The 56,404-nt window shown below is 61.3% G+C and carries 53 protein-coding genes and 1 pseudogene (2 of these 54 running past the window's edge); 32 read left to right on the forward strand and 22 right to left on the reverse strand.

The features are described 5' to 3' along the window. A protein-coding gene (gbcA, locus tag BB029_RS03005; RefSeq protein ID WP_065938190.1) for a glycine-betaine demethylase subunit GbcA crosses the window boundary here: on the reverse strand, positions 1-548 show its start. It extends 748 nt beyond the left edge of the window; 548 of the gene's 1,296 nt are visible here — the first part of the coding sequence; the start codon lies at positions 546-548; its stop codon lies beyond the left edge, outside the window. A gap of 281 nt (positions 549-829) precedes the next feature. Here gbcA and gbcB point away from each other — a divergent pair, with 281 nt between their 5' ends. Beyond that, positions 830-1,930: a glycine-betaine demethylase subunit GbcB gene (gbcB, locus tag BB029_RS03010; protein WP_065925442.1), complete on the forward strand. Its 1,101-nt coding sequence runs from the start codon at positions 830-832 to the stop codon at positions 1,928-1,930. A gap of 83 nt (positions 1,931-2,013) precedes the next feature. On the opposite strand, the gene BB029_RS03015 is transcribed toward gbcB, so the two are convergent. Beyond that, complete coding sequence (locus BB029_RS03015; protein ID WP_065938191.1) at positions 2,014-2,214, reverse strand: hypothetical protein; 201 nt, start codon at positions 2,212-2,214, stop codon at positions 2,014-2,016. A 183-nt stretch (positions 2,215-2,397) separates the two neighbouring features. After that, positions 2,398-3,438, reverse strand: a complete 1,041-nt coding sequence (locus BB029_RS03020) for a low specificity L-threonine aldolase (protein ID WP_065938192.1) — start codon at positions 3,436-3,438, stop codon at positions 2,398-2,400. Positions 3,439-3,528: 90 nt separating this feature from the next. Between BB029_RS03020 and BB029_RS03025 the strand changes: the two genes are divergently transcribed. The 8 genes from BB029_RS03025 (at position 3,529) to fdhA (ending at position 13,404) form a co-directional block, all read left to right on the forward strand. Next, entirely contained in the window at positions 3,529-4,257 is a 729-nt protein-coding gene (locus BB029_RS03025) for a TraX family protein (RefSeq protein ID WP_065938193.1), read from the forward strand. Between the two features lie 175 nt (positions 4,258-4,432). Beyond that, positions 4,433-5,686, forward strand: coding sequence for a serine hydroxymethyltransferase (gene glyA, locus BB029_RS03030; protein ID WP_027605980.1), 1,254 nt, complete (start codon positions 4,433-4,435; stop codon positions 5,684-5,686). A gap of 22 nt (positions 5,687-5,708) precedes the next feature. Beyond that, on the forward strand, positions 5,709-6,959 hold the full coding sequence (locus tag BB029_RS03035; RefSeq protein WP_010207084.1) for a sarcosine oxidase subunit beta: 1,251 nt from the start codon (positions 5,709-5,711) through the stop codon (positions 6,957-6,959). A gap of 15 nt (positions 6,960-6,974) precedes the next feature. After that, complete coding sequence (locus BB029_RS03040; RefSeq protein WP_027605979.1) at positions 6,975-7,277, forward strand: sarcosine oxidase subunit delta; 303 nt, start codon at positions 6,975-6,977, stop codon at positions 7,275-7,277. Then, positions 7,274-10,291 (forward strand): sarcosine oxidase subunit alpha, encoded by a 3,018-nt coding sequence (locus tag BB029_RS03045; protein WP_027605978.1) that lies wholly within the window; start codon positions 7,274-7,276, stop codon positions 10,289-10,291. Before BB029_RS03040 ends, BB029_RS03045 begins: the two co-directional genes overlap by 4 nt. A gap of 78 nt (positions 10,292-10,369) precedes the next feature. Continuing rightward, positions 10,370-11,002, forward strand: a complete 633-nt coding sequence (locus BB029_RS03050; RefSeq protein WP_027605977.1) for a sarcosine oxidase subunit gamma — start codon at positions 10,370-10,372, stop codon at positions 11,000-11,002. Between the two features lie 139 nt (positions 11,003-11,141). Further along, complete coding sequence (purU, locus tag BB029_RS03055) at positions 11,142-11,999, forward strand: formyltetrahydrofolate deformylase (protein WP_065925438.1); 858 nt, start codon at positions 11,142-11,144, stop codon at positions 11,997-11,999. Positions 12,000-12,204: 205 nt separating this feature from the next. Beyond that, positions 12,205-13,404 carry a formaldehyde dehydrogenase, glutathione-independent gene (gene fdhA, locus BB029_RS03060; RefSeq protein WP_005792122.1) on the forward strand — a complete coding sequence of 400 codons (1,200 nt, stop codon included), beginning with the start codon at positions 12,205-12,207 and terminating at the stop codon, positions 13,402-13,404. Between the two features lie 46 nt (positions 13,405-13,450). Here fdhA and BB029_RS03065 read toward each other — a convergent pair whose 3' ends face one another. Both BB029_RS03065 and BB029_RS03070 read right to left on the reverse strand, forming a co-directional pair. Then, on the reverse strand, positions 13,451-13,804 hold the full coding sequence (locus BB029_RS03065; protein ID WP_065938194.1) for a hypothetical protein: 354 nt from the start codon (positions 13,802-13,804) through the stop codon (positions 13,451-13,453). Beyond that, entirely contained in the window at positions 13,805-14,779 is a 975-nt protein-coding gene (locus tag BB029_RS03070) for a hypothetical protein (protein WP_065938195.1), read from the reverse strand. Positions 14,780-15,272: 493 nt separating this feature from the next. On the opposite strand from BB029_RS03070, the gene BB029_RS03080 reads away from it, so the two are divergent. After that, positions 15,273-15,845 carry a DUF2780 domain-containing protein gene (locus BB029_RS03080; protein WP_065938197.1) on the forward strand — a complete coding sequence of 191 codons (573 nt, stop codon included), beginning with the start codon at positions 15,273-15,275 and terminating at the stop codon, positions 15,843-15,845. On the opposite strand, the gene BB029_RS03085 is transcribed toward BB029_RS03080, so the two are convergent. Next, positions 15,842-16,729, reverse strand: coding sequence for an acyltransferase (locus tag BB029_RS03085; protein WP_065938198.1), 888 nt, complete (start codon positions 16,727-16,729; stop codon positions 15,842-15,844). The genes BB029_RS03080 and BB029_RS03085 overlap by 4 nt on opposite strands. A gap of 173 nt (positions 16,730-16,902) precedes the next feature. On the opposite strand from BB029_RS03085, the gene BB029_RS03090 reads away from it, so the two are divergent. Genes BB029_RS03090 through creD form a run of 4 tightly spaced genes read left to right on the forward strand, consistent with a single transcriptional unit; the run spans position 16,903 to position 20,945 of the window. Further along, complete coding sequence (locus BB029_RS03090; RefSeq protein WP_027605972.1) at positions 16,903-17,403, forward strand: ATP-dependent zinc protease; 501 nt, start codon at positions 16,903-16,905, stop codon at positions 17,401-17,403. Positions 17,404-17,412: 9 nt separating this feature from the next. After that, positions 17,413-18,081 carry a two-component system response regulator CreB gene (creB, locus tag BB029_RS03095; protein ID WP_027605971.1) on the forward strand — a complete coding sequence of 223 codons (669 nt, stop codon included), beginning with the start codon at positions 17,413-17,415 and terminating at the stop codon, positions 18,079-18,081. Further along, a complete protein-coding gene (creC, locus tag BB029_RS03100; protein ID WP_065938199.1) occupies positions 18,081-19,520 on the forward strand; it encodes a two-component system sensor histidine kinase CreC in 1,440 nt (479 codons plus the stop codon). The genes creB and creC overlap by 1 nt, the downstream gene beginning before the upstream one ends. Before the next feature lie 51 nt (positions 19,521-19,571). Next, positions 19,572-20,945 (forward strand): cell envelope integrity protein CreD, encoded by a 1,374-nt coding sequence (gene creD / locus BB029_RS03105; protein ID WP_065938200.1) that lies wholly within the window; start codon positions 19,572-19,574, stop codon positions 20,943-20,945. A 186-nt stretch (positions 20,946-21,131) separates the two neighbouring features. Here creD and BB029_RS03110 read toward each other — a convergent pair whose 3' ends face one another. From BB029_RS03110 to BB029_RS03140, 8 genes are all read right to left on the reverse strand, one after another. Beyond that, the gene (locus BB029_RS03110; protein ID WP_065938201.1) at positions 21,132-21,761 is read right to left on the reverse strand and encodes a glutathione S-transferase family protein; all 630 of its coding nucleotides are present in this window, start codon (positions 21,759-21,761) and stop codon (positions 21,132-21,134) included. Between the two features lie 106 nt (positions 21,762-21,867). Beyond that, positions 21,868-22,038 (reverse strand): DUF4175 domain-containing protein, encoded by a 171-nt coding sequence (locus BB029_RS32710; protein WP_141696504.1) that lies wholly within the window; start codon positions 22,036-22,038, stop codon positions 21,868-21,870. Next, positions 22,035-23,138 (reverse strand): PepSY domain-containing protein, encoded by a 1,104-nt coding sequence (locus BB029_RS03115; protein WP_065938256.1) that lies wholly within the window; start codon positions 23,136-23,138, stop codon positions 22,035-22,037. The genes BB029_RS32710 and BB029_RS03115 overlap by 4 nt, the downstream gene beginning before the upstream one ends. A 63-nt stretch (positions 23,139-23,201) precedes the next feature. Further along, positions 23,202-25,640, reverse strand: coding sequence for a TonB-dependent siderophore receptor (locus tag BB029_RS03120; RefSeq protein WP_065938202.1), 2,439 nt, complete (start codon positions 25,638-25,640; stop codon positions 23,202-23,204). An 86-nt stretch (positions 25,641-25,726) separates the two neighbouring features. Next, positions 25,727-26,707 (reverse strand): FecR domain-containing protein, encoded by a 981-nt coding sequence (locus BB029_RS03125; RefSeq protein ID WP_065938203.1) that lies wholly within the window; start codon positions 26,705-26,707, stop codon positions 25,727-25,729. Then, positions 26,704-27,222, reverse strand: coding sequence for an RNA polymerase sigma factor (locus BB029_RS03130; RefSeq protein WP_027605963.1), 519 nt, complete (start codon positions 27,220-27,222; stop codon positions 26,704-26,706). The genes BB029_RS03125 and BB029_RS03130 overlap by 4 nt, the downstream gene beginning before the upstream one ends. Positions 27,223-27,322: 100 nt before the next feature. Continuing rightward, a complete protein-coding gene (locus tag BB029_RS03135) occupies positions 27,323-28,030 on the reverse strand; it encodes a PolC-type DNA polymerase III (protein WP_065938204.1) in 708 nt (235 codons plus the stop codon). Beyond that, the gene (locus BB029_RS03140) at positions 28,027-29,949 is read right to left on the reverse strand and encodes a putative nucleotidyltransferase substrate binding domain-containing protein (protein WP_253492344.1); all 1,923 of its coding nucleotides are present in this window, start codon (positions 29,947-29,949) and stop codon (positions 28,027-28,029) included. Before BB029_RS03140 ends, BB029_RS03135 begins: the two co-directional genes overlap by 4 nt. A 245-nt stretch (positions 29,950-30,194) precedes the next feature. Here BB029_RS03140 and BB029_RS03145 point away from each other — a divergent pair, with 245 nt between their 5' ends. Continuing rightward, positions 30,195-30,641 carry a response regulator gene (locus BB029_RS03145; protein ID WP_065938206.1) on the forward strand — a complete coding sequence of 149 codons (447 nt, stop codon included), beginning with the start codon at positions 30,195-30,197 and terminating at the stop codon, positions 30,639-30,641. Between the two features lie 126 nt (positions 30,642-30,767). Continuing rightward, on the forward strand, positions 30,768-31,208 hold the full coding sequence (locus BB029_RS03150; RefSeq protein ID WP_065938207.1) for a hypothetical protein: 441 nt from the start codon (positions 30,768-30,770) through the stop codon (positions 31,206-31,208). Positions 31,209-31,258: 50 nt separating this feature from the next. On the opposite strand, the gene BB029_RS03155 is transcribed toward BB029_RS03150, so the two are convergent. Next, complete coding sequence (locus BB029_RS03155) at positions 31,259-33,436, reverse strand: malate synthase G (RefSeq protein ID WP_065938208.1); 2,178 nt, start codon at positions 33,434-33,436, stop codon at positions 31,259-31,261. Positions 33,437-33,702: 266 nt separating this feature from the next. Here BB029_RS03155 and BB029_RS03160 point away from each other — a divergent pair, with 266 nt between their 5' ends. Then, a complete protein-coding gene (locus tag BB029_RS03160; RefSeq protein ID WP_065938209.1) occupies positions 33,703-34,215 on the forward strand; it encodes a glycine cleavage system protein R in 513 nt (170 codons plus the stop codon). Positions 34,216-34,437: 222 nt separating this feature from the next. Here the strand turns inward: BB029_RS03160 and rarD are convergent, their stop codons facing one another. After that, positions 34,438-35,322, reverse strand: coding sequence for an EamA family transporter RarD (gene rarD / locus BB029_RS03165; RefSeq protein ID WP_027605956.1), 885 nt, complete (start codon positions 35,320-35,322; stop codon positions 34,438-34,440). Between the two features lie 85 nt (positions 35,323-35,407). Between rarD and BB029_RS33625 the strand changes: the two are divergent. Further along, positions 35,408-35,494, forward strand: a pseudogene (locus tag BB029_RS33625) (outer membrane lipoprotein carrier protein LolA); the annotation flags it as partial. Between the two features lie 16 nt (positions 35,495-35,510). On the opposite strand, the gene BB029_RS03170 reads toward BB029_RS33625, so the two are convergent. The 4 genes from BB029_RS03170 to BB029_RS03185 form a co-directional block, all read right to left on the reverse strand. Further along, a complete protein-coding gene (locus BB029_RS03170) occupies positions 35,511-36,485 on the reverse strand; it encodes a serine/threonine protein kinase (protein ID WP_065938210.1) in 975 nt (324 codons plus the stop codon). 165 nt (positions 36,486-36,650) lie between these two features. Further along, the gene (locus BB029_RS03175; protein WP_065938211.1) at positions 36,651-38,549 is read right to left on the reverse strand and encodes a PhoX family phosphatase; all 1,899 of its coding nucleotides are present in this window, start codon (positions 38,547-38,549) and stop codon (positions 36,651-36,653) included. Between the two features lie 79 nt (positions 38,550-38,628). After that, the gene (locus tag BB029_RS03180; RefSeq protein WP_027605953.1) at positions 38,629-39,393 is read right to left on the reverse strand and encodes a TOBE domain-containing protein; all 765 of its coding nucleotides are present in this window, start codon (positions 39,391-39,393) and stop codon (positions 38,629-38,631) included. Positions 39,394-39,445: 52 nt separating this feature from the next. Further along, on the reverse strand, positions 39,446-40,183 hold the full coding sequence (locus BB029_RS03185) for a ComF family protein (RefSeq protein WP_065938212.1): 738 nt from the start codon (positions 40,181-40,183) through the stop codon (positions 39,446-39,448). 92 nt (positions 40,184-40,275) lie between these two features. Here BB029_RS03185 and bioB point away from each other — a divergent pair, with 92 nt between their 5' ends. The 10 genes from bioB (at position 40,276) to BB029_RS03235 (ending at position 52,470) form a co-directional block, all read left to right on the forward strand. Beyond that, the gene (gene bioB, locus BB029_RS03190) at positions 40,276-41,331 is read left to right on the forward strand and encodes a biotin synthase BioB (protein ID WP_010207025.1); all 1,056 of its coding nucleotides are present in this window, start codon (positions 40,276-40,278) and stop codon (positions 41,329-41,331) included. A 47-nt stretch (positions 41,332-41,378) separates the two neighbouring features. Beyond that, positions 41,379-42,560: an 8-amino-7-oxononanoate synthase gene (gene bioF / locus BB029_RS03195; RefSeq protein WP_065938213.1), complete on the forward strand. Its 1,182-nt coding sequence runs from the start codon at positions 41,379-41,381 to the stop codon at positions 42,558-42,560. Further along, positions 42,553-43,284, forward strand: a complete 732-nt coding sequence (locus tag BB029_RS03200) for an alpha/beta fold hydrolase (protein ID WP_065938214.1) — start codon at positions 42,553-42,555, stop codon at positions 43,282-43,284. Before bioF ends, BB029_RS03200 begins: the two co-directional genes overlap by 8 nt. Next, a complete protein-coding gene (gene bioC / locus BB029_RS03205) occupies positions 43,277-44,089 on the forward strand; it encodes a malonyl-ACP O-methyltransferase BioC (RefSeq protein WP_065938215.1) in 813 nt (270 codons plus the stop codon). Before BB029_RS03200 ends, bioC begins: the two co-directional genes overlap by 8 nt. Then, entirely contained in the window at positions 44,086-44,766 is a 681-nt protein-coding gene (gene bioD, locus BB029_RS03210; RefSeq protein ID WP_065938216.1) for a dethiobiotin synthase, read from the forward strand. Before bioC ends, bioD begins: the two co-directional genes overlap by 4 nt. A 106-nt stretch (positions 44,767-44,872) precedes the next feature. Then, positions 44,873-45,154 (forward strand): pyrroloquinoline quinone biosynthesis protein PqqE, encoded by a 282-nt coding sequence (locus BB029_RS03215; protein ID WP_065938217.1) that lies wholly within the window; start codon positions 44,873-44,875, stop codon positions 45,152-45,154. Between the two features lie 254 nt (positions 45,155-45,408). After that, entirely contained in the window at positions 45,409-47,214 is a 1,806-nt protein-coding gene (locus BB029_RS03220; RefSeq protein WP_027605944.1) for a phenylacyl-CoA dehydrogenase, read from the forward strand. A gap of 205 nt (positions 47,215-47,419) precedes the next feature. Then, the gene (locus tag BB029_RS03225) at positions 47,420-48,709 is read left to right on the forward strand and encodes a diguanylate cyclase (RefSeq protein ID WP_065938218.1); all 1,290 of its coding nucleotides are present in this window, start codon (positions 47,420-47,422) and stop codon (positions 48,707-48,709) included. A gap of 90 nt (positions 48,710-48,799) precedes the next feature. Next, positions 48,800-50,569, forward strand: coding sequence for an acyl-CoA dehydrogenase C-terminal domain-containing protein (locus BB029_RS03230; RefSeq protein WP_065938219.1), 1,770 nt, complete (start codon positions 48,800-48,802; stop codon positions 50,567-50,569). Positions 50,570-50,691: 122 nt separating this feature from the next. Further along, positions 50,692-52,470 carry an acyl-CoA dehydrogenase C-terminal domain-containing protein gene (locus BB029_RS03235; RefSeq protein WP_027605941.1) on the forward strand — a complete coding sequence of 593 codons (1,779 nt, stop codon included), beginning with the start codon at positions 50,692-50,694 and terminating at the stop codon, positions 52,468-52,470. A gap of 240 nt (positions 52,471-52,710) precedes the next feature. On the opposite strand, the gene BB029_RS03240 is transcribed toward BB029_RS03235, so the two are convergent. Further along, on the reverse strand, positions 52,711-53,610 hold the full coding sequence (locus tag BB029_RS03240; protein WP_027605940.1) for a LysR family transcriptional regulator: 900 nt from the start codon (positions 53,608-53,610) through the stop codon (positions 52,711-52,713). A gap of 209 nt (positions 53,611-53,819) precedes the next feature. On the opposite strand from BB029_RS03240, the gene BB029_RS03245 reads away from it, so the two are divergent. The 4 genes from BB029_RS03245 to BB029_RS03260 all read left to right on the forward strand — a co-directional run bounded on the left by BB029_RS03245 (position 53,820) and on the right by BB029_RS03260 (position 56,236). Beyond that, positions 53,820-55,088 (forward strand): aspartate aminotransferase family protein, encoded by a 1,269-nt coding sequence (locus BB029_RS03245; protein WP_065938220.1) that lies wholly within the window; start codon positions 53,820-53,822, stop codon positions 55,086-55,088. Positions 55,089-55,312: 224 nt separating this feature from the next. Next, positions 55,313-55,678, forward strand: a complete 366-nt coding sequence (locus BB029_RS03250) for a type II toxin-antitoxin system RelE/ParE family toxin (protein WP_065938221.1) — start codon at positions 55,313-55,315, stop codon at positions 55,676-55,678. After that, complete coding sequence (locus BB029_RS03255; RefSeq protein ID WP_027605937.1) at positions 55,662-55,982, forward strand: DNA-binding transcriptional regulator; 321 nt, start codon at positions 55,662-55,664, stop codon at positions 55,980-55,982. The genes BB029_RS03250 and BB029_RS03255 overlap by 17 nt, the downstream gene beginning before the upstream one ends. A gap of 95 nt (positions 55,983-56,077) precedes the next feature. Then, complete coding sequence (locus tag BB029_RS03260) at positions 56,078-56,236, forward strand: YqaE/Pmp3 family membrane protein (protein ID WP_024077743.1); 159 nt, start codon at positions 56,078-56,080, stop codon at positions 56,234-56,236. 5 nt (positions 56,237-56,241) lie between these two features. On the opposite strand, the gene pqqE is transcribed toward BB029_RS03260, so the two are convergent. Continuing rightward, a protein-coding gene (pqqE, locus tag BB029_RS03265) for a pyrroloquinoline quinone biosynthesis protein PqqE (protein ID WP_065938222.1) crosses the window boundary here: on the reverse strand, positions 56,242-56,404 show its end. Its footprint extends 968 nt past the window's final position; only the last 163 of its 1,131 coding nucleotides appear in the window; the start codon falls outside the window, past its right edge; the stop codon is at positions 56,242-56,244.

Here is a 56,404-nt window from a genome sequence, read left to right on the forward strand (position 1 = left end):
ATGTAGTGGTTCAGCGTCGACAGGAAGTCATCAATGGCTGGCGGGTTCTCGGCCAGGCTGATGAAGATGTAGCCGCCGGCGGTCTTCACATTCACCGGCTTGAGGCCATATTGCTTCATGTCGAAATCGGCGCCCATCTCGGTGCCGGCGAACAGCAGGCGCCCGTCCAGCTCGTAGGTCCATTGGTGGTAGTGGCACACCAGCTTGGCAACCTTGCCCTTGTCGCTGGTGCACAGGCGCGAGCCACGGTGGCGGCACACGTTATGGAACGCATGCACCACGCCTTCGGCGCCACGGATCACGATGATCGGGTTCTTGCCCACTTGCAGGGTCAGGTAGTTGCCCTTGGTGGGGATCTCGCAGGTCATGCCGGCGATCAACCACTCTTTCTGGAAGATCTCCTGCATGTCGATATCAAACAACCGCTCATCAGAGTAGAACGGCTGCGGCAGCGAAAAGGTGCGCTCGCGCTCTTGCAGCATTTGCGCGGTGGCCTTGCGTGCGGGTTCCAGCGGATCGCCCAAGCTTAAGGTTGCGGTGACGTCCATCGTGTGTGTCCTCAAGGCCATTCTGTGTGGCCGACGAATAGTGGCTGATCAGGTTTGCAGCAAGGCGTAAAGAAAGCGTCGTTGTTGGGAGCGAGTGTGGGGCTGCTGATGCGCCGAACCTTATCCATGAGCGACATGGCCCACTCTGTTCCCGACGCGCAACCCCCGTGGTATGGGGGCTGGTCGCGATAAGTATGTGAATGTCGCAGATAGGTAAATGGGCGGTTCCCGCGTTACGCAGAATCGCCACCATAAGGCCGACGTCGGCGGTGGAGAACAACATGTCCAATAATTTCCTGAATCCGGTAACCACCCAGACCTGGGCCAATGGTCGGCACATCGTCCGTTGCGTCAAAGTCATCCAGGAAACCTGGGATGTGCGCACCTTCTGCTTTATGGCTGACCAGCCGATCCTGTTCTTTTTCAAGCCGGGGCAGTTCGTCACCCTGGAGCTGGAAATCGAGGGCCAGCCGATCATGCGCTCGTACACTATTTCCAGTTCGCCGTCGGTGCCCTACAGCTTCTCGGTGACCATCAAGCGCGTACCGGGCGGCAAGGTGTCCAACTGGCTGCACGACACCCTGCATGAAGGCCAGGAATTGGCGGTGCACGGGCCGGTCGGGCTGTTCAATGCCATCGACTTCCCCAGCCCGAAAGTGCTGTACCTCAGTGGCGGCGTGGGGATCACGCCGGTGATGTCCATGGCCCGCTGGTTCTACGACACCAACGCCAACGTCGACATGACGTTTATCCACAGTGCCCGTTCGCCCAAAGACATCATCTACCACCGCGAGCTGGAGCATATGGCGTCGCGGATCGACAACTTCAGCCTGCACCTGATCTGCGAAAAACACGGCCTGGGCGAGCCCTGGGCCGGTTATCGCGGTTACCTGAACCACAAGATGCTCGAACTGATGGTGCCCGACTTCCTTGAGCGCGAAGTGTTCTGCTGCGGCCCGACGCCCTACATGAATGCGGTGAAACGCCTGTTGGAAGTCGCCGGTTTCGACATGGCGCGCTACCACGAGGAATCCTTCGGCGCCACGCCGCCGGAAGCCCGCGCCGACGCGGTGGAGCAGGCCGAGCAAGCGGCGGATGCCCCGGAAATCGATCTGGCGGATCTGCATCAAGTGGAGTTCATCGCCTCGGGCAAGAGCATTCGCGTCGCCCCTGGCGAGACCGTCCACGCGGCGGCGGCCAAGCTTGGGCTGTTGATTCCAAAGGCCTGCGGCATGGGGATTTGCGGGACGTGCAAGGTGATGAAGCTGGGCGGTGAGGTGGAGATGGACCACAACGGCGGGATCACCGAGGAAGACGAAGCCGAGGGTTACATCCTGTCGTGCTGCAGCGTGCCGAAGGGGGATGTGCGCATCGAGTTCTGATCCACTCAGCTCGTTCCCACGCGAGCGTGGGAACGATCAAGGGGACGTCGGAGGTCATGAATCTCCGACGTGGGGGTTAACGGTTACTGGGCGTAGATGTGGACCACAAAGTGCTGGCCTGATGCTGTCAGTTCATAGACTTTGTCGTAGATCCGCAGCGTCCGCGATGACTCTCGGATAGTGTCGCCGACTTTTGCGTACTTCCTGAACTCATCCCAATCAATCACGGTGGTGTTGACGGTGCCGTCGCCTTGCAGGGTGTTGCCGTTGCTTTGATATTCCATGGGTTTGGCTCTCTTCTGGATTTCCGTTTCTAGCCGAATGGTCGGCAGGCAGTTAGCCCGAAAGGGCGTCTCTGCAGCGACGTTTTCCTTTCGGGTTCCAAGAGGCTAGCCAACGAAAAGCCAGTGCGCAGCTGTCAGAAATATCAATTGACAGACTCGGCATTGCGCCAGCATCTGCTGCGGTCAGGCGCCCATCACTGTCCGAATATCCGCCGCCAATTCTCGTACGCGCTCTTCGTCGGTATCCCACGCGCACATGAACCGCGCCCCGCCTTTGCCGATGAAGGTATAAAAGCGCCAGCCCTTGGCCGTCAGCGCGGCAATCGCTGGTTCCGAGAGTTGCAGGAACACGCCGTTGGCCTGCACCGGGAACATCAGCTCCACACCGGGAATATCCGCCACCAGGCTACTGAGCAATTGCGCGCAGTGGTTGGCGTGGCGCGCATGTTTGAGCCAGGCGTCGTTTTCCAGCAGTCCCACCCAAGGGGCGGACAGGAAGCGCATTTTCGAGGCCAGTTGGCCGGCCTGTTTGCAGCGGTAGTCGAAGTCTTCCGCCAGTTTGTGGTTGAAGAACAGGATGGCTTCACCCACGGCCATGCCGTTCTTGGTGCCCCCAAAGCACAACACGTCCACTCCGGCTTTCCAGGTCAGATCGGCGGGTGAACAGCCGAGGAACGCACAGGCGTTGGAAAAGCGTGCGCCGTCCATGTGCAGGTTCAGCCCCAGTTCCTTGCAGGTAGCACTGATGGCGCGGATTTCTTCCGGGGTGTAGACGCTGCCGACTTCGGTGGCTTGGGTCAGGGTCACTACGCGGGGTTTGGGGTAGTGGATGTCCTGGCGCTTGAGGGCGATCTCGCGGATCGATTCCGGGGTCAGCTTGCCGTTTTCGGTGCGGGCGGTGAGCAGCTTGGAGCCGTTGGAGAAAAACTCCGGCGCGCCGCATTCGTCGGTTTCGACGTGGGCGGTTTCCGAGCAAATCACGCTATGGTAGCTCTGGCACAAGGAGGACAGCGCGAGGGAGTTGGCGGCCGTACCGTTGAAGGCGAAGAACACTTCGCAGTCGGTTTCGAACAGGTTGCGGAAACCGTCGGCGGCGCGGTGGGTCCATTCATCATCACCGTAGGCACGTTGATGACCCTGGTTGGCTTGTTCCATGGCGGCCCAGGCTTCGGGGCAAATGCCCGAATAGTTGTCACTGGCGAATTGTTGGCTCTTGTCGGTCATGGCCCATTCCTGTGGTCGATGTTGGTGCGCACTGTAACCAAGATTGTTGACGCTGCGCACGCACTGTAAATGCAAAGTCACTGGGGAATTATGCACGGTTCTGAAACGATGCCTGTCGGACGCGTCCGTGATGGCGCTTTGGATTTGCTCAAGTGGCTGGCGCTGCTGAGCATGGTGCTGGACCACCTGCGTTATGTCGGTCTGAGCCTCGATGGCCTGTATGTGCCGGGGCGCCTGGCGTTTCCGTGGTTTTGCCTGGCGATTGCGGCGAACCTGCACCGGGCCCGCAACGCACCGGTGACCGGCCAGTGGCGCTACCTGGGCTGGCTGCTGCTGTTCAGCGTGGTCAGCGAAGTGCCGTATCGGCTGTTTATCGAGGACGCCGATACGTTGAACGTGCTGCCCACCTTGGCGTTGGGGCTGCTGGTTGCCCGAGGATGGCAGCAGAAGGCGTTTTTTGATCGAGGATTGGCGTTGATCGCCGTCACGATAGCGGCGGTATTTTCGTCGCACTTAATGTTCGGTTTCTTTGGTGTGTTGTTGCCACTGGCGATGTTGCTGGTGTTTCGCCGGCCTTGGTATTTCAGTGTGTTGCCAGGATGTGTCTGCGTGGCCGCTAACCAATGGCAGATCCTGCTCAATAGCGGTACGCCGGTGGCGCTGTTGGGGTTGGCGACCTGCCTGATTGCGCCATTGGCGGGCCTGGTCTTATTGCGACATGCCCATCGCACCTCACCGCCAGCAATGCGCCGCTGGGCCTACGCCCTTTATCCGCTGCACTTCCTCTTGCTGCTGCTTCTGCGCCACATCATCGCCTGACCCACCACTGTCGGGAGCAAGCCCCCTCCCACATTTGTTTCGTGTTGTTCCGGCAATGTCGTAAACGCACCTTTGCGTGGCGTGCGCAGGCATTTGACCTGTCTGCGCCAGCCCTACCATCGCATCAAAGGGCCCTGCACGGGCCTCAACAATACGAAAGGCTGGGAGAGACGCGATGTTCAGCAAACAAGACCAGATCCAGGGATATGACGACGCACTGCTGGCGGCCATGAACGCCGAGGAGCAGCGTCAGGAAGATCATATCGAGCTGATCGCGTCGGAGAACTACACCAGCAAGCGTGTGATGGAAGCCCAGGGCAGCGGCCTCACCAACAAATACGCCGAAGGCTACCCGGGCAAGCGCTACTACGGTGGCTGCGAGCACGTGGACAAGGTCGAAGCCCTGGCCATCGAACGCGCCAAGCAGCTGTTCGGCGCCGATTACGCCAACGTACAGCCACACTCCGGTTCGTCCGCCAACAGCGCCGTGTACCTGGCGCTGATCAATGCGGGCGACACCATCCTGGGCATGAGCCTGGCCCACGGCGGTCACTTGACCCACGGCGCCAAGGTGTCGTCCTCGGGCAAGCTGTACAACGCGGTGCAGTACGGCATCAACACCGACACCGGCCTGATCGACTACGACGAAGTCGAGCGCCTGGCGGTGGAGCACAAGCCGAAAATGGTCGTGGCCGGTTTCTCCGCCTACTCCAAGACCCTGGATTTCCCACGCTTCCGCGCTATCGCTGACAAAGTAGGCGCGCTGCTGTTCGTCGACATGGCCCACGTCGCCGGCCTGGTCGCCGCCGGTCTGTACCCGAACCCGCTGCCGTACGCCGATGTGGTCACCACCACCACCCACAAGACCCTGCGCGGTCCCCGTGGCGGTCTGATCCTGGCCAAGGCCAACGAAGAAATTGAAAAGAAACTCAACGCCGCCGTCTTCCCCGGCGCCCAGGGCGGCCCGCTGATGCATGTGATCGCCGGCAAGGCGGTGTGCTTCAAGGAAGCGCTGGAGCCTGGCTTTAAGGCGTACCAGCAGCAAGTGATCGATAACGCCCAGGCCATGGCCAGCGTGTTTATCAAACGCGGCTACGATGTAGTGTCCGGCGGCACCGATAACCACCTGTTTCTGGTCAGCCTGATCCGTCAGGGCCTCACCGGCAAAGAGGCGGATGCCGCCCTCGGTCGCGCCCACATCACCGTCAACAAGAACGCCGTGCCGAACGACCCGCAGTCGCCGTTCGTGACCTCGGGCCTGCGCATCGGCACCCCGGCGGTGACCACGCGTGGATTCAAGGTGCCGCAGTGCATCGAGCTGGCCGGTTGGATCTGCGACATCCTCGACAACCTCGGCGACGCCGACGTCGAGGCCAACGTGGCCAAGCACGTGTCTGCCCTGTGCGCTGATTTCCCGGTTTATCGCTGAGCGCGGTTTTGGAGTAATGACTATGCAACGCTACTCGGGCTTCGGCCTCTTCAAGCACTCCCTCAGCCACCACGAAAACTGGCAGAAGATGTGGCGCACGCCGACCCCCAAGAAGGTCTACGACGTGGTCATCGTCGGCGGCGGCGGGCATGGTCTGGCGACCGCCTACTACCTGGCGAAAGAGCACGGCATCACCAACGTGGCCGTGGTCGAGAAAGGCTGGCTGGGCGGCGGTAACACCGCGCGCAACACCACTATCGTGCGTTCCAACTACCTGTGGGACGAGTCGGCGCACCTGTACGAACACGCGATGAAACTGTGGGAAGGCCTGTCCCAGGACCTGAACTACAACGTGATGTTCTCCCAGCGTGGCGTCTACAACCTGTGCCACACCCTGCAGGACATCCGTGATTCCGAGCGTCGTGTCAGCGCCAACCGCCTGAATGGCGTGGATGGCGAGCTGCTGAATGCCAAGCAAGTGGCCGACGAGATTCCGTACCTGGATTGCTCGAAAAACACCCGCTACCCGGTACTCGGTGCCACCGTGCAACGTCGCGGCGGCGTGGCCCGTCACGATGCCGTGGCCTGGGGCTTCGCCCGCGCCGCCGACGCACTCGGCGTGGACCTGATCCAGCAGACCGAAGTGATCGGCTTCCGCAAGGAAAACGGCGTGTGCATCGGTGTGGAAACCAACAAGGGCTTTATCGGCGCCAAGCGCGTCGGCGTGGTGACCGCCGGTAACTCCGGGCACATGGCCTCGCTGGCGGGCTTCCGCCTGCCGATCGAATCCCATCCGCTGCAAGCGTTGGTGTCGGAGCCGATCAAGCCGATTATCGACAGCGTGATCATGTCCAACGCCGTGCACGGTTACATCAGCCAGTCCGACAAGGGCGACCTGGTGATCGGCGCCGGTATCGACGGCTACAACGGCTACGGCCAGCGCGGCTCGTACCCGGTGATCGAACACACTATCCAGGCCATCGTCGAGATGTTCCCGGTGCTGTCGCGGGTGCGCATGAACCGCCAGTGGGGCGGCATCGTCGACACCACGCCGGATGCGTGCCCGATCATCTCCAAGACCCCGGTGCCGAACATGTTCTTCAACTGCGGTTGGGGCACCGGTGGCTTCAAGGCCACGCCGGGCTCAGGCAACGTATTTGCCGCCAGCCTCGCGAAGGGTGAAATGCACCCATTGGCGGCGCCTTTTTCCATCGACCGTTTCCACAACGGTGCGTTGATCGACGAACACGGCGCTGCGGCCGTCGCCCACTAACAGGAGAAATTCCCTATGTTGCATATCTTCTGTCCTCACTGTGGCGAACTGCGCTCCGAAGAGGAATTCCACGCGTCCGGCCAAGCGCACATCCCGCGCCCGCTGGACCCGAATGCCTGCACCGATGAAGAGTGGGGCGACTACATGTTCTTCCGCGACAACCCCCGTGGCCTGCACCACGAACTGTGGATTCACGCTGCCGGTTGCCGCCAATACTTCAACGCGACCCGCGACACCGTGACCTACGAAATTCTTGAAACCTACAAGATCGGTGAGAAGCCTCAGTTCACCGCCAAGGCCTCTGGAGAGAAGGTATGAGCCAGATCAATCGCCTGTCCAACGGTGGCCGGATCGACCGTAACAAAGTCCTGACCTTCAGCTTCAACGGCCAGAGCTACAAAGGCTTCGAGGGCGACACCCTGGCCGCTGCTTTGCTGGCCAACGGCGTTGACATTATCGGCCGCAGCTTCAAGTACTCGCGCCCACGGGGCATCTTTGCCGCCGGTGCCGAAGAGCCGAACGCCGTGCTGCAGATCGGCGCTACCGAAGCCACGCAAATTCCTAACGTGCGCGCCACGCAACAGGCGCTGTACCAGGGCCTGGTCGCCACCAGCACCAACGGCTGGCCGAGCGTCAACAACGACATGATGGGCATCCTCGGCAAGGTCGGCGGCAAGCTGATGCCGCCGGGGTTCTACTACAAAACCTTCATGTACCCGCAATCGTTCTGGATGACCTACGAGAAGTACATCCGCAAGGCCGCCGGCCTGGGTCGCTCGCCGACCGAGAACGACCCGGACACCTACGACAACTTCAACCGTCACTGCGACGTGCTGGTGGTCGGCGCCGGCCCTGCCGGCCTGGCTGCCGCATTGGCCGCCGCCCGCAGCGGCGCGCGGGTGATCATCGCCGATGAGCAGGAAGAGTTCGGTGGTTCGCTGCTCGATTCCCGCGAAAGCCTCGACGGCAAGCCGGCCACCGAATGGGTTGCCAGCGTTATCGCCGAATTGAAAGCCCTGCCGGACGTGGTGCTGCTGCCCCGCGCCACGGTCAACGGCTACCACGACCATAACTTCCTGACCATCCACGAGCGCCTCACCGATCACCTCGGTGACCGTGCGCCGATTGGCGTGGTGCGCCAGCGTATTCATCGTGTACGTGCCAAGCGTGTGGTGCTGGCCACCGGTGCGTGCGAGCGTCCGCTGGTGTACGGCAACAACGACGTGCCGGGGAACATGCTGGCCGGTGCGGTCTCCACTTACGTGCGCCGCTACGGCGTGGCACCGGGCAAGAAACTGGTGCTGTCGACCAACAACGACCATGCCTACCGCGTTGCATTGGACTGGCTGGATGCGGGCCTGCAAGTGGTGGCGGTGGCCGATGTGCGCCACAACCCACGCGGTGCATTGGTTGAAGAAGCCCGCGCCAAAGGTATTCGTATCCTCACCGGCAGCGCCGTGATCGAGGCCCGTGGCACCAAGCGCGTGACCGCTGCGCGTATCGCCGCGATTGACGTCAAGGCGCATAAAGTCACCAGCCCCGGCGAATGGCTGGACTGCGACCTGGTGGCCAGCTCCGGCGGCTACAGCCCGGTGGTCCACCTGGCCTCGCACCTGGGCGGCAAGCCGACCTGGCGCGAAGACATCCTCGGCTTTGTACCGGGTGAAGCCCCGCAGAAACGCGTGTGCGTCGGTGGCATCAACGGCGTCTACGGCCTTGGCGATTCCCTGGCTGATGGTTTTGAAGGCGGCGTGCGCGCCGCCAGCGACGCCGGTTTTGCCCCGGTGGAAGGTACGCTGCCAAAAGCCTTGAGCCGTCTGGAAGAGCCGACCCTGGCGCTGTTCCAGGTGCCTCACGAGAAAGCGACCGCACGGGCGCCGAAGCAATTTGTCGACCTGCAAAACGACGTCACCGCCGCTGCCATCGAACTGGCCACCCGCGAAGGTTTCGAGTCGGTGGAACACGTCAAGCGCTACACCGCGCTGGGCTTCGGCACCGATCAGGGCAAGCTCGGTAACGTCAACGGCCTGGCGATTGCCGCGCGCTCGCTGAACGTGACCATCCCGCAGATGGGCACCACCATGTTCCGCCCCAACTACACGCCGGTGACCTTCGGCGCGGTGGCGGGCCGGCACTGTGGGCACATCTTCGAGCCGGTGCGCTACACCGCGCTGCAAGCCTGGCACGTGAAAAACGGCGCCGAGTTCGAAGACGTCGGCCAATGGAAACGCCCGTGGTACTTCCCGCGCAACGGTGAAGACCTGCACGCCGCGGTGAAACGCGAATGCCTGGCCGTGCGCGACAGCGTCGGCCTGCTGGATGCGTCCACCCTCGGCAAGATCGATATCCAGGGCCCGGATGCCCGTGAGTTCCTCAACCGCATCTACACCAACGCCTGGACCAAGCTCGACGTGGGCAAGGCGCGCTACGGCCTGATGTGCAAGGAAGACGGCATGGTCTTCGACGACGGCGTTACCGCCTGCCTCGCCGACAACCACTTCCTGATGACCACCACCACCGGCGGCGCTGCCCGTGTACTGCAGTGGCTGGAAATCTACCAACAGACCGAATGGCCGGACCTCAAGGTGTACTTCACCTCGGTCACCGACCATTGGGCGACCATGACCCTGTCCGGCCCCAACAGCCGCAAGCTGCTGGCGGAAGTCACCGACATCGACCTGGACAAGGACGGCTTCCCGTTCATGACCTGGAAAGAAGGTTTGGTGGGCGGTGTTCCGGCGCGGGTGTTCCGTATCTCGTTTACCGGTGAGTTGTCATACGAAGTCAACGTGCAGGCCGACTACGCCATGGGCGTGCTGGAACAGATCGTCGCAGCCGGCAAGAAGTACAACCTGACCCCGTACGGCACTGAGACCATGCACGTACTGCGGGCCGAGAAGGGCTTCATCATCGTCGGCCAGGACACTGACGGCTCGATGACCCCGGACGACCTGAACATGGGCTGGTGTGTCGGTCGCACCAAGCCGTTCTCGTGGATCGGCTGGCGCGGCATGAACCGGGAAGACTGTGTACGTGAAGAGCGCAAGCAACTGGTGGGCTTGAAGCCGATCGACCCGAACGTGTGGCTGCCGGAAGGCGCGCAACTGGTGTTCGATCCGAAGCAGACGATCCCGATGAAGATGGTGGGGCATGTCACCTCCAGCTACGCGCATAACTCCCTGGGTTATTCGTTTGCCATGGGCGTGGTCAAGGGCGGCTTGAAGCGCATCGGTGAGCGGGTGTTCTCGCCCCAGGCGGATGGCAGCGTGATCGAGGCGGAGATTGTGTCTTCGGTGTTCTTCGACCCTAAGGGTGATCGGCAGAACATCTGATAGACCCAGTCGCCTGCATCGGGGGCTTGCCCCCGATGAGGCCAGAACAGTCACCCCAGAATTCAAGACAGGTGCTTTATGACAGCAGCCAATGTTTACCAACAACGCCCCACCTCCGGTGCCAAGGCCGAGTCGTCGCTGCACCATGCCGACCTCGCCAGCCTGGTCGGCAAGGGCCGCAAGAACGCCGGCGTGACCGTACGCGAAAAGAAATTGCTTGGTCATCTCACGATCCGTGGCGACGGCCATGACGCGGCCTTCGCCGCCGGTGTGCACAAGGCCCTGGGCATCGAACTGCCCGGCGCCCTGCAGGTCATCGTCAAAGGCGAAACCAGCCTGCAATGGCTCGGCCCGGATGAGTGGTTGCTGATCGTGCCAGGCGGTGAGGAATTCGCCGCCGAACAAAACCTGCGCGCCGCCCTGGGTGACCTGCATATCCAGGTCGTCAACGTCAGCGGCGGCCAGCAGATCCTCGAACTCAGCGGCCCGAATGTGCGCGATGTGCTGATGAAGTCCACCAGCTACGACGTGCACCCCAACAACTTCCCGGTGGGCAAGGCGGTGGGCACGGTGTTCGCCAAGTCGCAGCTGGTGATTCGCCATACCGCTGAAGACACCTGGGAGCTGGTGATTCGTCGCAGCTTCTCGGATTACTGGTGGTTGTGGTTGCAGGATGCCTCGGCCGAATTTGGCCTGAGCGTTCAAGCCTGATATGACCCTGTAGGCGCGAGCTGGCTCGCGAAAAACGTCAACGATAACGCGCGCATCCTGAATGAGCGCGGCGCCCTTGGATTTTTCGCGAGCAAGCTCGCTCCTACAGTAAGCAGCGCTGTATGAGGAGTTAACTGTAATGAGCCGCGCACCCGATACATGGATTTTGACCGCCGACTGCCCCAGCGTGCTCGGCACGGTGGACGCGGTCACCCGCTATCTGTTCGAGCAGGGCTGTTACGTCACCGAGCACCATTCGTTCGATGACCGCCTCTCGGGCCGGTTTTTTATTCGCGTGGAATTCCGTCAGCCGGATGGCTTCGATGAGCAGGCGTTCCGCGATGGCCTGGCCTCGCGGGGTGAAGCCTTTGGCATGATCTTCGAGCTGACGGCGCCGAACTACCGGCCAAAAGTGGTGATCATGGTCTCCAAGGCCGATCACTGCCTCAACGACCTGCTGTACCGCCAGCGTATCGGGCAACTGTCGATGGACGTGGTCGCGGTGGTGTCCAACCATCCCGATCTCAAACCTTTGGCCGACTGGCATCAAATTCCCTACTACCATTTCCCCCTCGACCCTAACGACAAACCGTCCCAGGAGCGTCAGGTGTGGCAAGTGGTGGAAGAGACCGGCGCCGAACTGGTGATCCTTGCGCGCTACATGCAAGTGCTGTCGCCGGAGCTGTGCCGCAAGCTGGACGGCAAGGCCATCAATATCCACCACTCGTTGCTGCCGGGGTTCAAGGGCGCCAAGCCGTATCACCAGGCGTACAACAAGGGGGTGAAGTTGGTCGGCGCCACGGCGCATTACATCAACAACGACCTGGATGAAGGTCCGATCATCGCCCAGGGTGTGGAGGTGGTGGATCACAGTCACTATCCCGAGGATTTGATTGCCAAGGGGCGGGACATCGAAGGGCTGACATTGGCGCGGGCGGTGGGGTATCACATTGAGCGGCGGGTGTTTTTGAACGCCAATAGGACTGTGGTGCTCTGACTGCCGCCATCGGGAGCAAGCCCCCTCCCACATTTTGACTGTGTGAACCCAATCAAGTGTGGGAGGGGCGGTGCGACGATTCGACTTGCCCCCGATGAGGCCCTCACAAACAACACAAGAAACAGCATCTGTACCCGAGCACTTAAACGCGCTGCCCACCCAAAAGGGCAACGCAGTTCCATAAAAACAACAGCGAGGTGAAAGCATGTCTGGTAATCGTGGTGTCGTGTATCTCGGCAACGGTAAAGTCGAAGTACAGAAAATCGACTATCCCAAAATGCAGGACCCCCGTGGCAGGAAGATTGAGCACGGCGTCATCCTGCGCGTGGTCTCCACCAACATCTGCGGCTCCGATCAACACATGGTGCGCGGCCGTACCACCGCCCAGACCGGCCTGGTGCTCGGTCACGAGATCACCGGTGAAGTGATCGAGAAGGGCAGCGACGTCGAAAACCTGAAGATCGGCGACCTGGTTTCCGTACCCTTCAACGTCGCCTGCGGGCGCTGCCGCTCGTGCAAAGAGCAACACACCGGCGTGTGCCTGACCGTCAACCCGGCGCGTGCCGGTGGTGCCTACGGCTACGTCGACATGGGCGATTGGACCGGCGGCCAGGCCGAGTACGTGCTGGTGCCGTACGCCGACTTCAACCTGCTGAAACTGCCGGACCGTGACAAGGCCATGGAGAAAATCCGTGACCTGACCTGCCTCTCCGACATTCTCCCCACCGGCTACCACGGCGCCGTCACTGCCGGCGTTGGCCCTGGCAGCACCGTGTACATCGCCGGTGCCGGTCCGGTCGGCCTGGCGGCTGCCGCGTCTGCACGCCTGCTGGGTGCCGCGGTGGTGATCATCGGCGACGTCAACTCCATCCGCCTGGCCCACGCCAAGGCCCAGGGTTTTGAAATCGTCGACCTGTCCACCGATACGCCGTTGCATGAACAGATCGCCGCGCTGCTCGGCGAGCCGGAAGTGGACTGCGCCGTCGACTGCGTGGGCTTTGAAGCACGCGGTCATGGCCACGACGGCGTCAAGGCCGAAGCCCCGGCCACAGTGCTCAACTCACTGATGGGCGTGGTGCGCGTGGCGGGCAAGATCGGTATCCCTGGCCTGTACGTCACCGAAGATCCGGGTGCCGTGGATGCCGCCGCGAAAATGGGCAGCCTGAGCATCCGCTTCGGCCTGGGCTGGGCCAAATCCCACAGCTTCCACACTGGGCAAACGCCGGTGATGAAGTACAACCGCCAACTGATGCAGGCGATCATGTGGGACCGTATCAACATTGCCGAGATCGTCGGTGTGCAGGTGATCAGCCTGGATGACGCACCACGTGGGTATGGCGAGTTCGATGCGGGCGTGCCGAAGAAGTTTGTGATTGATCCGCATAAGTTGTTCAGCGCGGCGTAGGTGATAGATAAGGGCGACCCAGAAGGTCGCCCTTGTTCTATCGGTCTTATATAAGAAACCAGCTAATGGTCATTCCGACAGCTGAGAGGTACGCGGTCACTGTAGGTATGACCATCCAGTACTTTAGGTTTCGAGGTATTTTTTCTACATCCTCAGCAAGCACCATCCCGCGCCACTGAATCACTTTTGGGATAAGAATGACCAGGCCCATGGCGTATACGCGCTGGGGCCTTCCTTCAAAGGGGGCATTACGAAAAGTGTGCCTGCATCCGACTATAAAACTGCTGTATTGCATATAGCGCTCAGCGGCATCGAGTTTTTTGAACATGGCAGAAAAAACGATCGGGAAGCTGAGTAGCATGAGCGCAAGTGAGCACATACCAATAATTTCAAAGTCCATTTAATCCCTCGTAGACTTATAGAGAAATTTGCCTGCGTTTTCTCCCAAGTCGCTTCCAAACTTGCCAAGAGCGAATCCACCCGCAGCACCTCCGACGATGGCGCATGCCAAAGCTCCCGCCCCAGCTGTGGGTATACCAAATGCAATCATGCAGACGCCGGTGCCGATATGAGCTCCAAGTATCCCGCCCGCTGACGCGCCGCCAACACTACCCACCAGCTTAGAGCCTTCAACATACTTAGTCCGCGTACATTCTTGCTCACGTCCTGTGGAACACGCCTCAGTTATTTCCAATGCCGTTGACCCAACATCCAACGCAATACCGATGTAAGTCCCTTTCTTCAATATTTCTGCGGCCTTGGCTACTCGCTTGACCGTCTCTTCGTACCCACGAATCTCCCCATGATGCCAATAACTCTTACTGGAAATCCCCAGCATCTTTTTAATCGAGCCTTCGTTTTTCAGGCCCGTCCCCAACCGTGCCAAGCCGGAAAGTTGACCATCCAGCCTTGCAAACAATGCCCTGCGCTTAACCAGAAACTCATTCCTCGCACCCATGCTACCGATTCTCAGGTACTGCTTATGCAACTCGTCGATTTCCTTGAGCGTCTGTTCGATCTGCGTCAGGTGCTTGCTCCAGGCACTGCTCACGCTGCCGATCCCCAGGGAGGCATGTGACATGATGGCCTGCAATTGATCGTAGTTTTTGATCAAAAAATGATCGGTGGCGGAGTGGGCCAACAGCGCATGTTTGATGTTGGCGGCCGATTGCATTAAGCGAGCTTCTTCCGCCGTGCACGACGCTGTTCGGCTGTCTCCGATAATGACCAATTGCCCAGGCAGTACGACGGTGTTGCGAATGTGCTGGTTGAGGATGTCGAACTTGGTTTGGGTCGTTGGATTGAGAGAAAGGCCCAGTTTAAGCAGTGGATAAGGCTGTGGCCGTTCATTGATAAATGCATAGGCTCCCTGCATCGCGTACACCTCCAAGACTGTGGCGCACGACTATATGAAGGCGCCACAGGGGGGGTAAGAAGCGGGCTGGGATGTTGGGAGTGTTTCGGAAATGGACTACATGAGTCCAGGCGAAGGCCTACTCCCGCAAGCGCCTGCTGATCACATCCAGCAAGTCGCACCCATTGCGCAACGGGATGGCGCAGAGCAGGGCGAAGTCCTAGAGAACGATGTCGTCGGTGTCCAGGCCTTCGCGAAAGGCCAGGTTTCCATGACTTGGGTTTCGGGGCTGCTTCGCAACCCAGCGCGGGCGGTGCGACGATTCGAAAAGCCCGCTCACCATAGGGAGATTTGTCAGGATCTGAAAATTGTGTAGATACCCATGGCTATCGGGCGAGCCCCCTCCCACAGGGTTTGTGGGGGGCTGGGGATCAGCGGTTGGCCAGGCCCGGAACAACCGACGGGATACCCAGTCCAACGCCTGCGTTCACCCCTACATCCAGAGGTTGCTTCAATGAAGATTTCACGCGGTTTCGCCCTTTCCTGCCTGATGAGCCTGGCCGCCACTCCGGTGTTCGCCGCAGGGTTTAGCCTTGGCGACGCGGCCAATGCCATTTCCGGCATGCAAGGGGGCAACAACAAGGCCGCAGCTGCAGCACCGTCGTCCGAAACGGCTGGCCTGCTCAGCGCTCTGACCTCGCAACTGAACATCACCCCCGAGCAGGCCGTCGGCGGTACCGGTGCCATGCTGGGCCTGGCCAAGAACAAACTGAGTGGCAACGACTATTCGCAACTGGGCAACAGTGTGCCGGGCCTCGATCAACTGTCGGGCAACAATGCATTGGGCAGCCTCGGGGCCTTGAGCGGGATGCTCGGCCAGGCCGGCGGCAGCAAGACCAGCGGCCTGGACGGCTTGCTGGGGAACGTGAAGAACACCAATGACCTGAACACCGCGTTCAGCGCGCTGGGGATGGACAGTGGCATGGTCGGCCAGTTTGCCCCGGTGATCCTGCAATACCTGGGCGGGCAGGGTGCCAACAGCTCGCTGCTGGGTAAGTTGGCCCAGGCCTGGGGCACCGGTAGCTAAATACGCTCCGCGCGCAGTTGTTCGATGCGTGCATCCTTCTGCGTCCAGAGCTGGTTGACCCAGTTCTGGACGGTCTGGCGAAACGCCGGGTCATTCTCGTAATCGCCCTGCCACAACGCCGGGTCCAGCTCACGGGTCTGGATATCGATGATCACTTTCGGTACCGCGCCGCTGATCAGATCCCAGAACCCCGGAATCTTTTGCTGCGGATAGACCACGGTCACATCGAGCACGGCGTCCAGCTGTTCGCCCATTGCCGCCAGCACAAACGCCACGCCGCCCGCCTTGGGCTTGAGCAGACGTGTGAACGGCGAAGCCTGCTGCTTGCGCTTGGCCTCGCTGAACCGCGTGCCTTCGAGGTAATTGACCACGGTCACCGGCTGGCGCTTGAACAGCTCGCACGCCTCCTTGGTGATCTTCAAGTCCTGCCCTGCCAGCTCCGGGTGTTTGGCCAGGAACGCCTTGGTGTAGCGCTTCATGAACGGGTAATCCAGTGCCCACCAGGCCAGGCCCAGGAAGGGCACCCAGATCAGTTCTTTTTTCAGGAAGAATTTGAAGAACGGTGTGCGGCGGTTGAGGGCCTGGATCAGCGCCGGGATGTCCACCCAGGATTGATGGTTGCTGATCACCAGGTAGCTGGTGTCGCCGCGCAGCTCGTCGCCGCCGCGAATGTCCCATTGGGTGGGGATGCACAAGGCGAAAATAAGCTTGTCGATCTCGGCCCAGGTCTCGGCGATCCACATCACCGCCCATGAGGCGTAGTCCCGATAACGACCGGGCGCCACCAGTTTGAGCAGGGCAAACACCAGCAGCGGTCCGATCAGGACCAGGGTGTTGAGCAACAGCAGCAGTGAAACCAAACAGCCGGTGAGCAGGCGGCGCATAAGTAACTCTTGGAATCGTGTGGGCGGGCCATCATAAGCAAGCTGAGTCTAGAGGCCAAATCGCAAATGGCCGTACGAATGTTTCACAATGTGCCGGTTATGGTGGGCGTGACTAACTAAGTGCCGTCTTTGCGGTCTAGAATCCGCCTACTTCTTTCCGAGGAAATCACTTCGTGAAACTGCTTCTTGCCTCCCTCGCGTTGGTTGCCCTGCCTGTCATGGCCGCCGAGCCGACCCTTTACGGTCGCTACGAATACATCCAGTTGCCGGAGATCGGCGAAACCTTCAAGGCCAAGATGGACACCGGCGCGCTGACCGCCTCGCTGTCGGCCCGTGACATCGAGACCTTCACCCGTGACGGTGACGACTGGGTGCGCTTCCGCCTCGGCGGCAAGGACGCTACCAACAAGGTCTACGAACACAAGGTCTCGCGCATCAGCAAGATCAAGAGCCGCGCCGATGAAGACGACGACAAGGACGAAGCCACCGTGGCCAAGCGCCCGGTGATCGACCTGGAAATGTGCCTGGGCAACGTCAAGCGTACCGTCGAGGTCAACCTCACCGATCGCAGCAGCTTCAATTACCCGTTGCTGATCGGCGCCAAGGCCTTGCGTGAATTTGGCGCAGCAGTAAACCCGGCCCGTCGCTACACTGCCGACAAACCGGACTGCTGATTTGAACCCATGCCCCACATCCTGATTGTCGAAGACGAAGCGGCGATAGCCGACACGCTGATATTCGCCCTGCAAGGCGAGGGCTTTACCACCACCTGGCTGAGCCTCGGCCAGGAGGCGTTGGCCCATCAGCGCCAGACCCCCGCTGACCTCATCATCCTCGACATCGGCCTGCCGGACATCAGCGGTTTTGAAACCTGCAAGCAATTGCGCCGTTTCAGCGAAGTGCCGGTGATGTTCCTCAGCGCGCGGGATGGCGAGATCGACCGCGTGGTCGGGCTGGAGATCGGCGCCGACGATTACGTGGTCAAGCCGTTCAGCCCACGGGAAGTGGCGGCGCGGGTACGGGCGATCCTCAAGCGCGTCGGCCCCGGTGTGGCGCCGGCGCTGTTCCAGGTCGATCTGGAGCGCATGCAGATCAGCTATCGCGGCCAACCCCTGAGCCTGACCCGGCATGAATTCCGCCTGCTGCAAAGCCTGCTGGAGCAACCCGAGCGGGTGTTCAGCCGCGAGCAGTTGCTGGACGCGGTGGGCGTGGCGGCCGACGCCGGTTACGAGCGCAATATCGACAGCCACATCAAGAGCCTGCGCAGCAAGTTACGCAGCGTGGCCGCCGATGCCGAGCCGATCCAGACCCATCGCGGCCTCGGCTACAGCTACAGCCCGAGCAACAGCTGATGCGCCTGGGGCTGCGGATTTTCCTGGTGTATGCGCTGTTTATCGGCCTCACCGGTTACTTCGTGCTCAGTACGGTGATGAAGGAAATCCGCCCCGGCGTGCGCCAGTCCACCGAAGAAACCCTGGTGGACACCGCCAACCTGCTGGCCGAAATCCTGCGCGAAGACGTGAAGAACGGCACCCTCGGCCAGAGCCACTGGCCCGAATTGCTCAAGGCCTACGGCAACCGCCAGCCGGGCGCGACCATCTGGGGCCTGGCGAAAAACCAGGTCAACCACCGTATCTACGTGACCGACGCCAAAGGCACCGTGCTGCTCGACTCCACGGGCGAAGCCGTGGGCCAGGACTACTCGAAGTGGAACGACGTCTACCTGACCCTGCGCGGCGAATACGGCGCGCGCTCCACCCGCAGCGCAGCGGATGACCCCACCTCATCGGTGATGCACGTCGGTGCGCCGATTCGCGATAACGGGCAGATCATCGGCGTGGTCACCGTGGCCAAGCCCAACAGCTCGTTGCAGCCGTATGTCGACCGCACTGAACGCCGCCTGCTGTGGTACGGCGCGTGCCTGGTCATCCTCGGCCTGTTGCTCGGTGCGTTGCTGTCGTGGTGGCTGAGCGTTGCACTGCGTCGCCTGACCGCCTACGCCGAAGCCGTCAGTGAAGGCCGAAGGGCAGAGCTGCCGCATTATCGCGGCGGCGAGCTGAAGCAGCTGTCCACCGCCGTCGAGCACATGCGCACGCAACTGGAGGGCAAGGCCTACGTCGAGCATTACGTGCACACCCTGACCCATGAATTGAAAAGCCCGCTGGCCGCGATTCGCGGTGCGGCAGAGTTGCTGCAGGGCGATATGAGTCGCGAACAGCAGCAGCGCTTCGTCGGCAATATCGACAGCGAAAGCGCGCGCCTGCAGCAGTTGATCGAACGCCTGCTGAACCTGGCGCAGGTAGAGCAACGCCAGGGTTTGGAGGAGCAGGCGAGTATCCCGCTGGCGGCCTTGGTCGACGATGTACTCAACGCCCAGTGTGCGCGAATCGAAAGCGCCGGGCTGCACGTCGAGCAAGGGATTGCGGCGGATGTGAAGGTGTTTGGCGAGCCCTTCCTGTTGCGCCAGGCACTGGGCAACTTGCTGGACAACGCGCTGGACTTCACACCGCCCGGTGGCGTGTTGAGATTCAGCACACAGACACTGCACAACGACGTGCAGGTGAGCCTGTTCAATCAGGCCGCACCGATCCCCGACTATGCCTTGCCGCGTCTCAGCGAGCGCTTCTATTCCCTGCCGCGTCCCGGCAGCGGGCGCAAGAGCACCGGCCTGGGCCTCAACTTTGTCGAGGAAGTCATGAAGCTGCACGGCGGCGCCTTGCAGATCGGCAATGTGCCGGGCGGCGTGCACGTGGTGCTGCATCTCCACACAGTCTCCACATTGCCCACATAAATCCCCCACACAGGCTGCCCAGACTCTCCTCATCAAAACAGGGAGAGACCCATGAACCGCAGCCTGCTTCTCAAACTTGGCGCGATTGCGCTGCTGATCCTGCTGTTGCTGATTCCATTGCTGATGATCAACGGCATCATCAGTGACCGCCAGCAACTGCGCGACGGCGTCCTGATGGACATCGCGCGCAGTTCCAGCTACGCCCAGCGCCTCACCGGGCCGGTGATGGTGGTGCCGTATCGCAAGACCGTGCGCGAGTGGAAGCTCAATGAAAAGCTCAACAAGCGCTACGAGGTCACCCGTGAAGAGCGGGGTCGCCTGTATTTCCTGCCGGAGCGTTTTGAGCTCGACGGCAAGGTGCAGACCGAACTGCGCGCACGGGGGATTTACCAGGCGCGGCTGTTCCATGCCGACAACCGTATCAGTGGGCGTTTCGAGCTGCCTGCGCAGTTGGGCATCACCGAAAACTTTGCCGATTACCGCTTTGAACCGGCGTTTCTGGCGGTGGGGATCAGCGATATTCGTGGCATCGAAAATGCGTTGAAGCTGGAGCTGGGCAGCCAGCGCCTGGAGTTCGAACCGGGCTCCCAAGTGGACTGGCTGGGGGAGGGCGTGCATGTGGCATTGCCGGAGCAGGACAGCAGGAAACCGGCTGTAGTGGACTTCGCCTTCGACCTGCGCCTGCAAGGCACCGAGCAACTGCAAGTGGTGCCGGTGGGCAAGACCAGTCAGGTGTCCCTGGCCTCCAACTGGCCGCATCCGAGTTTTATCGGCAACTTCCTGCCGGCCCAGCGCGAAGTGACTGACAACGGCTTCACGGCCAACTGGCAGACCTCATTCTTTTCCACCAACCTCGAACAGGCCCTGCAAACCTGCCTGGACGGCCAGGGCTGCAACGACTTCAACAACCGCAGCTTCGGCGTGAACTTCATCGATCCGGTGGACCAGTACCTCAAGACCGACCGGGCGATCAAATACGCGCTGTTGTTTATCGCCCTGACTTTTGCCGGTTTCTTCCTCTTCGAAGTGCTCAAGAGCCTGGCGGTGCACCCCGTCCAGTACGCATTGGTGGGCGTTGCCTTGGCGTTCTTCTACCTGCTGTTGTTGTCGTTGTCCGAGCACCTGGGTTTTGCCTTGGCTTACCTGATTTCGGCGAGTGCCTGCGTGCTGTTGATCGGGTTCTACGTGTGCCACGTGCTGCGCAGCGTTGCCCATGGCCTGGGGTTTTCGGCGGGGCTGGCGGCGCTGTATGGCTTGCTGTATGGGCTGTTGAGTGCCGAGGATTACGCGCTGCTGATGGGCTCGCTGCTGCTGTTCGGGCTGCTGGGGACGGTGATGGTGCTGACGCGTAAGCTGGATTGGTACGGCGTGGGCAAGCGCAAGGCGGCCGAGCCCCTGCAGTTCGACCTGGAGGCGGTGCAATGATCGGGTTGCGGGAGGATCAGCAAGTGGGGGCGCAGTTAGCCGCAAGGATCGCCACATTCCTCAATACCATCACCGTCCAATGTGGGAGTGGGCTCGCCCGCGATAGCGGTGGTTCAGAAACAGCTATGCTGAATGACATACCGCGATGGCGGGCAAGCCCGCTCCCACATTGGGTCGGTGTGAACGTCACACGGGCGGCTGGGTCTCCAGCATCGAAGGCCGCTGGCTGACCTCGGCGTACCAGGCGGCCAGCTTGGGATTGTCCGAGCGCCAATGCATGTCCGGATGGCGGAAGTCGAGGTAACCCAGGGCGCAGGCTACGCTGATCGAGGCGATATCGAAGTGGCTGGTCAGCTCGGCGATAGCGTCCTGTTCCAGCTCGGCGAGGGCGCGGTGGATCTTGTTGCGTTGTTCATCGAGCCACGGCGCCCAGTGTTTTTCCACCGGGCGCAGGGCGGTCTCGTAGCGCACCAGCACGGCGGCATCCATGATGCCGTCGGCCATCGAAGCCAGGGTCAGGCGCCGCCAGCGGGCCGAGCCATCGCGGGGGATCAGCGGGTTGCCGACGTGCTGGTGGTCGAAGTAATCGAGGATCACCCGGCTGTCGTGCAGCACGCTGCCGTCGGCCAGGCGCAGGGCCGGGATCTTGCCCACGGGGTTGCCTTGCACCAGCTGCGCATCCGGGTTGACCGGGGTCGGCATGCAACCGTGCAGGGCGACGCGGTCCTGCTGGCCGGTCTCGGCCAGCAGCACGCGGACTTTACGCACGAACGGTGACGCGGGGTTGTGGAACAAGGTCATGCTGGGCACAGACATGGGCTTTCCTCTGTAGGAGCGAGCTTGCTCGCGAAGAACGTTAACGATAACGCAGCGCGTCTGCTTTGACGCGGTGTTCTCTGGTTTTTCGCCGGCAAGCCGGCTCCTACAGGAGGGCCCATGCGCCGATCAGCGCGGGGATGCCCAACCCCACCCAACTCAACGAATCCCACAGCCCATCCCCCAGCAACGCCGCAAACAACCCGGCGGCGCTGAGCAGGCCAATCCCCAGGGGAATGCCAAATACCTTCCAGAAACTCGACTGCCTTGGCTTCATCCCTTGCCCGCCTTGCGCCGCACGATCCACAGGTAAATCCCACTTACCAGCACGATGATGGTGAGCACATCCAGCGCTGCCCAGAGGATCTTCATCGGCATGCCGCCGTAGTCGCCGAAGTGCAGTGGCTGCGACATGCCCATGGCGTCCATGTACCACGGCCGTTCGGCGATGGCGGTGACGGCCAGGGTGCTGGCGTCGATCAGGACCGGCGTGAGCAGGTGCGAGGTCAGGTGCGTACTGCCCTTCATGAACACCGCGTAATGGTGCTCGCTGGAAAAGCGTGTGCCGGGGAATGCGATAAAGTCCGGCTGCATGCCGGGCGCGGCCTTGGCGGCGATGCTCAGCAGCTCGCTCGCGGGGGCGCGTTGGGTCAGGGGCGGGGCGTTTTTGTAGGGTTCGATCATCGCGCTGAGGCTGTCGGTGCGCCAGGCGGCGATGATCAAATCGGCACAGGCGCTGATCACGCCGGTCACGCCCACCACCAGCGCCCAGGTCAGGGTGACCACGCCGATCAGGTTATGCAGGTCTAGCCAGCGCAGGCGCCTGGACTTGTCCTTGCGCACGGTGGCGAACTTCAAGCGGCGCATGAACGGCAGGTACAGCACCGTGCCCGAGACAATCGCGAGCACAAACAGAATGCCCATGAACGCCAGCAGCAGCTTGCCCGGCAGGCCGGCGAACATATCCACATGCAGGCGCAGCAGGAACAGGGTGAACCCGCCATTGGCCGACGGCATCTCGACCGCCTCACCGGTGCGTGCGTCAAGCATGAAGGTGTGGGATGAGTTGGGCTCGGTCCCCGCTGTGGCGGCCATGATCGCGATCACACCGTTCTTGTCGTCTTCATCCCACGCCAGGTATTGCATGGCCTCGCCCGGGCGATGGGCCTGGGCCTTGCTCACCAGTTGCTCAAGGTTGAGTTGTGGCGTATCGGCAGGCATCTGCGCCAGCTCGGGCTCGTTGCCCAACAGGTGGTCGATCTCGTGGTGAAACACCAGCGGCAGGCCGGTGAGGGCGAGCAGCAGGAGGAACACCGTGCAGATCAGGCTGGTCCAGGTGTGGATGAAGGACCAGCGGCGGATGGTTTTGCTTTTCATCACGGCTCCAAAGGCAAAAGGGCCGCAGTTCAGGCGGCCCTTCATCAGCGGTTTATCACCGTCTTAGAATTTGTAGTTCACGCTGGCGACCACGTTACGTTGGTCGCCGTAGTAGCAGTAGAAACCATCACAGGTGGACAGGTAGTCCTTGTTGAAGATGTTCTTGGCATCAACGGCCACGGTCACACCCTTCATGGTGCTGTTCAAGCGGCCGAGATCGTAATGCACCGAGGCGTCATAAACGGTGTAGGAGCCTACATGGCCCAAGTCGGTGTTGGCAGCGTTGCCGTAGGTGTCGCCGACGTAACGTACGCCCGCACCCACACCAAAACCGTCGAGTGGCCCGCTGCGCCATGTGTAGTCAGCCCAGCCTGTGGCCTGGTTACGAGGCAATTGGTTGAGACGGTTGCCTTTTTCAGCGGCTACGCCTTGAGTGATTTCGCTGTCGTTATAGGTGTAGGAACCCACCAGCTTAAGGCTTTCGGTGACGTCGGCACTGGCTTCCAATTCCAGGCCGCGCACCTGCACTTCACCCACCTGGCGAGTGATGCTGCCCTCGGTGACTGAGGTGTTTTGCTGGGTCAGGTCGAACACGGCAGCGGTAAACAGTGCCTTGGTGCCTGGAGGCTGGTACTTGATACCGGCTTCGTACTGTTTACCTTCGGTGGGTTTGAATGCCCCGGTGCTGCCCACTTGGGTGCCTGAGCCGGCTTGGAATGATTCGGCGTAGGACAGGTACGGGGTGATGCCGTTGTCGAAGACGTAGCTCAGTGCTGCGTTGCCGCTGAAGTGCTTGTCACGCTGAGTGTTGGTTGCGTCATTCAGGTTGTGGAAAGTGGTGCCGGTATGCACCCAGTCTTCACGGCCGCCGAGGGTCAGGCGCCAGTTGTCGAGTGCCATCTGGTCCTGGACGTACAGGCCGGTCTGCTGGGTCTTCTGGGTGTAGTCGTACATGGTGAAGTACTGGACCTTGGAGAAGTCCTGCCCGTACACCGGACGGTTGAAATTGATCGTCGGCACACCCGCCGAACCCCATAACCAGCGCGCGTCGCTGGTGGAACGCTGGTGGTCCAGCCCCAGCAACAGCGTGTGGCTTATCGCGCCAGTCTGGAAGTCGGCCTGGAAGTTGTTGTCGACGGCGAACTGACCGATATTTTCATCGACCTTGCCGGCGGAGCGACTCACGTTGCCGTCGGCGTCGACCGCCACTTCAGGACCATTGGGAAAGAATGCGCCACCGGCAGTGATGCCCTGGAACGACAGATCGTTCTTGGTATAGCGCAGGTTCTGATGGAACTGCCAGGTATCGTTCAGGCGCGTTTCGAAGGCGTAGCCGAGGGCGTAGTAGGTGCGGTCGTAGAATTCCCAGTCCGGATCACCCAGGTTCTTGTGATGGGAAATCTTGCCGGCCGGTGAACTCAGTTTGGTGCCTTGCAATGGCAGGAACTGCCCGGTGATACCGGTATCGTCACGGGTGAACTGGGTGAGCAACGTCAGCTTGGTGTCGTCGTTGATATTCCAGGTCAGGCTCGGGGCGATGTTGTAGCGTTTGTCCGGGATGTGATCCACGGCAGTGTTGCTGTCGCGCACCACGCCGCTGACGCGATAGAGGAACTGACCCTCGTCGTCGATCTTGCCGGTGCTGTCGAAGTTGATCTGTTTGTGGTTGTTGCTGCCGGCCTGCACTTCGATTTCATTCGAGCTTTCGGCCTGGGGGCGGCGGCTGACCATGTCCAGCAGACCGCCGGGTGGGGTTTGGCCGTAAACCGAGGATGCAGGTCCGCGCAGGACGGCAATGCGTTCCAGGTTCCACGTGTCGATCTTCGGTGTGGCGTAGTTGCCTTTGGGTAACGGCAGGCCGTCAAGGAATTGGGTCGGGACAAAACTGCGTACCAGCAGCCAGTCACTGCGCGAGTCGGAGCCGTAGCCGCTGCTTTGCACACCTGCGGTGTAGCGCAATGCGTCGTTGAGGTTGAGAACCGAGCGGTCTTCCATCTGCTGGCGAGTGATTACTGTGACTGAGCGCGGCAGCTCGGCAATCGGTGTATCGGTTTTGGTGCCGGCTGCGGTGCGTGTTGCGACATAACCGTCCACCGGACCCCATGCGCTTTCATAGCCGCCTTGCCCTGTGATATTGGTCACTGGCAGCGCCATCACCCCCTCCGGAACCGCCACCAGCGTATACGTCCCGGCGCTGCTCTGCTCCAGCTGCAAGCCGGTGCCACGCAAGGCTTCACGCAGTGCGCCCGGTGCATCGAACTGGCCCTGGACCGGGGCCGAGGTCTTGCCCGAGGCCAACGCTGGGTTGAGGGTCAGTGCCAGGCCGGCCTGGCTGGCGATCTGGTTCAGGGTGCTGGTCAAGGGCGCGGCCGGCAGGTTGTAGGCGCGCACGCTGGAGGCTTGTTCGGCGGCAATCAGCGCAGTGCTGGCCAGCGGGGCGCTGAGGGCAATGGCCACGGCTAACAGGCTGGGGCGCAACAAGGTGTCTAGCGTGCGGGACATAGGGCGGCTCCTGAATGGAAGTAATTCGCAATTGCCTATGTGCCGAGCGAGATTTCAAAAGTGATAGGGCCGGTGGAAAATATTTTTTATTTGGCCTCAGGTGTCTTGGCGACAACTGTCACCCACCACGGCGTGTGCTGTTCGATCTGCACCGGCAGGGTGGGCAGCAGCGCGGTGAGCGCCAGGGTGGTGTCGTGCAGCGGGAAGCTGCCGGTGATGCGCAGGTCGGCCACGTTTTCATCCACCCCGAGATGGCCGGTGCGGTAGCGGCTGAGTTCCTGCACCACATCGCCCAGGCGGGCGTTGTCGACCACCAGCATGCCGCGGGTCCAGGCATCGCTGGCGGGGGTGACGGCCAGTGCAGGGCCGAGGCCGTCACTGCGCATCAGCACCTGCTGGCCTGCCTTGAACACCTGTTCGTGCTGCAGCGCCTCAGGCTGGGCGCCCACCGCTGATTGCAGCACGCTCAGGCGCGTGGCGTCGTCTTCGCGTTTGACGATAAACCGCGTGCCCAGCGCGCGCAGGCTGCCGTCGCGGGTTTGCACATAAAACGGGCGCGCATCGTTGTGGCCGGTTTCGACGAGGATTTCGCCTTCCTGCAGCACGATCAGTCGGCGCTTCTCATCGAAGCGCACGTCGATGGCGCTGTGGGTGTTGAGGTTGATCAACGTACCGTCCGCCAGTTTCAGCGTGCGCTGCTCCCCGGTGGCGGTGCGCTGGTCGGCCAGCCAATAATGGATCGGCACGTAGCGCTCGCCGGCAAACAATGCCAGGCCGCACACCAGGGCAATGCTCGCCAGGCCGCTGCCGAGCTTGCGCACGCGCTGGCGAATGCCCTCGCGCGACTGTAACAACGCCGCCCGCGCCGGGCCCGACGCCACGCTGAAACGCTGGTCGAGCATGCCCAGTTGGCGCCAGGCACGGGCGTGCTCCTCATCGCTGGCCAGCCATTTGCTGAATTCTTCGCGCTCCACCGCGCTGTCATCACCTGAATCGAGGGACAACTGCCAGGCAATCGCCGCATCCAGGACACGGGCCGACACGGGCTTGGAACTGATCACGTTCACAGCGGCTCGCCATACAGGGCGATGTAGCACTGGCGAATGCCCTGGGCCAGGTACTGGCGCACACGCGGCACCGACACCCCGAGGCGCTGGGCGATTTCGGCATGGCCCAGGCCGTCGAGGCGGTTATAGAGGAAGGCGGCGCGGGCCTTGCTCGACAGTTTGCCGAGCAGGCGGTCGATGGCCTTGAGGTCTTCGAGGATCAGTTGCTGTTCTTCCGGCGATGGGTGTTCGCTTTCCGGGATCAGCATCAGTTCGCTGAGGTAGGCCTGTTCGAGGGCCGCGCGGCGGAAGTAGTCGAACAGCAAGCCCTTGGCGATGGCCACCAGAAACGCCCGCGGTTCGCGGGGCTCGCGCAACTCGTCACGGCCGAGCAGGCGCATGAAGGTGTCCTGGCTCAGGTCTTCGGCACGGCTCGGGCAGGCCACATTGCGCCGCAGCCAGGCCAACAGCCAGCCACGATGGTCGCGATACAACGCACCAACAAGCTCACTGTGTGGGTTCTGAACCGACGACAAGGCATCACCGAATAAATAAAAGTTTTAAACTAACGAGAATTATTCGCGATTGTGTCAGAGGCGTGGGGCGGGTGCAATTGGCGTCCGTCGGGAGATGACATTAAAATGATGGCGCGTGCCTGCGCCGTTTCCATTGGCTCAAGCGCTCTTGCAGCGCCTGAGGCGTGTCGATCTGCTGCTGACGCGCGCGGCTGAACAGGATCAGCATCAGCTCCGCCGTGGCCAGGGCATCGGCGCTGGCGTGATGGCGTTCGCCCACGTGCAGGTTGAAGTGGTTGATCCAGTCGTCCAGGCCGGCCTCGCGGATATGTGCCTCGGGGCACAACAGCGGGGCGATGTCGGCTACATCGAGAAACGTATGGGCCAGACGGTAACCCAGGCTGTCCTTGAGGGCGCGGCCCAGCATGTGTTGATCGAATGGCGCGTGGAAGGCGAGCAGCGGGCTGTCGCCGACGAACTCCATGAAGTCCAGCAGGGCCTCGGCCGGGTCGCTGCCCGCCGCGATGGCGCTGGGGCCGATGCCGTGGATCAACACGCTGGGGCTGAGTTTGGTGTCGGCGCGGTGCAGGGTGCGCTCGAACAGTTGGGAAAAGTCCACCGCGCCGTCCTCGATCACCACCGCGCCGATGGACAGCACCTGGTCACGGTTGAGATTCAGGCCGCTGGTCTCCAGGTCCACCACTACCCAGCGTTGGCTGCGCAACGTGCTGTCGCCTAACACTACGGGCCTGGGGAGTTGTTCCAGGCGCCGTTGTTGCGCGGTATCGAGTCTGGGCTTGGCCGTGCGCAGCCAGTCAAACAAGCTCACAGCTGATACCGCAAGGTCAGGCTGCTTTGCAGGCGCTGGGCCTGGCGCAGGGATTCACGCAGGATGCGGCGGTCCAGGTGGTTGAGGCTGTCGGGGTCGACGCGGTTGGAATACGGCTGGTTCTCGCGGGTCTGCAACTGATGCTGTTGCATGCGGGTTTGCTGGATAAAGTGATAGGCCTCTTCATAGGCGGCGCCGTCCAGGGGCTCGATCACTTCCTTGACCACCAGCTGGCGCAGGCGCTCCAGGGTGTTATTGGCGTGGATGCCGTTGGCCAGGGCCAGCAGGCGTGCGCCGTCGACAAAGGGGGTCAGGCCCTGCACCTTGAGGTCGAGGGTGGCCTTTTCCGCGCCTTTGCGGGTCAGCACAAAATCGCGGAAACGCCCTACGGGCGGGCGCTGGCGCAAGGCATTCTCGGCCAGCATGCGTTGGAACAGCCGGTTATCCCCGACCTGGTCGAGAATGCCCTGGCGTAGTTGCTCGCAGCCGCGTTCATCGCCCCACACCACGCGCAGGTCGAAATAGATACTCGAGCCCAGCAGGTTCTCCGGCGTCGCCTCGCGAATAAACGCCGCAAACCGCCGCGCCCATTCCGCCCGCGACAGGCACAACTCGGGGTTGCCGGCCATGATGTTGCCCTTGCACAGGCTGAACCCGCACAGCGCCAGGCTCTGGTTGATCTGCTGTGCCAGGGGCAGCAACCGCTCGCGAATCTCGGCGGCTTCCACCGCGTCCCTGGCTTCGAACAGGATGCCGTTGTCCTGGTCGGTGTACAGCGTCTGCTCGCGCCGGCCTTCGCTGCCGAAACACAGCCAACTGAACGGCACGCCCGGGTCGCCTTTTTCGGCCAGGGTCAACTCGATCACCCGGCACACGGTGTGATCGTTGAGCAGGGTAATGATGTGGGTGATCTGGGTAGACGACGCGCCATGGGCGAGCATGCGCTCCACCAGTTGGCCGATCTCGCCGCGCAGCGCTACCAGGTTCTCCACCCGTGGCGCATTGCGGATGGTGCGGGCCAGGTGCACCAGGTCGACCCGTTGCAGGGAAAACAGGTCGCGCTCGGACACCACGCCGCACAGGCGCTGGTCCTTGACCAGGCAGACGTGGGCGATATGCCGCTCGGTCATGGCGATGGCCGCGTCGAAGGCGCTGTGGTCCGGCGTTAAAAAGAACGGCGCCTGGGTCATATGGCCTTCAATGCCCTGGCTGAAGTCGCCGGTGCCGTCGGCCACCACCTGGCGCAGGTCGCGCAGGGTGAAAATGCCCAGGGGCGCCTTGTGTTCATCGACGATCACAATGCTGCCCACCTGCTGCTCATGCATCAGCGTTACCGCTTCACGCAACGGTGTCTGCGGGCTGCAGGTGACCGGATGGCGCATGGCCAATTCGCCCAGGCGGGTATTCAAGGAATATTGGGTGCCGAGGGTTTCCACGGCTTTTTGCTGCACTTGTTGGTTGACCTGGTCGAGCAGGCTGCTGACACCGCGCAGGGCGAAGTCGCGGAACGGGCTGGACAGCGCGAACAGCTTGATAAAGGCCGGCTTGTTCAGTTGCAGGCAGAAGGTGTCTTCAGCGGCCTTGTGTTCGGTGCGGGTGGCGCGCTCACCTAGCAGCGCCGCGAGGGGGAAACACTCGCCGGTGGTGATTTCGAAGGTGGCTTGCGTGGCGTCCGGCCGTTCACCCACGACGCGGCCCTGCTTGACGATGTAGAAGTGTTCCACCGGCCCGCCCGACGGCTTGAGGATGCTCTCGCCGGGGCCGAAGAAGCGCAGTTGGCACTGTTCCACCAGAAACGCAAGGTGCGCGTTTTCCATCTGGTTGAACGGTGGGAAGCGTTGCAGGAACTGCAGGGTGCCGTGGATGTTCTGCAATACAGCAGTTTTTCCCGCCTGGGCGAAGGCATCAGCTTTACTCATAACCATGACCGCAATTTTTTGTCGTTATCGTCCTGCATGGTCGACTCCTGAGCGGCGGGTGCCCATTGGACGTAAGTCTAGGTCGATGAAAACGCCGCAGAACTAGGGAAAAACCTTACACGACTATCGTCCAAACCCCGTAAAACACCCACTAGGCAAACTTTCCGACGAAGTGCACATTGAACGCCCTTCCGCAGATGTCTGACGAGTGTGCTGGAAGATTGTCGAAAACCGCTGAGAAACGTATGTCCGACCACGATATTTTAAGTGATGCCGAGCGCGAGGCGCTCAGCGCCGTGATGCTGGAGCCTGATCTACCGCCACAACGCGTATTGATTGTTGACGACGACAAGGATGCGCGTGAACTGTTGGCGGAGATCCTGGGCTTGGACGGTATTCGCTGCATGACCGCCGACAGTGGCGAGGCCGCGTGGGATTTATTGAAGTCCAGCAGTTCCATCGGTTTGTTGATCACCGATCTGCGCATGAAACCCAGCAATGGTCTGGAGTTGATCAAGCAAGTGCGCGAATCCACCCGCGCGGCGCTGCCGATCATCATCATGTCGGGGGATGCCGAAGCGCCGGATGTGATTGATGCGATGCATTTGAGCGTGGTGGACTTCCTGCTCAAGCCGATCGATAGCGTGAAGTTGGCGAAGATAGTCAAGCGGGAATTGGGGATGGCGCAGTAGGTACCGTTTATCTTTTTTTTATTTGAACTGTCAATTCTCACAGTAGGCAAATAAGTGGTCTGCGAGTTTACTGCACGGGAGGGTCCGGTCTTCAATCAGGATCCTATCCCGCCAAAGGAGCTAGTTATGTCTACTCAACAGCCTAAAAATCAAGTGGCTAGCAATAACGCAAAAATTCTAGTTATCAGGGATAAAATGCCCCGCTTTTTTGATTCCTCCAATGTACGAGCAAGCTTGAGACATTTTTCGGTCATCATGGATGGCGCTGGTTCGTTGACAGCGGAGTATGGGAATACGCTGTTTCCGCGGGATGAACCGTACGAGTTCGACTTTCCTCGAGATATAGAGAAGCATCGAGGAAATATCGATTATAGAGACGAAAATGGTGTTTATTTTATAATGCCTATATCGGGGACGTTTTATGTTTTGTCCAAGTCTGCGGGTCTTCCGGATACGTACATAAATCATATTAACTACGTCAATTTGAAGTTTGAGTATCAGGGCCAAGAAGTTACTATCAACGGCACGGGTGAGGCCACTTTTGTTTTTCAAAAGTCTTCACACTAAGAAAAAAGCCCTGTTCTCACGAACAGGGCTTTTTTCGTTTCAGCGTTTACTCAACGCCCATTCTTGGCCTTGAACTCCCGACGCCGACGATGCAACACCGGCTCGGTATACCCATTCGGCTGTTTGGTCCCTTCAATCACCAGCTCCACCGCGGCCTGGAAGGCAATGTTGCTGTCGAAATCCGGTGCCAGCGGACGGTACAGCGCATCCCCGGCATTCTGACGGTCCACCACCGGCGCCATGCGCTTGAGGCTTTCCAACACCTGGGCTTCATTGACGATGCCGTGGCGCAGCCAGTTGGCAATGTGCTGGCTGGAGATACGCAGCGTCGCGCGGTCTTCCATCAGGCCGACGTCGTTGATGTCCGGCACTTTCGAGCAGCCCACGCCCTGGTCGATCCAGCGCACCACATAACCGAGGATGCCCTGGGCGTTGTTGTCCAGCTCGTTGCGGATTTCTTCCTCGGACCAATCGGTATTGCTGGCCAGGGGGATGGTGAGGATGTCATCCACCGACGCGCGTTCGCGCTTGGCCAGTTCGGCCTGGCGCGCGAACACGTCGACCTTGTGGTAATGCAGCGCGTGCAGTGCGGCGGCCGTTGGCGATGGCACCCAGGCGGTGTTGGCGCCGGCCAGTGGGTGGGCGATTTTCTGTTCAAGCATCGCGGCCATCAGGTCGGGCATCGCCCACATGCCTTTACCGATCTGTGCACGGCCTTGCAGGCCGGTGCTCAAACCGATATCGACGTTCCAGTTCTCGTAGGCGCCGATCCATTTTTCCGCCTTCATCGCCGCCTTGCGCACCATCGCGCCGGCTTCCATGGAGGTGTGGATTTCGTCACCAGTACGGTCGAGGAAGCCGGTGTTGATAAACACCACGCGCTCGCTGGCGGCCTTGATACAGGCCTTGAGGTTGACCGTGGTACGGCGCTCCTCGTCCATGATCCCGACCTTGAGGGTGTTGCGCGGCAGGTTCAGCACGTCTTCGATGCGGCCGAACAGCTCGTTGGTGAAGGCAGCTTCTTCGGGGCCATGCATCTTCGGTTTGACGATGTACACCGAACCGGTGCGGCTGTTCTTGCGGCTGCTGGTGCCGTTGAGGCTGTGGATCGCCGCCAGGCTGGTGAGCAGGCCGTCAAGGATGCCTTCCGGTACCTCGTTACCGTGTTTGTCGAGGATCGCGTCGATGGTCATCAGGTGGCCAACGTTGCGCACGAACAGCAGCGAACGGCCGTGCAGCGTCACGTCCTGGCCGTCGACGCCGGTGTAGACGCGGTCGGCGTTCATGGTGCGGGTGAAGGTCTTGCCGCCCTTGGCCACTTCTTCGGCCAGGTCGCCCTTCATCAGGCCGAGCCAGTTGCGGTAGATCACCACCTTGTCATCGGCATCGACGGCGGCGACGGAGTCTTCGCAGTCCATGATAGTGGTAAGTGCAGCTTCCATCAGCACGTCTTTGACACCGGCGGCATCGGTCTGGCCAACCGGGGTGCTGGCGTCGATCTGGATTTCGAAGTGCAGGCCGTTGTGCTTCAACAGGATCGCGATCGGCTCGGCCGCAGGGCCCTGGAAACCGATCAACTGGGCGTCGTCACGCAGGCCGCTGTTGCTGCCGCCCTTGAGGCTGACGATCAGCTTGCCGTCGACGATCTTGTAGCCGGTGGAATCGACGTGGCTGCCGGCGCTCAGTGGCGCGGCTTCGTCGAGGAAGGCGCGGGCGAAGGCAATCACCTTGTCGCCACGCACTTTGTTGTAGCCCTTGCCCTTTTCGGCGCCGTCGGCTTCGCTGATGGCGTCGGTGCCATACAGGGCGTCGTACAGCGAGCCCCAACGCGCATTGGACGCGTTGAGGGCGAAGCGGGCGTTCATCACCGGCACCACCAGCTGCGGGCCGGCCATGCGGGCGATCTCGTCATCGACGTTTTGGGTCGAGGCCTGGAAGTCTGCGGCTTCTGGCAGCAGGTATCCGATGTCTTGCAGGAAGGCTTTGTAGGCCACCGGGTCATGTGCCTGGCCGGCGTGGGTCTGGTGCCAGGTATCGATCCGCGCCTGGAAATCGTCGCGTTTGGCGAGCAGGGCTTTGTTCTTCGGTGCCAGGTCGTGGATGACCTTGTCGGCACCGGCCCAGAACTGGTCGGCAGTGATGCCGGTACCGGGAATGGCTTCGTTGTTCACGAAGTCGAACAGGACTTTGGCGACCTGCAGGCCACCGACTTGAACGTGTTCAGTCATTGCTTGCCTCACTCTGCGGAGCTAATGCGCTGTTTCGGATTTTCATTATGTAGTGCACGGGAGGGCATACTACATGATGACTTGCGGTTGTGAAAATTAGACTAAATACGTCGTTTAGCGACCCACTTTGGTCGTACGGTCACAGCGGAGAACCGGATGTTCTCAAAAAACTATTGGATTGTTCCAGATAAATATAAAAATGGTACACGATTTGTTTTCGCGGGTCTCCGGGTCCACCTTGTAGATTGAATTCAGAGGGCTTCGCCATGGACCATCTTGTACTCACTATTATCGCCGCCGACAAACCCGGCCTGGTGGAACGCATCGCGCAGAATATCGCGGCCCACGGCGGCAACTGGTTGGAAAGCCGAATGGCGCATATGGCCGGGCAGTTTGCCGGGATCCTGCGGGTCAGCGTGCCTGCCGAGAGTCGTCAGTCCTTGGTGGGGGCTTTGGAGGATTTATCCACACACGGTATTCGCGTGCTGGTGGGCGAGGGCAGCAGTGGCCAGGCATCGGCGTCTAAGTCGATCGTGATGACGCTGCTGGGCAATGACCGCTCGGGCATCGTGCGCGAGATCACGGCGCTGTTGAGCAAACAGGGTGTCAACCTGGAGCGCTTGAGCACCGATGTACGCCCGGCACCGATGAGCGGTGATCCGCTGTTCAGCGCCGAGGCGTTGTTGCAGGTGCCATCGAGCTTGTCCTTGGAGGCGTTGCAGGAATCCCTGGAAACCCTGGCGGATGATCTGATGGTGGAACTGCACAGCGAGGAATAACCACCCACAAGGTTATGCATGGAAATCTTGCATGGGCCTGTGGATAACCTGTAGAGACCCGGCGCCAGGCCACGTCTACCGGGCTTCTCCGCCAACTGAGCAAAAAACGAGCAGTTTCAAGGGCTTGTGCACAAATGGCGGGGACCAGGTTGTGGATAACCTTGGGGTTGATCTCTGCAAGCCTGGCCGGCTGGGGCTTGCAGAGGTTTGTACGTTATTTGATCAGCGTTTGCGCACGCTCAACCAGGCATCGACGCTGTAGACCACCAGCCCGGCCCAGATAAAGGCAAACGCGATCAGCGTGCTTGACGCCAGGTGCTCACCGAACAGCAGCACCGCTTCCAGCAACACCAGGGTCGGTGCCACATACTGCAAAAAGCCCAAGGCGGTGTAGGGCAAATGCCGTGCGGCGGCGTTGAAGCACACCAGCGGGATCAACGTCACCGGTCCGGCCGCCACCAGCCACCAGGCTTCGGATGTGCTCCAGAACGCCAGTTGCGCACTGTGGGCCGACGGGTTGAACAACAACCAGGCCACCGCAATCGGCACCAGCATCCAGGTCTCCACCACCAGCCCCGGCAGTGCCTTGACCGGCGCCTGCTTGCGTATCAGGCCGTAGAAACCGAAGGTCAGCGCCAGTACCAACGATACCCACGGCAAGCTGCCCACCTGCCAGACCTGTTGCGCCACACCCACTGCGGCCAGCCCCACGGCCACCCATTGCAGGCGGCGCAGGCGCTCGCCGAGAAGTAGCATGCCCAGCAGCACATTCACCAGCGGGTTGATGTAGTAACCCAGGCTGGCTTCGAGCATGCGCCCGCTGTTCACCGACCACACATAGGTCAGCCAGTTACCGGCGATCAACGAACCGCTGAGTGCCAGGATTGCCAGGCGCCTGGGGTTGTCGCGTAGTTCGCGGAACCAGCCCGGGTGCTTCCACACCATCAGCAACAAACCACCGAACAGCGCTGACCACAGCACCCGGTGCACGATGATTTCGGCGGCGGGCACACTGGCGATGGCTTTGAAGTAGAGCGGGAACAGACCCCAGATGACATAGGCGCTCAGGCCCAGGATGTACCCCTTGCGGGGGTTGGCGGCTTGCATGCGGAATCCTTGCTTAGGCAGCTAACAAAGGGCGATTGTAAGGATATTTGTCAACCAATGGGATTACCCTTCTGTAGGAGCGAGCTTGCTCGCGAAGATCGTTAACGATAACGCGGGCATCCTGACTGCACGCGGCGCCCTCAGGTTTTTCGCGAGCAAGCTCGCTCCTACAGGAGCGAGCGGCGATTTCAGAAGAGTTTGAGGGGGTCTTCGTTGAGCGCTGAGAGTTGCTCGCGCAGCGCCAGCACCTGGTCGCCCCAATACCGCTCGCTGCCGAACCACGGGAAGCTGTGGGGGAAAGCCGGATCATCCCAGCGCCGTGCCAGCCACGCGCTGTAGTGCATCAGGCGCAACGCGCGCAGCGGCTCGATCAGCGCCAGTTCGCGCGGGTCGAAGTCGTGGAATTCCTGGTAGCCGTCCATCAGTTCCGACAGCTGGCCCAGGCATTCCTGGCGATCACCGGCGAGCATCATCCATAAGTCCTGCACCGCCGGGCCCATGCGGCAATCGTCGAGGTCGACGATGTGGAACATCTCATCACGGCACATCATGTTGCCGGGGTGGCAATCGCCGTGCATGCGGATGTTCTTGTGCGGCGTGGCTTTGTAGACCTCTTCCACGCGCTTGAGCAGGTCGCGGGCCACGGACTCGTAGGCTGGCAGCAGGCTCTTGGGAATGAAATTGCCTTCGAGCAACGTATTGAGCGAGTCGTGACCGAAGTTCTTCACACCCAAGGCTTCGCGGTGTTCGAACGGGCGGGTGGAACCCACGGCGTGCAAGCGGCCGAGCAGTTGCCCAAGGCGATAAAGCTGGTCAAGGTTGCCCGGCTCCGGTGCGCGGCCGCCACGGCGGGGGAACAGGGTGAAGCGGAAACCGGCGTGTTCGAACAGGCTTTCGCCGTTATGAATCATCGGCGCGACCACCGGCACGTCGCACTCGGCCAACTCGAAGGTGAAACGGTGCTCTTCGAGGATCGCTTCGTTGGTCCAGCGCTGGGGGCGGTAGAACTTGGCGATCAGCGGTTCGGAGTCTTCGATGCCCACCTGATACACGCGGTTTTCGTAGCTGTTGAGCGCCAGAACGCGGGCATCGCTGAGAAAACCGATGCTTTCGACAGCGTCGAGTACCAGGTCGGGTGTGAGGGTTTCAAACGGATGGGCCATGCGAACTCCTGCGCGCAGCAGGGCGCCGCGTCCGGCCGGGTATGGTAACGCTGTAGGAGCGAGCTTGCTCGCGAAAAACCTGAGCGCGCAGTGGGGTGTCAGGTTCCGCTGCGTTATCGTTGACGATCTTCGCGGGCAAGCCCGCTCCTACAGTGGGGCGGTCTATCAGGCACCGACTATCCCGCCATCATCCCGCCGAATCGCCATCACCGACGAACGCGGCTTGCCATTCGGCAGATGCTCCGGCCAGGTCGAACCCCCGGTTTCACCCGGATGCTGGATCCCCACAAACAGGGTTTTCTGATCCGGCGAGAAGCTGATGCCCGTCACCTCACAGGCTACCGGCCCGACCATGAAACGACGGATTTCACCGGTGCTCGGGTCGGCGCACAGCATCTGGTTATTGCCCATGCCCGCGAAGTCGCCGGCGTTGCTGTAGTCGCCATCGGTGAGGATCCACAGGCGCCCGGCCTTGTCGAACCCCAGGCCGTCGGGGCTGTTGAACATGTTCTGCGGGTTGATGTTGGACGAGCCGCCTTTTGGCGTGCCGGCATGCACGCCCGGGTTGCCGGCCACCACAAACAGGTCCCAGCTGAAGTCCGCGGCGCCATGGTCATCGGCGTTGGCCTTCCAGCGCAGGATCTGGCCGTAGACGTTTTTCTCACGCGGGTTGGGCCCGCCCACCGGTTGGCCGTCTTCGCCGCGCTTGGCGTTGTTGGTCAGGGTGCAGTAGACCTGGCCGTCGGTGGGGCTGACCACGATCCATTCCGGGCGGTCCATGCGCGTGGCTTTGACCACACTGGCGGCCAGGCGCGCGTGGATCAGCACTTCGGCCTGGCTGGCGAAGCCAGTGCTGGCGTCGATGCCGTTTTTGCCATGGGTCAGCTCGACCCATTGCCCTTTGCCCTTCGGATGATCGGCGTTGCCATCGCCCGCATCGAAGATAGCCACGTACAAGGTGCCGTGGTCGAGCAGGTCCTTGTTGGCCTTGGGGCTCTTGTGGTTGATCTTGTCGCGGCTGACGAACTTGTAGATGAACTCGCCGCGCTCGTCGTCGCCCATGTACACCACGGCGCGGCCGTCACGGGTCTGCGCCAGGGCGGCGTTCTCGTGCTTGAAGCGGCCCAGGGCGGTGCGTTTGGCCGGGGTGGATTGCGGGTCGAACGGGTCGATTTCCACGACCCAGCCGTGGCGGTTGAGTTCATTGGGGTTCTTGGCCAGGTCGAAGCGCGGGTCGTGCAGGTGCCAGTTGATCTCTTTGCTGGCGGCCACCACGCCGTAGCGTTTCTGCCCGGCATCGAAGGTTTGTTGTGGGTTGCTGCTGCCGAAGCAGTCGGTGAAGTTCTCTTCACAGGTCAGGTAAGTGCCCCATGGGGTCTTGCCGTTGGCGCAGTTCTGGAAGGTGCCGAGGACTTTTTTGCCCGACTTGTCGGCGCTGGTTTTCAACCATTCGTGGCCGGCGGCGGGGCCGCTCAGGCGGATCGGCGAGTTGCCGTGGATGCGGCGGTTGTAGCGCGAGTCCTGGATAAACTGCCAGGTATCGCCCTTGCGCCGTACTTCGATCACCGACACGCCTTCGCTGGCCTGGGCCTTGTGCACGTCTTCGGCCGATTGCGGCGCGCCGCCGTGGGCGTAGAGGTAGCGGTAGTTGGTGTATTCGTTGTTGATCGCCATCAGCGCGCGGTTGTCGTCGCCGGGGAAGGCGAACAGGCTCATGCCGTCGTTGTTGTCGCCGAACTGTTGTTCCTGGGCCTTGGCGGTGCCGTTGCCGGACGGGTCGAAGGCCGGCGCGCTCTTGTGCAGCGGCTGGCCCCAACTGATCAGCACCGAAGCGCTGTAGCCCGGCGGCAGGGTGATGGTGTCGCTGGTGGCCGCGGCGATGCTGGTAAAGCCCAGCAGCGGGCTGGCGGAGGCGGCGTTGACGGCCAGGGCGCTGCGGCTCAGCAGGTTGCCGCCGAGGAACATCGCGGCACCGCACAGGGCGCCGGCACCGATGAAGCGGCGGCGGGTGAGGCCGACCATCTGTTCGAGGTCGGTGGCTTGGTTTTCTTCTAATAGGTTCATGTCAGGCTCCCTGCGGTTTTTGCAGACACCATAAGGAGCGGGCGTGACGAAATTGTTGCAGTTTGAAGAGCTACTCGGCTCAGACCGGCGTGCCGAGCAGCACATTGCTGGCGGCAAATTGCACTTGGAGCGTCCTGCCAGCGGCGGCGCCCAGGGCCTCGAGCGCGGCGGGCTGCGCCAAGGCGCATAAAACCTGGCCATTGGGCAGGGCGATGCGCACTTCGCTGGGGCCGTCCTCGGCGGCAAGAATCGCGTCGACGGTTCCGCTCATGCAATTGTGTCCAGGTGTTGCAGGTTTGTCGGGCGCCAGCAATTCCAGCCAGCCGGCCTTGATCAGCGCGACAACTTCCACGCCGACCTCCAGCTCCAGCCGTTGCGTACTGTCATGGGTGATTTGTGCCGCCAGGGTCAGCCCACCGGCGAGCTGCAAGTGAATCAAGTCGTTGCGGCCATGCTGTTCAATCGCAATGACCTGACCATGCAACTGGTTACGGGCGCTGGTGCGCAGCATCAAGCGGCCGAGCAGGTTGAAGTCACTGGCGGCTTCGTCCGAACCGAGCACTTCGGCCTGCAACACTTGCAGGCGCTGGTAGAGGCGCAACACCCGTTCACCCTCGGCCGTGAGTTTGGCGCCGCCGCCGCCCTTGCCGCCGACACTGCGTTCGACCAAGGGTTTTTGCGCCAGGTTGTTCAGTTCGTCGATGGCGTCCCAGGCGGCCTTGTAGCTCAAGCCCGCACTTTTGGCGGCGCGGGTGATGGAGCCCTGCTCGGCGATATGCCCCAGCAGGGCGATACGCTGGGGGCGGCGGACAATATGTTGGCTGAGCAGCGTCGGTAGGGACATGGGCATTCGCTGTGGTGGGATGAGCGGACGTTGCAGCCGCGAGGCATGAGAGTCAAGTGCCAGGCTTTGGCGTGCGGGCCAGGCAGTACACGTCTACCTGTCGCGCGCCGGCGTTGATCAACAACCGCGCCAGGCTGTGGGCGGTGGCGCCGGTGGTGAGCACGTCGTCCACCAGCGCCAGATGGCGGCCGCGCACCTCGGCACCGGGGGCCAGGGCGAAGGCGTTGAGCAGGTTGCGTTTGCGCGTCTTGGCGTCGAGGGCTTGCTGCGCGACGGTTTCATAAGGGCGTTGCAATAGGTGTTCATCGTGGGGAAGGTCGAGGTCGGCGCTGAGCCAGCGCGCCAGCATCAGCGCCTGGTTATAGCCCCGTTCACGCAGGCGCCTGCGGGCCATGGGCACCGGCAGCAGCATGTCCGGGCGGGTGAGTGAGTGGTTGTCGAAGCGATGTTGCAAGTAGTGCCCCAGCAAACGCCCCAGCATATGCCCGAGGGGCCAGCGTGCCTGGTGCTTGAAGCGACTGATCAGGGTGTCCACCGGAAAGCTGTAGGTCCAGGGGGCGATCACGTGTTTAAAGGCGGGCGGTTGTCTCAGGCACTGGCCGCAGACCAGGCCGTCCATCGCCAAAGGCAAGGCGCAGATTTCGCAATGTTCCATCAGCCAGGGCAGCTCGGTTTCGCAGACGTTGCACACACAGTCGGCGGTTTCAGTCGTCTCGTCGCAGATTAAACATTTCTGTATGTTTTTTGACCAGATGTAAACTTCGTGTTTGTTGCTTGGTTGACAGTGCATGAATCTTCCTTAAATATGCCGAGCATCCGTGTCGTGCCTGTGGGTATTGCCCTTCCCGCAGCGCTTGCCAAAGCATAATCAAGGAATCGCCCATGAGCGCCAGCACCACCGCCACCTTGCGTCACGATTGGTCTTTAGCCGAAGTCAAAGCGTTGTTCGTGCAGCCGTTCAATGACCTGTTGTTCCAGGCGCAGACCGTGCACCGCGCGCATTTCGATGCCAACCGTGTACAGGTGTCGACACTGCTGTCGATCAAGACCGGTGCCTGCCCGGAAGATTGCAAATATTGTCCGCAGTCGGGCCACTACAACACGGGCCTGGAAAAAGAAAAGCTGATGGAGGTGCAGAAGGTCCTCGAAGAGGCCGCTCGCGCCAAGGCCATCGGTTCGACCCGTTTCTGCATGGGTGCCGCCTGGAAACACCCGTCGGCCAAAGACATGCCCTATGTGCTGCAGATGGTCAAAGGCGTGAAGGCCATGGGCCTGGAAACCTGCATGACCCTCGGCCGTCTCGACCAGGACCAGACCGAAGCCCTGGCCCAGGCCGGCCTGGATTACTACAACCACAACCTGGATACGTCGCCGGAGTTCTACGGCAGTATCATCACCACCCGCACCTACAGCGAGCGCCTGCAAACCCTGGCCTATGTGCGTGAGTCGGGGATGAAGATCTGCTCCGGCGGCATCCTTGGCATGGGCGAGTCCCTTGATGACCGCGCCAACCTGTTGATCCAGTTGGCCAACCTGCCGGAGCATCCGGAGTCGGTGCCGATCAACATGCTGGTGAAAGTCGCCGGTACACCGTTGGAAAATGCCGAGGACATCGACCCGTTCGATTTCATCCGCATGCTGGCCGTGGCGCGCATCCTGATGCCGCAATCCCATGTGCGCCTGTCGGCGGGGCGCGAAGCCATGAACGAGCAGATGCAGGCCCTGGCGTTCTTTGCCGGTGCCAACTCGATCTTCTACGGCGACAAATTGCTGACCACCGCCAACCCTCAGGCCGACAAGGACATGCAACTGTTCTCGCGCCTGGGCATCCTGCCGGAAGCCCGTGAAGAGCATGCGGATGAAGTGCACCAGGCGGCCATCGAACAGGCGTTGGTAGAGCAGAAGAGCAGCGAGCAGTTCTATAACGCCGTTGTTTGATCCCCACCTGTTTTGACCGAAGTTGCACCTGCCACCCCGAGGCCTGCATGTCTTTTGATCTCTCCGCGCGCCTCGCCGCCCGCCGTGCCGAACACCTTTACCGTCAACGCCCGCTGCTCCAGAGCCCTCAAGGCCCGGAGGTGGTGGTTGACGGTCAACCCCTCCTGGCATTCTGCAATAACGATTACCTGGGCCTGGCCAATCACCCGCAAGTGATCGAGGCCTGGCGCGCCGGGGCGTCCCGTTGGGGCGTGGGCGGCGGGGCTTCGCACTTGGTGGTGGGTCACGCCACGCCGCACCATGAACTGGAGGAGGCGCTGGCCGATCTCACCGGCCGCCCGCGTGCTCTGCTGTTTACCACCGGCTACATGGCCAACCTCGGTGCGGTCACGGCGTTAGTGGGGCAGGGCGATACGGTGCTGGAAGACCGTCTCAACCATGCCTCGCTGCTGGATGCCGGCTTGCTGTCCGGTGCGCGCTTCAATCGCTACCTGCACAACGACGCGATCAGCCTGGCCAAGCGCCTGGAGAAAGCCACCGGTAATACGCTGGTGGTCACCGATGGCGTGTTCAGCATGGACGGCGACCTGGCCGACCTGCCGACGCTGGCCCGTGCCGCCAGGGCCAAAGGCGCCTGGTTGATGGTGGATGATGCCCATGGCTTTGGTCCGCTGGGTGCCAATGGCGGCGGGATCGTCGAGCATTTCGGCTTGAGCCAGGACGACGTGCCGGTATTGGTCGGCACCCTGGGCAAAGCGTTCGGCACGGCGGGCGCGTTTGTCGCGGGCAGTGAGGACCTGGTCGAAAGCCTGATCCAGTTTGCCCGGCCGTATATCTACACCACCAGCCAACCGCCGGCGCTGGCCTGCGCCACCCTGAAGAGCCTGGAGCTGCTACGCACCGAACATTGGCGGCGCGAGCACCTCGACCGGCTGATTCGTCAGTTTCGCCAGGGCGCCGAGCAGCTTGGCCTGGACTTGATGGACAGCTTTACACCGATCCAGCCGATCCTGATCGGCGACAGTGCCAAGGCCGTGCGCCTGTCGCAGCTGCTGCGTGAGCGCGGCCTGATGGTCACGGCGATCCGCCCGCCCACCGTACCTGCCGGCAGCGCGCGTTTGCGCGTGACCCTGACCGCAGCCCACAGCGAAGCGCAGGTGCAGCTATTGTTAAACGCATTGGAAGAGTGTTTCCGCTTGTCTGGTGCCACGGAGCCCGACCATGCGTGATCGACTGATCCTGCTGCCCGGCTGGGGCCTCGGCGTATCGCCGCTGGAGCCTTTGGCCGCCGCCTTGCGTGGCCTGGACGAGCACCTGCAGGTGCAGATCGAGCCGTTGCCGGCGCTGGATTCCAGCGACCTCGATGAATGGCTCGACGAACTTGACGCCACGCTGCCCGACAACGCCTGGCTGGGCGGCTGGTCCCTGGGCGGCATGCTCGCTGCCGAACTGGCGGCGCGGCGCGGCGAGCGTTGCTGCGGCTTGCTGACCCTGGCGAGCAACCCGTGTTTCGTCGCCCACGACGGCTGGCCCCATGGGATGCCCGCCGCGACGTTCGATGCGTTCCTGGCCGGCTGCCATGCCGACTCCCAAGTCACCCTCAAGCGCTTCGGCCTGTTGTGCGCCAAGGGCGCCGAAGACCCGCGCGGGCTGTCGCGCCTGCTGGTCAGCGGCGCGCCGCATTCAGCGCCCGGCGTGTTGATGCCCGGCCTGGAACTGCTGGCCCAACTGGATACCCGCGAAGCCTTGCTGGCTTATCGCGGCCCACAGTTGCACCTGTTCGCCGGCATGGACGGATTGGTGCCCGCCGAAGCCGCCAGCGACCTGCTGAGGCTGCTGCCGGATGTGGAAATCGGCCTGATTGAACAGGCTGGTCACGCTTTTCTTCTGGAAGACCCCCACGGTGTAGCGGGGGCCATCCAGGCTTTTTTGCATGAGTGCGTCGATGACTGATTTATCCCAGCCCTCCCTGCCGGGCGCCTTGCCGGACAAGCGCCAGGTGGCGGCGTCGTTTTCCCGTGCGGCGGCCAGTTACGACAGCGTCGCCGAGTTGCAGCGAGTCGTAGGGCATGAGCTGCTGGCGCGCCTGCCATCAGCGTGTACGCCACGGCGCTGGCTGGATATGGGCTGCGGCACGGGTTATTTCAGCCGTGTGCTGGGCGAGTTGTTGCCCGCCAGCCAAGGTGTGGCGCTGGATATTGCCGAGGGCATGCTTAACCATGCGCGGCCTTTGGGTGGCGCACATCATTTTGTCGCGGGGGATGCGGAACGCTTGCCCCTAACAGCCGAGAGCTTCGAGCTGCTCTTCTCCAGCCTGGCGGTGCAGTGGTGTGCGAACTTCGAGGCAGTACTCAGCGAGGCCTATCGCGTGCTGCAACCGGGTGGCGTGCTGGCGTTCGCCAGTTTGTGCGTCGGGACGCTGGATGAGTTGCGCGAAAGCTGGCGGGCGGCGGATGGCCTGGTGCACGTCAATCGCTTCCGCACTTTCGAGGCGTACCAGCAGTTGTGCGCGGCCAGTGGTTTGCGCGTGGTCAGCCTGGAGCGACGTCCCCATGTGCTGCATTACCCGGATGTGCGCAGCCTGACCCATGAGCTCAAGGCGCTGGGGGCGCATAATCTCAATCCGGGCCGCCCGGGAGGGTTGACGGGCCGTGCGCGGATTGTTGCACTGGTAGACGCCTACGAGCAGTTCCGTCAGGCCGAGGGACTGCCGGCCACCTATCAAGTGGTGTACGCCGTCCTGGAGAAGCCCCTATGAGCGCCGCTTATTTCATCACCGGCACCGATACGGATGTCGGCAAGACCACTATCGCCGCCGGCCTGTTGCACGCCGCCCGGCTAGCCGGCAAAAGTACTGCGGCGGGAAAGCCCGTGGCTTCCGGCTGCCAGGTCACGGCCAAGGGCTTGCGCAACGCCGATGCCCTGGCGCTGCTGACCGAGTGTTCATTGCCGTTGAGTTATGCCGAGGTCAACCCGGTGGCGTTCGAACCCGCCATCGCGCCCCACCTGGCCGCGCGGGAGGCCGGCGTCGCGCTGACGGTGCAGTCGTTGTTGAAACCCATGCAGCAGATTCTGGCGCGACAAGCGGATTTCACCCTCATCGAAGGCGCAGGCGGTTGGCGGGTGCCGTTGGCTGACCAGGACAACCTGTCGGACCTGGCCATGGCGCTGCAACTGCCGGTGATCCTGGTTGTGGGCGTGCGCCTGGGTTGCATCAGCCATGCCTTGCTCACCGCCGAAGCCATCGCCCGGGACGGTTTGCCCTTGGCTGGGTGGGTGGCGAATATCATCGACCCCAAGACCTCTCGTCTGGAAGAAAACCTCGCGACCCTGGCCGAGCGTTTGCCCGCGCCATGCCTTGGACGAGTGCCCAAGCTCAAGCACGCCGGCGCCGAGGCGGTAGCTGAGTACCTGCAACTGGACCTGCTTGACTGATTCTGGCTATCGGCAAGGCATTGTGCCATTAGTGTTTTTAACGGGCTTTTTGCCAGTATGTCTGCTTCAATTCAACTTCACGATTCTCTAAAGGCAGGTTAAAGCCATGGAAATCTCTGGCAGCAGCGCGTTTTACTCGGGGCTGAGCACTATTCAGGCCGGGCAGAGCCGTGTCGACCAGGCCGCCGGCAGGATTGCCAGCGCCGCGACCACCCAGCCGTCGGACGCACAGAGCGACCGGTTGCAAGCCAATGACCGCGCCCAGCCGACGAACTCGGCGAGCAATATGGTTGAAATGGCCCAAGGCAAGTTTCAAGTGGAGTTGGGCGCCAAGGTCGCCAAGGCTTCAGACGAAATGCTCGGTACCCTGATCGACACCTTCGCTTAACCCCCTCCTTGCTCACGACCGGCTTCTTCCTGAGGCTGGTCGTGCTTTCGCAATTCTCCATTTTCTTCTGAGCACCTTGTGGCATCCCGCCGCAGGCCTCGCCATGCCTGCCATTGACCCGCGTCATGACAAACGGTGTCTGGACGACGCTTGACATCCCCAGGTCGTAAACGTATGTTTCAAACACCTGTTTGACCGCCATAACAAATCCACGCGGTTGTTCATTCCAGATACATCAGCAGAGGTTTATCGCTATGCCTGACTACAAGGCCCCCTTGCGTGATATTCGCTTCGTTCGTGACGAACTGCTCGGCTATGAAGCGCACTATCAGAGCCTGCCGGCTTGCCAGGACGCTACCCCGGACATGGTTGACGCCATTCTCGAAGAAGGCGCCAAGTTTTGTGAGCAAGTGCTGGCACCGTTGAACCGCGTGGGTGACATCGAAGGGTGCACCTGGAGTGAGTCTGGCGTAAAAACCCCTGCTGGTTTCAAAGAAGCCTACAAGCAATTCGTCGAAGGCGGCTGGCCAAGCCTGGCCCACGACGTGGAGCACGGTGGCCAAGGCCTGCCGGAATCCCTGGGCCTGGCCGTGAGCGAAATGGTCGGCGAAGCCAACTGGTCGTGGGGCATGTACCCGGGCCTGTCCCATGGCGCGATGAACACCATTTCCGAGCATGGCACCCCCGAGCAGCAAGAGGCTTACCTGACCAAGCTGGTATCGGGCGAGTGGACCGGCACCATGTGCCTGACCGAACCACACTGTGGTACCGACCTGGGCATGCTGCGCACCAAGGCCGAGCCTCAGGCTGACGGTTCCTACAAAGTCTCCGGTACCAAGATCTTCATCTCGGCCGGTGAGCACGACATGGCCGACAACATCGTCCACATCGTGCTGGCCCGCCTGCCGGACGCACCGGCCGGTACCAAAGGCATCTCGCTGTTCATCGTGCCCAAGTTCCTGCCCAACGCCGACGGCTCGATCGGTGCGCGCAACGCCGTGAGCTGTGGTTCCCTGGAACACAAGATGGGTATCCACGGTAACGCCACTTGTGTGATGAACTTCGACGCGGCCACCGGTTTCCTGATCGGCCCGGCGAACAAAGGCCTGAACTGCATGTTCACCTTTATGAACACCGCTCGCCTGGGCACCGCGCTGCAAGGCCTGGCCCACGCCGAGATCGGCTTCCAGGGCGGCCTGAAATACGCCCGCGATCGCCTGCAGATGCGTTCCCTGACTGGCCCGAAAGCGCCGGAAAAGGCCGCCGACCCGATCATCGTGCACCCCGACGTGCGCCGCATGCTGCTGACCATGAAAGCCTTCGCCGAAGGTAACCGTGCGATGGTGTACTTCACCGCCAAGCAAGTGGACATCGTCAAGTACGGCACCGACGACGAGGCCAAGAAACAGGCCGACGGCCTGCTGGCATTCATGACCCCGATTGCCAAGGCGTTCATGACCGAAGTCGGTTTTGAATCCGCCAACCACGGCGTGCAGATCTATGGCGGCCACGGCTTTATCGCCGAGTGGGGCATGGAGCAGAACGTTCGCGACAGCCGTATCTCCATGCTGTACGAAGGCACCACCGGCATCCAGGCACTGGACCTGCTCGGCCGCAAAGTGCTGATGACCCAGGGCGAAGCGCTCAAGGGCTTCACCAAGATCGTGCACAAGTTCTGCCAGGCCAACGAAGGCAACGACGCGGTCAAGGAATTCGTGGCACCGCTGGCTGCGCTGAACAAAGAGTGGGGCGAGTTGACCATGAAGGTCGGCATGGCCGCGATGAAAGACCGCGAAGAAGTGGGTGCCGCTTCGGTGGATTACCTGATGTACTCCGGTTACGCCTGCCTGGCTTACTTCTGGGCCGACATGGCGCGCCTGGCTGCCGAAAAACTCGCCGCCGGTACCAGCGAAGAAGCGTTCTACACCGCCAAGCTGCAAACCGCGCGCTTCTACTTCCAGCGCATCTTGCCGCGGACCCGTACCCACGTGGCCACCATGCTGTCGGGCGCCAGTAACCTGATGGACATGAAAGAAGAAGACTTCGGCCTGGCTTACTAAGCCTTACCGGGTTCATCTGAAACCGTCGCTTCCCTTGGGAGCGGCGGTTTTTTCATTGGGGGATAAAAAACACAGTGCAGCGCTCAGGGATTTTCTCCGGCTGCCGTTACAGTGATGGCAATGTGATACATGACGGGCAAGGTGTGCTTAACTGTTCGCATCAAGGCACAGTGCCACTACTTTTTGCGGGTCGGAGTTTTTACCCTTGTCACGCGTGTCTGCTTTACGTTTCAGTCACTTTCTTCCTTCGTTGCTGCTGTTGCTGGCCGGGCTCTCGGCTGCGTACGTCAAGGACCTCAGCGTCTTTTTCACCTCGCTGTTCAATGTGTTGCCGACCCTGGTGCTGTTGCTGGGCGGTTCGTACTGCGCGGTTTATCGCCGCCAGCGTGAATTGTTCCTGATGATCACGGTGTACATCGCCTACTTCCTGCTCGATACCCAGACCGATTTCTATCGCGACAATGGCCGCGTGCGCGAAGACGCGGCCGTGGTGTTTCACCTGTGTTGCCTGTTATTGCCGTTGCTGTTCAGCATCTACGCGCTGTGGCAGGAGAAGACCCATCTGTTCCGCGATTTTGTTGCCCGTTGTGCGGTGCTGCTGGCAGTCGGCAGTGTGGCGCTGGCCCTGGAGCAAAGTTATCCCCAGGCGCTGCTGAACTGGCTGGCGGAGATCCGCTGGCCCGCCCTGCATGGGACCTGGATGAGCCTGATCCAGCTGTCATACCCGATGTTCCTGATCGGCTTCCTCACTCTGGCGGCGCAATATTGGTACCAGCCGCGCCCGCTGCATGCGGCGCAACTGGTCGGGTTGCTGGGGATGTTCTGGATGTTGCCGCAGACCTTCATCCTGCCGTTCACCCTCAACATCATGTGCAGCCAGGTCATGCTGATGATCGCCGCCGGTGTGGCCCATGAGGCTTATCAAATGGCGTTCCGCGACGAACTGACCGGCCTGCCGGGGCGCCGTGCCCTGAACGAACGCATGCAGCGGCTGGGGCGCAACTATGTGCTGGCGATGACCGACGTCGATCACTTCAAGCGTTTCAATGACACCCATGGCCACGATGTGGGCGACCAGGTGCTGCGCCTGGTGGCGAGCAAGCTGTCCAAGGTCAATGGGGGTGGGCGTGCCTACCGCTATGGCGGTGAAGAATTCGCCGTGGTGTTTGCCGGCAAGACCCTGGATGAGTGCATGCCGCACCTGGAGGAAATCCGCGAGATCGTCGCCAACTACGACATCAAGTTGCGCAACTCGGACCGGCCCCAGGATGATCAACAAGGCCGTCAACGCCGGGCGGGCAGCGGCGCGTCGAGTGTGTCGGTGACGGTCAGCATCGGCGTGGCCGAACGCCAGATCGACCAGCGCACGGCGGAAGAAGTGCTCAAGTCCGCCGACCAGGCGCTGTACGCCGCCAAGGGCGCGGGGCGTAACTGTGTGGTTGCGGCCGGGCAGACCCGCCGTGGCGCGGTGCGCATGCAGAGCGCTGCCGGTTGAGTGATGGCGCTGTATTCAGCGGTTCTACAATGATTGTCCGAGGCGCTGGCCGGCAGTAGCTTGAAAGGATCTGCTGCCGGAGACATCGCCATGCCTGAGTACAAAGCTCCCCTGCGCGACATGCGCTTTCTGATCGACCACGTGTTTGATTTCCACGGCCACTACGCTGCCCTGGGCGCCACGGATGCCAGCCCGGACATGGTCAGTGCAATTCTGGAGGAAGGCGCCAAATTCTGCGAGAACGTGCTTTCGCCACTCAATCGCAGCGGGGATGAAGAGGGCTGCCATTTCGACAACGGCGTGGTGACCACGCCCAAAGGCTTCAAGGAAGCCTTCGCCCAGTACGTCGAGGGCGGCTGGCACGGTGTGGCGGCAGACCCGGCCTACGGTGGCCAGGGCCTGCCGCAATCGTTGGGCCTGGTGCTCAGCGAGATGATCGGCTCCAGCAACACCTCGTGGGGCATGTATCCGGGCCTGACCCATGGCGCGATGTCGGCGATCCACGCCCACGGCACCGAAGCGCAGAAGGCCACGTTCCTGAGCAAACTCACCGCAGGCGAATGGACCGGCACCATGTGCCTGACCGAAGCCCATTGCGGCACCGACCTGGGCCTGATCAAGACCCGTGCCGTGCCTCAGGCGGATGGCAGCTACGCGATCACCGGCAGCAAGATCTTCATCTCGGCCGGTGAGCACGACATGAGCGCCAATATCATCCACCTGGTGCTGGCCAAGCTGCCGGATGCGCCGGCGGGCACCAAGGGTATCTCGTTGTTTATCGTGCCCAAGTTCCATGTGGATTCGGCTGAGCGCAATGCGGTGCACTGCGGCTCTATCGAGCACAAGATGGGCATCAAGGCCTCGGCCACCTGCGTGCTCAACTTCGACGGCGCCAAGGGCTTTTTGATTGGCGAGGCAAACAAGGGCCTCAACTGCATGTTCACCATGATGAACCACGCCCGCCTGGGCACCGGCATGCAGGGCCTGTGCAACGGCGAGGCGAGCTTCCAGGGCGCGATCAAGTACGCCAACGACCGCCTGCAAATGCGCGCGCTGACCGGCGCCAAGGCCCCGGAGAAAGCCGCCGACCCGATCATCGTGCATCCGGATGTGCGCCGTATGCTGCTGACCATGAAAGCCTTCAACGAAGGTAACCGCGCACTCACCTATTTCACTGCGCAGTTGCTCGATACCGCGCACCTGAGCAGCGACGCTGGCCAGCGTCAGGAAGCCGAAGACCTGTTGGCGTTCCTCACCCCCATCTGCAAAGCCTTTATGACCGACACCGGGCTGGAGGTGACCAACCACGGCATGCAGATATTCGGCGGCCATGGCTACATTCGTGAGTGGGGCATGGAACAACTGGCGCGCGATGCGCGGATTGCGCCGATCTACGAAGGCACCAACGGCATCCAGGCCCTCGACCTGCTGGGGCGCAAGGTGCTGGGCAGCCAGGGCAGGCTGCTGCGCGGCTTTACCAAAATCGTGCATAAGTTTTGCGCGGCGAATGCCGAACATGCGCAGCTCAAGGGCTATGTGGCGCAGCTCAATCAACTGAATCAGGAATGGGGCGCGCTGACCACCCAGGTCGGTATGGCCGCGATGAAAAACCCGGATGAGGTGGGCGCAGCGGCGGTGGATTACTTGATGTATAGCGGTTACATCATCCTCGCCTACCTGTGGCTGCGGATGGCCATTGCCGCGCTGGCGCAGGATGACACTGAGTTTGCCAAAGCCAAGCTGGCCACTTGCGACTTTTACTTCAAGCGTCTGCTGCCACGTACCGCAACCCATCGCGCCGCCGTGGAAGCGGGCAGCGAATGCCTGATGAGTCTGCCTGCGGAGTCGTTTGCGTTGTAATGACTTAAAAATACCAATCAGTCACAAGTGGACCCTATGTGTCTGAAAAGTTGTTCGGGTACACTCGGAGCCTGTAAAACCGATCCTATCGAATCACTTTTCACGTTCTCACGAGGTTTGCCATGGCTGATTACAAAGCGCCGCTGCGTGATATGCGCTTCGTCCTCAACGAAGTCTTTGAGGTCGCCACCACTTGGGCCCAATTGCCGGCATTGGCAGACAGCGTTGACGCCGAGACCGTAGAGGCCATCCTCGAAGAAGCCGGCAAGGTCACCGCCAAATCCATCGCCCCGCTCAGCCGCGGCGGCGATGAACAGGGCTGCCGTTGGGATAACACCGCGGTGTTTACTCCGGAGGGTTATCCACAGGCCTACAAGACCTACGCTGAAGGTGGCTGGGTCGGCGTAGGCGGCGACCCCGTGTTTGGCGGCATGGGCATGCCCAAGGCGGTATCGGCCCAAGTCGAGGAGATGATCAACTCGTCAAGCCTGGCGTTCGGCCTGTACCCGATGCTGACCTCCGGCGCCTGCGTGTCGATCAACACCCACGCCAGCGAGGAACTCAAGGCCATCTACCTGCCGAAGATGTATTCCGGCGAGTGGGCAGGCTCCATGTGCCTGACGGAAGCGCACGCCGGTACCGACCTGGGGATTATCCGCACCAAGGCCGAGCCGCAGGCAGACGGTTCCTACACGATCAGCGGGACAAAGATCTTTATCACTGGCGGTGAACACGACCTCACCGAGAACATCATTCATCTGGTACTGGCCAAGCTGCCGGACGCACCGGCCGGCCCCAAGGGGATTTCGCTGTTCCTGGTGCCGAAGTTCATGGTCAACGCCGACGGCAGCCTGGGCGCGCGCAACCCGGTGAGCTGTGGCTCCATCGAACACAAGATGGGTATCCAGGCATCCGCCACCTGCGTGATGAACTTCGACGAAGCCGTGGGTTACCTGGTGGGCGAACCCAACCGTGGGTTGGCGGCGATGTTCACCATGATGAACTACGAGCGCCTTGGCGTGGGTATCCAGGGCCTGGCGTCCGGCGAGCGCTCCTACCAGAACGCGATTGAATATGCGCGGGACCGCCTGCAAAGCCGTGCGCCGACCGGTGCCCAGGCCAAAGACAAAGTGGCCGACCCGATCATCGTCCACCCCGACGTGCGCCGTATGTTGTTGACCATGAAAGCCGCCAACGAAGGCGGTCGCGCGTTCTCCACCTATGTGGCGACGCAGTTGGACATCGCCAAGTTCAGTGACGATGCCGCTGCCCGTGAGCGGGCCGATAACCTGGTGGCCTTGTTGACGCCGGTCGCCAAGGCGTTCCTCAGCGACCTGGGCCTGGAAACCACCGTGCTCGGCCAGCAAGTGTTTGGTGGCCACGGTTATATTCGCGAATGGGGCCAGGAGCAACTGGTGCGTGATGTACGCATCACCCAGATCTACGAAGGCACCAACGGCATCCAGGCACTGGATTTGATGGGACGCAAGATCGTCGGCAGCGGCGGTGCGTTCTACACCTTGTTCGCCGACGAGATCCGCCAGTTCATCGCCTCGGCGGGGCCCGAACTGGCTGAGTTCAGCCAACCGCTGAGCGCAGCGGTGGATAACCTGGACGAATTGACCGCCTGGGTGCTGGATCGTGCCAGGACCAACCCGAACGAGATCGGCGCAGCCTCGGTGGAGTATTTGCATGCATTTGGTTACATGGCCTACGCCTATATGTGGGCACGTATGGCCAAGGCCGCGTTGGGCAAGGAGACTGAGGAAGACTTCTACGCCAGCAAGCTGGGCACCGCGCGTTTCTACTTTGCGCGTCTGTTACCACGTATTCACTCGCTGAGTGCGTCGGTAAAAGCCGGTAGCGAATCCTTGTTTTTGCTGGATGAGGCACTGTTCTAAGGGCTTGGAAGGCGTGTAAGCATTCTCTTACATGACGTACTGCTAATCGTCCTCTATCGCCAAATTGGATCCACGGATAATCTACTTCACATGGACGTCGCGCAGGAAGCGCAAAGCAACAACACGGACACGTAGGATTCTGCCAGGATGGCGGAGTGAAATGGATGTCAGGGAAACAGTCTGCAAAGCCCCGCTTCGGCGGGGTTTTCTTTTGCCTGCGAAAAAGTCAGGCGCCGAATTTCAGGGCAGGGCCTGCGGCGCATTCATCACGTCTTCCAGCAAGGTGCGCAGCAGCGCCATGGTTGCCTGCTGGCGTTGTACATCGCGACACACCAAACCTACCTTTAACGGCACCCTGGGTTCACTCAAGGGCTTCCAGAGCAGCGACTGGCTATTGTGTTCGTCCTGGGAGCGTCCCGGCAGCACCGTGGCCAATTTGGTGTTAGGCAAGCTGTCGAGAATCCCCACCATGGTATTCAACTCCGCCTGTACCTGCGGCCGGCGTCCGAGGTTGGATAACTGACCCTGCCAGATCTGTCGAACCTGGAACTCTTCCCCCAGCAACAACATCGGCAGTTCGGCGGCCTGTTTCAGCGAGACTTTCTTGAATTCGCGCAGGGGATGGTCCTCGGGGATGACCACCTTCAGCTCATCCTCATACAACAACACGCCGTGCAGCCCCGGCTGGCGTGGCGGCAGATAGCTGATGCCGATGTCCAGCGAGCCGTTAAGCAACCGCCGTTCAATCTCGATCCCGGTCAATTCGTAGATCTGCACCACCAGGTGCGGCTGGGCCTTGCGCACGCGCTCGAGCATTTGCGGGACCAGGCTGGTGTGCACGGTTTGCAGCACGCCGATGGCCAGGGTGCGCATGGCCTGGCCCTTGAAGTTACGCAAGGCTTCGACGGCTTGCTGCATGCCATCGATCAGCGGCAAGGCATGGTTGTACAGGGTATGGGCGGCCAGGGTGGGCAGCAGGCGTTTGCTGCTGCGTTCGAACAGGCTCACATCGAGGTTGCGCTCCAACTGACGGATCTGTTGTGAAAGCGCCGGCTGGGAGATCGACAGGCGTTCAGCGGCACGGCCCACATGGCCTTCTTCATACACCGCGACGAAATAACGCAGTTGCTTAAAATCCATAAGGTTTACTTATCGAAAAAGCTGGAAAATCGAAATGGCCGGTGGCCCCCGAGGCGCCTAGTCTAGCGCCTATTCGCAGGGCTTATAGGGCCGGATCGGGCAATGAACAGCGTTTATGTTGATGGCGTTTACATAGGCAAGGCAACACACCCGCAGACAGTGATTGCAGGGAAAACCGACCAAGGCCTGGTTGCCACTGGGGGCAAGCTGTGAATCTCTTCAATATGCGTCGCCCCGTGCCCAGCCTGGACGACCTGGTGCTGGAGGCTTCACCCGATACGCTGTCCAGCGAGGCGCTGATGCCCACCGTGGCGAGGCCGCCTCAGGTTTTCGTACGTGGCCAGGGCTCCTGGCTGTGGGACAGCGACGACCGTGCCTACCTGGATTTCAGCCAGGGCAACGCTGCCAACAGTCTCGGCCACAGCCCGCAGGTCTTGATCAAAGCCCTTGCCGACCAGACCCAGGCCTTGATCAATCCAGGCATGGGGCTGCATAACCGCGCTCAACTCAATCTTGTCGACCGCCTGTGCCATCGAACCGGCAGCGACCAGGCCTACCTGCTCAACAGTGGCGCCGAGGCCTGCGAAGCGGCGATCAAGCTGGCGCGCAAGTGGGGCCAACTGCATCGCGGCGGGGCCTACCGCATTATCAGCGCGAGCAATGGTTGCCATGGGCGCAGTTTCGCCGCACTGGCGGCGTCGGCCGGCAATCTGGAAAACCGCTTTGAACCGCAATTGCCCGGCTTCAGCCATGTGCCGTTCAACGATCTGCCGGCCCTGCATGCAGCGGTCGATGCACAGACAGTCGCCATCCTGCTGGAGCCGGTCCAGAGCGAGGCCGGTGTGATCCCCGCGACGGAACATTACCTCAAGGGGATTGAACGGCTGTGCCGCGAACTGGGGATCCTGCTGATCCTCGACGAAGTACAAACCGGCCTCGGCCGTTGCGGCACCTTGCTTGCCGAACAGCAATACGGCGTGCGAGCCGACATCATCACCCTCGGCAAAGGCCTGGGCGGCGGCGTCCCGTTGGCTGCGCTGCTGGCGCGCGGCAACGCCTGTTGCTTCGACGTGGGTGAGCTGGAAGGTACCCATCATGGCAACGCATTGATGGCATCGGCCGGGCTGGCGGTACTCGATACGGTGCTGGAGCACGGCTTCCTGGAACACGTACGTGAATCAGGCCTTTACCTGGGCGAAGGCCTTGCCCGGCTGGCCTACCGCTACGACCAGGGCCCATTGCGCGGCCACGGCCTGATGTGGGGCCTGACGTTGTCGGATGATTCTGCAGATGCAGTCGTAAAAGCCGCCCTGCACGAAGGCCTGATCCTCAACGCCCCGCAACCTGACTGCCTGCGCTTCACCCCGGCGCTTACGGTGAGCAAAAGCAACATCGACGAAATGCTCCTGCGCCTGGCCCGCGCTTTTTCCCGGGTGCGCACCGCCCAGTTGCAATGCCGCAAGGGCATCGCCGTTTAACCCACATTCCTGAACCGTCTCGCGGTATACGCGGCGCCTCCAGCCTGATTTTTTCGGCTGGGGGCGTTTTTTTGCGTGTGAAATTTTTGGATTGAAAGCGTTGATTGATCGCCTGTGAAAACAATGGCTTTTTAGCGTGCGTCGGTAAGGACTGTCGACGGAGCACGGGTTGCTCCACTTCTAATCTATACCACTGGGTGGTATGTTTGTGGGAAGGGATATCCATGAGGCTTAGGTTATTTAAAACACGGCAGTTTGCTGATGCGGCCAGCAAGTCCTGGATCTACGATTCGGAGTTGAGGGAGGCATTTGGCCAATTACTGAGGGGGCAGGCAGATAATCTGGGAGGCGGTGTTTGGAAAAAGCGCCTCAACCAGAATAGGCATCGCTCCATAGTGTTGGCCAAGGGCAGGCAATACTGGGTTTATCAGTTGCTGTTCGCCAAGCAAGACCAAAGCAATATCAGTCAGAAAGATTTGGCTTGGTTTCGGGCGATGGCAAAAGTTTATGAAGGCTTAAACGAAACGCAGATCCAGCAGCTCTTGGATCTCAGGGAGTTTGTGGAGATACATCATGACCAAAAAATATGAAAGTGAAGCGCTGGAGTCCATTCACCAATCCGCCAAAGCGCTTTATGCCATCGGTGCTATTAGTAAAACTACCCTTCGTGAATACGACGAAGCGTGCTTCTCTGCCGTCCCGGAACAAATACCTGCCGAACAGATCAAGCAGCTACGTGAAAGTAGCCATGTCAGCCAACCGGTGTTTGCTCGTTACCTGAATACCAGCGCCTCCACGGTGAAGAAATGGGAATCTGGCGAGAAGCAACCCAGCGGCATGGCGCTCAAACTTCTTAGCATCGTGCAAAAGCATGGGTTAGAAATTCTGGCCTGAAGGATGGCCCGGTGCCAGATCCCACTGAACCCTCACGAACGCCCAAGGTCGATTAGCTACACGGCTCACACGAGCCGATTTTCTGGAGCTGACCCATGGACTTCATTCGTATCATCATCGCCATTCTGCTGCCGCCACTGGGTGTGTTCCTGCAAGTGGGTTTCGCTGGCGCGTTCTGGCTGAATATTCTGCTGACCTTGTGCGGTTACTTCCCAGGCATCATTCACGCTGTGTACATCATCGCCAAGCGCTGAGCCCGTCAGCCTTTTGCAATGAGCCGTGAATTGCGCTCATTGCGAAAGGCCAGTTGCTCGATGGTCTGGGTAGCGTGCTCGGCTTCTTCCCGCGCCTTGAGGATGATGCCGTGCTGCTCGGACTTGCTGCACACTGGGTCGGCGTTGCTCGCATCCCCCGTGAGCATG

Source organism: Pseudomonas sp. S3E12, assembly GCF_001702295.1.
GTDB classification, from domain to species: Bacteria; Pseudomonadota; Gammaproteobacteria; order Pseudomonadales; family Pseudomonadaceae; genus Aquipseudomonas; species Aquipseudomonas marginalis.

What these genes read in the sequence shown, in the direction of transcription:
- BB029_RS03115 (WP_065938256.1), bottom strand. Translation starts at nt 23,138, where the DNA reads ATGAAAAGCAAAACCATCCGCCGCTGGTCCTTCATCCACACCTGGACC.
- BB029_RS03255 (WP_027605937.1), top strand. Translation starts at nt 55,662, where the DNA reads ATGACCAAAAAATATGAAAGTGAAGCGCTGGAGTCCATTCACCAATCC.
- creB (WP_027605971.1), top strand. Translation starts at nt 17,413, where the DNA reads ATGCCCCACATCCTGATTGTCGAAGACGAAGCGGCGATAGCCGACACG.
- BB029_RS03110 (WP_065938201.1), bottom strand. Translation starts at nt 21,761, where the DNA reads ATGTCTGTGCCCAGCATGACCTTGTTCCACAACCCCGCGTCACCGTTC.
- BB029_RS03150 (WP_065938207.1), top strand. Translation starts at nt 30,768, where the DNA reads ATGTCTACTCAACAGCCTAAAAATCAAGTGGCTAGCAATAACGCAAAA.
- BB029_RS03240 (WP_027605940.1), bottom strand. Translation starts at nt 53,610, where the DNA reads ATGGATTTTAAGCAACTGCGTTATTTCGTCGCGGTGTATGAAGAAGGC.
- BB029_RS03085 (WP_065938198.1), bottom strand. Translation starts at nt 16,729, where the DNA reads ATGCGCCGCCTGCTCACCGGCTGTTTGGTTTCACTGCTGCTGTTGCTC.
- BB029_RS03260 (WP_024077743.1), top strand. Translation starts at nt 56,078, where the DNA reads ATGGACTTCATTCGTATCATCATCGCCATTCTGCTGCCGCCACTGGGT.
- BB029_RS03175 (WP_065938211.1), bottom strand. Translation starts at nt 38,549, where the DNA reads ATGAACCTATTAGAAGAAAACCAAGCCACCGACCTCGAACAGATGGTC.
- BB029_RS03070 (WP_065938195.1), bottom strand. Translation starts at nt 14,779, where the DNA reads ATGCAGGGAGCCTATGCATTTATCAATGAACGGCCACAGCCTTATCCA.
- BB029_RS03170 (WP_065938210.1), bottom strand. Translation starts at nt 36,485, where the DNA reads ATGGCCCATCCGTTTGAAACCCTCACACCCGACCTGGTACTCGACGCT.
- bioC (WP_065938215.1), top strand. Translation starts at nt 43,277, where the DNA reads ATGACTGATTTATCCCAGCCCTCCCTGCCGGGCGCCTTGCCGGACAAG.
- BB029_RS03045 (WP_027605978.1), top strand. Translation starts at nt 7,274, where the DNA reads ATGAGCCAGATCAATCGCCTGTCCAACGGTGGCCGGATCGACCGTAAC.
- BB029_RS03215 (WP_065938217.1), top strand. Translation starts at nt 44,873, where the DNA reads ATGGAAATCTCTGGCAGCAGCGCGTTTTACTCGGGGCTGAGCACTATT.
- BB029_RS03145 (WP_065938206.1), top strand. Translation starts at nt 30,195, where the DNA reads ATGTCCGACCACGATATTTTAAGTGATGCCGAGCGCGAGGCGCTCAGC.
- bioB (WP_010207025.1), top strand. Translation starts at nt 40,276, where the DNA reads ATGAGCGCCAGCACCACCGCCACCTTGCGTCACGATTGGTCTTTAGCC.
- BB029_RS03155 (WP_065938208.1), bottom strand. Translation starts at nt 33,436, where the DNA reads ATGACTGAACACGTTCAAGTCGGTGGCCTGCAGGTCGCCAAAGTCCTG.
- creC (WP_065938199.1), top strand. Translation starts at nt 18,081, where the DNA reads ATGCGCCTGGGGCTGCGGATTTTCCTGGTGTATGCGCTGTTTATCGGC.
- bioF (WP_065938213.1), top strand. Translation starts at nt 41,379, where the DNA reads ATGTCTTTTGATCTCTCCGCGCGCCTCGCCGCCCGCCGTGCCGAACAC.
- fdhA (WP_005792122.1), top strand. Translation starts at nt 12,205, where the DNA reads ATGTCTGGTAATCGTGGTGTCGTGTATCTCGGCAACGGTAAAGTCGAA.
- purU (WP_065925438.1), top strand. Translation starts at nt 11,142, where the DNA reads ATGAGCCGCGCACCCGATACATGGATTTTGACCGCCGACTGCCCCAGC.
- BB029_RS03230 (WP_065938219.1), top strand. Translation starts at nt 48,800, where the DNA reads ATGCCTGAGTACAAAGCTCCCCTGCGCGACATGCGCTTTCTGATCGAC.
- BB029_RS03015 (WP_065938191.1), bottom strand. Translation starts at nt 2,214, where the DNA reads ATGGAATATCAAAGCAACGGCAACACCCTGCAAGGCGACGGCACCGTC.
- BB029_RS03050 (WP_027605977.1), top strand. Translation starts at nt 10,370, where the DNA reads ATGACAGCAGCCAATGTTTACCAACAACGCCCCACCTCCGGTGCCAAG.
- BB029_RS03235 (WP_027605941.1), top strand. Translation starts at nt 50,692, where the DNA reads ATGGCTGATTACAAAGCGCCGCTGCGTGATATGCGCTTCGTCCTCAAC.
- BB029_RS03040 (WP_027605979.1), top strand. Translation starts at nt 6,975, where the DNA reads ATGTTGCATATCTTCTGTCCTCACTGTGGCGAACTGCGCTCCGAAGAG.
- BB029_RS03140 (WP_253492344.1), bottom strand. Translation starts at nt 29,949, where the DNA reads ATGAGTAAAGCTGATGCCTTCGCCCAGGCGGGAAAAACTGCTGTATTG.
- BB029_RS32710 (WP_141696504.1), bottom strand. Translation starts at nt 22,038, where the DNA reads ATGAAGCCAAGGCAGTCGAGTTTCTGGAAGGTATTTGGCATTCCCCTG.
- BB029_RS03185 (WP_065938212.1), bottom strand. Translation starts at nt 40,183, where the DNA reads ATGCACTGTCAACCAAGCAACAAACACGAAGTTTACATCTGGTCAAAA.
- bioD (WP_065938216.1), top strand. Translation starts at nt 44,086, where the DNA reads ATGAGCGCCGCTTATTTCATCACCGGCACCGATACGGATGTCGGCAAG.
- rarD (WP_027605956.1), bottom strand. Translation starts at nt 35,322, where the DNA reads ATGCAAGCCGCCAACCCCCGCAAGGGGTACATCCTGGGCCTGAGCGCC.
- BB029_RS03250 (WP_065938221.1), top strand. Translation starts at nt 55,313, where the DNA reads ATGAGGCTTAGGTTATTTAAAACACGGCAGTTTGCTGATGCGGCCAGC.
- BB029_RS03065 (WP_065938194.1), bottom strand. Translation starts at nt 13,804, where the DNA reads ATGGACTTTGAAATTATTGGTATGTGCTCACTTGCGCTCATGCTACTC.
- glyA (WP_027605980.1), top strand. Translation starts at nt 4,433, where the DNA reads ATGTTCAGCAAACAAGACCAGATCCAGGGATATGACGACGCACTGCTG.
- gbcB (WP_065925442.1), top strand. Translation starts at nt 830, where the DNA reads ATGTCCAATAATTTCCTGAATCCGGTAACCACCCAGACCTGGGCCAAT.
- BB029_RS03220 (WP_027605944.1), top strand. Translation starts at nt 45,409, where the DNA reads ATGCCTGACTACAAGGCCCCCTTGCGTGATATTCGCTTCGTTCGTGAC.
- BB029_RS03120 (WP_065938202.1), bottom strand. Translation starts at nt 25,640, where the DNA reads ATGTCCCGCACGCTAGACACCTTGTTGCGCCCCAGCCTGTTAGCCGTG.
- BB029_RS03025 (WP_065938193.1), top strand. Translation starts at nt 3,529, where the DNA reads ATGCACGGTTCTGAAACGATGCCTGTCGGACGCGTCCGTGATGGCGCT.
- BB029_RS03200 (WP_065938214.1), top strand. Translation starts at nt 42,553, where the DNA reads ATGCGTGATCGACTGATCCTGCTGCCCGGCTGGGGCCTCGGCGTATCG.
- creD (WP_065938200.1), top strand. Translation starts at nt 19,572, where the DNA reads ATGAACCGCAGCCTGCTTCTCAAACTTGGCGCGATTGCGCTGCTGATC.
- BB029_RS03020 (WP_065938192.1), bottom strand. Translation starts at nt 3,438, where the DNA reads ATGACCGACAAGAGCCAACAATTCGCCAGTGACAACTATTCGGGCATT.
- BB029_RS03035 (WP_010207084.1), top strand. Translation starts at nt 5,709, where the DNA reads ATGCAACGCTACTCGGGCTTCGGCCTCTTCAAGCACTCCCTCAGCCAC.
- BB029_RS03180 (WP_027605953.1), bottom strand. Translation starts at nt 39,393, where the DNA reads ATGTCCCTACCGACGCTGCTCAGCCAACATATTGTCCGCCGCCCCCAG.
- BB029_RS03080 (WP_065938197.1), top strand. Translation starts at nt 15,273, where the DNA reads ATGAAGATTTCACGCGGTTTCGCCCTTTCCTGCCTGATGAGCCTGGCC.
- BB029_RS03160 (WP_065938209.1), top strand. Translation starts at nt 33,703, where the DNA reads ATGGACCATCTTGTACTCACTATTATCGCCGCCGACAAACCCGGCCTG.